Source organism: Streptomyces sp. NPDC001832, from assembly GCF_040297265.1.
Taxonomy (GTDB): domain Bacteria; phylum Actinomycetota; class Actinomycetes; order Streptomycetales; family Streptomycetaceae; genus Streptomyces.
In genome coordinates, this window is record NZ_JBEOYU010000016.1 from 1 (window position 1) to 53,688 (window position 53,688).

The 53,688-nt window shown below is 69.6% G+C and carries 63 protein-coding genes; 11 read left to right on the forward strand and 52 right to left on the reverse strand.

The genetic code is table 11. The features are described 5' to 3' along the window. The first annotated feature begins 578 nt into the window (after positions 1-578). Entirely contained in the window at positions 579-2,969 is a 2,391-nt protein-coding gene (locus tag ABT115_RS15330; protein WP_351788993.1) for a DEAD/DEAH box helicase, read from the forward strand. Between the two features lie 123 nt (positions 2,970-3,092). Here ABT115_RS15330 and ABT115_RS15335 read toward each other — a convergent pair whose 3' ends face one another. From ABT115_RS15335 to ABT115_RS15360, 6 genes are all read right to left on the reverse strand, one after another. Beyond that, entirely contained in the window at positions 3,093-4,061 is a 969-nt protein-coding gene (locus ABT115_RS15335; RefSeq protein ID WP_351788995.1) for a hypothetical protein, read from the reverse strand. 400 nt (positions 4,062-4,461) lie between these two features. Next, on the reverse strand, positions 4,462-4,773 hold the full coding sequence (locus ABT115_RS15340) for a hypothetical protein (protein WP_351788997.1): 312 nt from the start codon (positions 4,771-4,773) through the stop codon (positions 4,462-4,464). 100 nt (positions 4,774-4,873) lie between these two features. Further along, positions 4,874-5,494: a zinc finger domain-containing protein gene (locus tag ABT115_RS15345; protein ID WP_351789000.1), complete on the reverse strand. Its 621-nt coding sequence runs from the start codon at positions 5,492-5,494 to the stop codon at positions 4,874-4,876. A 72-nt stretch (positions 5,495-5,566) separates the two neighbouring features. After that, a complete protein-coding gene (locus ABT115_RS15350) occupies positions 5,567-6,130 on the reverse strand; it encodes an AAA family ATPase (protein ID WP_351789003.1) in 564 nt (187 codons plus the stop codon). Then, entirely contained in the window at positions 6,127-6,927 is an 801-nt protein-coding gene (locus ABT115_RS15355) for a DUF6042 family protein (RefSeq protein ID WP_351789006.1), read from the reverse strand. The genes ABT115_RS15350 and ABT115_RS15355 overlap by 4 nt, the downstream gene beginning before the upstream one ends. Positions 6,928-6,990: 63 nt before the next feature. Further along, positions 6,991-7,506 (reverse strand): hypothetical protein, encoded by a 516-nt coding sequence (locus ABT115_RS15360; RefSeq protein ID WP_351789009.1) that lies wholly within the window; start codon positions 7,504-7,506, stop codon positions 6,991-6,993. Between the two features lie 418 nt (positions 7,507-7,924). Between ABT115_RS15360 and ABT115_RS15365 the strand changes: the two genes are divergently transcribed. Next, complete coding sequence (locus ABT115_RS15365) at positions 7,925-8,635, forward strand: hypothetical protein (RefSeq protein WP_351789011.1); 711 nt, start codon at positions 7,925-7,927, stop codon at positions 8,633-8,635. 69 nt (positions 8,636-8,704) lie between these two features. On the opposite strand, the gene ABT115_RS15370 is transcribed toward ABT115_RS15365, so the two are convergent. The 10 genes from ABT115_RS15370 to ABT115_RS15415 form a co-directional block, all read right to left on the reverse strand. Then, a complete protein-coding gene (locus ABT115_RS15370) occupies positions 8,705-9,607 on the reverse strand; it encodes an aKG-HExxH-type peptide beta-hydroxylase (protein WP_351789014.1) in 903 nt (300 codons plus the stop codon). Positions 9,608-9,706: 99 nt separating this feature from the next. Then, a complete protein-coding gene (locus ABT115_RS15375; protein ID WP_351789016.1) occupies positions 9,707-9,862 on the reverse strand; it encodes a hypothetical protein in 156 nt (51 codons plus the stop codon). Between the two features lie 94 nt (positions 9,863-9,956). Then, on the reverse strand, positions 9,957-10,853 hold the full coding sequence (locus ABT115_RS15380) for a protein kinase domain-containing protein (protein ID WP_351789019.1): 897 nt from the start codon (positions 10,851-10,853) through the stop codon (positions 9,957-9,959). Between the two features lie 14 nt (positions 10,854-10,867). Continuing rightward, positions 10,868-11,503 (reverse strand): nucleoside/nucleotide kinase family protein, encoded by a 636-nt coding sequence (locus tag ABT115_RS15385; RefSeq protein WP_351789022.1) that lies wholly within the window; start codon positions 11,501-11,503, stop codon positions 10,868-10,870. A gap of 12 nt (positions 11,504-11,515) precedes the next feature. Next, on the reverse strand, positions 11,516-12,241 hold the full coding sequence (locus tag ABT115_RS15390) for a hypothetical protein (RefSeq protein WP_351789025.1): 726 nt from the start codon (positions 12,239-12,241) through the stop codon (positions 11,516-11,518). After that, positions 12,238-12,867: a hypothetical protein gene (locus ABT115_RS15395; protein WP_351789028.1), complete on the reverse strand. Its 630-nt coding sequence runs from the start codon at positions 12,865-12,867 to the stop codon at positions 12,238-12,240. Before ABT115_RS15395 ends, ABT115_RS15390 begins: the two co-directional genes overlap by 4 nt. Further along, a complete protein-coding gene (locus ABT115_RS15400) occupies positions 12,864-14,756 on the reverse strand; it encodes a radical SAM/SPASM domain-containing protein (protein WP_351789031.1) in 1,893 nt (630 codons plus the stop codon). Before ABT115_RS15400 ends, ABT115_RS15395 begins: the two co-directional genes overlap by 4 nt. A gap of 37 nt (positions 14,757-14,793) precedes the next feature. Continuing rightward, complete coding sequence (locus ABT115_RS15405; protein WP_351789033.1) at positions 14,794-15,228, reverse strand: NUDIX hydrolase; 435 nt, start codon at positions 15,226-15,228, stop codon at positions 14,794-14,796. Between the two features lie 556 nt (positions 15,229-15,784). Further along, positions 15,785-16,105, reverse strand: coding sequence for a hypothetical protein (locus ABT115_RS15410; protein ID WP_351789036.1), 321 nt, complete (start codon positions 16,103-16,105; stop codon positions 15,785-15,787). A gap of 36 nt (positions 16,106-16,141) precedes the next feature. Beyond that, positions 16,142-16,534, reverse strand: coding sequence for a DUF6415 family natural product biosynthesis protein (locus ABT115_RS15415; protein WP_351789039.1), 393 nt, complete (start codon positions 16,532-16,534; stop codon positions 16,142-16,144). A 169-nt stretch (positions 16,535-16,703) separates the two neighbouring features. Between ABT115_RS15415 and ABT115_RS15420 the strand changes: the two genes are divergently transcribed. Both ABT115_RS15420 and ABT115_RS15425 read left to right on the forward strand, forming a co-directional pair. Beyond that, a complete protein-coding gene (locus tag ABT115_RS15420) occupies positions 16,704-17,792 on the forward strand; it encodes a helix-turn-helix domain-containing protein (protein ID WP_351789041.1) in 1,089 nt (362 codons plus the stop codon). 17 nt (positions 17,793-17,809) lie between these two features. Continuing rightward, complete coding sequence (locus ABT115_RS15425) at positions 17,810-18,382, forward strand: HD domain-containing protein (protein ID WP_351789044.1); 573 nt, start codon at positions 17,810-17,812, stop codon at positions 18,380-18,382. Between the two features lie 100 nt (positions 18,383-18,482). Here ABT115_RS15425 and ABT115_RS15430 read toward each other — a convergent pair whose 3' ends face one another. Both ABT115_RS15430 and ABT115_RS15435 read right to left on the reverse strand, forming a co-directional pair. Continuing rightward, the gene (locus tag ABT115_RS15430) at positions 18,483-19,295 is read right to left on the reverse strand and encodes a P-loop NTPase family protein (RefSeq protein ID WP_351789047.1); all 813 of its coding nucleotides are present in this window, start codon (positions 19,293-19,295) and stop codon (positions 18,483-18,485) included. Positions 19,296-19,422: 127 nt separating this feature from the next. Further along, positions 19,423-20,475 carry a hypothetical protein gene (locus ABT115_RS15435; protein ID WP_351789050.1) on the reverse strand — a complete coding sequence of 351 codons (1,053 nt, stop codon included), beginning with the start codon at positions 20,473-20,475 and terminating at the stop codon, positions 19,423-19,425. A 1,022-nt stretch (positions 20,476-21,497) separates the two neighbouring features. Between ABT115_RS15435 and ABT115_RS15440 the strand changes: the two genes are divergently transcribed. The 3 genes from ABT115_RS15440 (at position 21,498) to ABT115_RS15450 (ending at position 23,029) form a co-directional block, all read left to right on the forward strand. Beyond that, on the forward strand, positions 21,498-22,085 hold the full coding sequence (locus tag ABT115_RS15440) for a hypothetical protein (RefSeq protein ID WP_351789051.1): 588 nt from the start codon (positions 21,498-21,500) through the stop codon (positions 22,083-22,085). 117 nt (positions 22,086-22,202) lie between these two features. Continuing rightward, positions 22,203-22,439 carry a hypothetical protein gene (locus ABT115_RS15445; RefSeq protein ID WP_351789053.1) on the forward strand — a complete coding sequence of 79 codons (237 nt, stop codon included), beginning with the start codon at positions 22,203-22,205 and terminating at the stop codon, positions 22,437-22,439. Positions 22,440-22,477: 38 nt separating this feature from the next. Beyond that, complete coding sequence (locus ABT115_RS15450; protein ID WP_502969099.1) at positions 22,478-23,029, forward strand: DUF6233 domain-containing protein; 552 nt, start codon at positions 22,478-22,480, stop codon at positions 23,027-23,029. 45 nt (positions 23,030-23,074) lie between these two features. Here the strand turns inward: ABT115_RS15450 and ABT115_RS15455 are convergent, their stop codons facing one another. The 3 genes from ABT115_RS15455 to ABT115_RS15465 all read right to left on the reverse strand — a co-directional run bounded on the left by ABT115_RS15455 (position 23,075) and on the right by ABT115_RS15465 (position 25,147). Then, positions 23,075-23,377, reverse strand: a complete 303-nt coding sequence (locus ABT115_RS15455) for a hypothetical protein (protein WP_351789055.1) — start codon at positions 23,375-23,377, stop codon at positions 23,075-23,077. Further along, positions 23,374-23,985 (reverse strand): 2'-5' RNA ligase family protein, encoded by a 612-nt coding sequence (locus ABT115_RS15460; RefSeq protein ID WP_351789058.1) that lies wholly within the window; start codon positions 23,983-23,985, stop codon positions 23,374-23,376. The genes ABT115_RS15455 and ABT115_RS15460 overlap by 4 nt, the downstream gene beginning before the upstream one ends. A 76-nt stretch (positions 23,986-24,061) precedes the next feature. Further along, positions 24,062-25,147, reverse strand: coding sequence for a replication-relaxation family protein (locus ABT115_RS15465; protein ID WP_351789061.1), 1,086 nt, complete (start codon positions 25,145-25,147; stop codon positions 24,062-24,064). 459 nt (positions 25,148-25,606) lie between these two features. Here ABT115_RS15465 and ABT115_RS15470 point away from each other — a divergent pair, with 459 nt between their 5' ends. Continuing rightward, positions 25,607-26,248: a PDDEXK family nuclease gene (locus tag ABT115_RS15470; RefSeq protein WP_351789064.1), complete on the forward strand. Its 642-nt coding sequence runs from the start codon at positions 25,607-25,609 to the stop codon at positions 26,246-26,248. Between the two features lie 676 nt (positions 26,249-26,924). On the opposite strand, the gene ABT115_RS15475 is transcribed toward ABT115_RS15470, so the two are convergent. Further along, a complete protein-coding gene (locus tag ABT115_RS15475) occupies positions 26,925-27,122 on the reverse strand; it encodes a hypothetical protein (protein ID WP_351789066.1) in 198 nt (65 codons plus the stop codon). 160 nt (positions 27,123-27,282) lie between these two features. Continuing rightward, positions 27,283-29,163, reverse strand: a complete 1,881-nt coding sequence (gene mobF, locus ABT115_RS15480) for a MobF family relaxase (RefSeq protein ID WP_351789068.1) — start codon at positions 29,161-29,163, stop codon at positions 27,283-27,285. Between the two features lie 609 nt (positions 29,164-29,772). Here mobF and ABT115_RS15485 point away from each other — a divergent pair. Genes ABT115_RS15485 through ABT115_RS15495 form a run of 3 tightly spaced genes read left to right on the forward strand, consistent with a single transcriptional unit; the run spans position 29,773 to position 32,569 of the window. Beyond that, entirely contained in the window at positions 29,773-30,339 is a 567-nt protein-coding gene (locus ABT115_RS15485; RefSeq protein ID WP_351789070.1) for a hypothetical protein, read from the forward strand. A gap of 50 nt (positions 30,340-30,389) precedes the next feature. Next, positions 30,390-31,538 (forward strand): ParA family protein, encoded by a 1,149-nt coding sequence (locus ABT115_RS15490; protein ID WP_351789072.1) that lies wholly within the window; start codon positions 30,390-30,392, stop codon positions 31,536-31,538. Beyond that, the gene (locus tag ABT115_RS15495) at positions 31,535-32,569 is read left to right on the forward strand and encodes a ParB/RepB/Spo0J family partition protein (protein WP_351789075.1); all 1,035 of its coding nucleotides are present in this window, start codon (positions 31,535-31,537) and stop codon (positions 32,567-32,569) included. The genes ABT115_RS15490 and ABT115_RS15495 overlap by 4 nt, the downstream gene beginning before the upstream one ends. A 252-nt stretch (positions 32,570-32,821) precedes the next feature. Here the strand turns inward: ABT115_RS15495 and ABT115_RS15500 are convergent, their stop codons facing one another. The 29 genes from ABT115_RS15500 to ABT115_RS15640 form a co-directional block, all read right to left on the reverse strand. Then, positions 32,822-33,733: a hypothetical protein gene (locus ABT115_RS15500; RefSeq protein WP_351789078.1), complete on the reverse strand. Its 912-nt coding sequence runs from the start codon at positions 33,731-33,733 to the stop codon at positions 32,822-32,824. A 13-nt stretch (positions 33,734-33,746) separates the two neighbouring features. Beyond that, a complete protein-coding gene (locus ABT115_RS15505; protein ID WP_351789081.1) occupies positions 33,747-34,073 on the reverse strand; it encodes a RapZ C-terminal domain-containing protein in 327 nt (108 codons plus the stop codon). A 98-nt stretch (positions 34,074-34,171) separates the two neighbouring features. After that, on the reverse strand, positions 34,172-34,828 hold the full coding sequence (locus ABT115_RS30890) for a DUF8839 family protein (RefSeq protein WP_502969101.1): 657 nt from the start codon (positions 34,826-34,828) through the stop codon (positions 34,172-34,174). Then, the gene (locus ABT115_RS15515; protein WP_351789083.1) at positions 34,825-35,034 is read right to left on the reverse strand and encodes a hypothetical protein; all 210 of its coding nucleotides are present in this window, start codon (positions 35,032-35,034) and stop codon (positions 34,825-34,827) included. The genes ABT115_RS30890 and ABT115_RS15515 overlap by 4 nt, the downstream gene beginning before the upstream one ends. Before the next feature lie 19 nt (positions 35,035-35,053). Next, positions 35,054-35,332, reverse strand: a complete 279-nt coding sequence (locus ABT115_RS15520; RefSeq protein WP_351789086.1) for a hypothetical protein — start codon at positions 35,330-35,332, stop codon at positions 35,054-35,056. Further along, positions 35,329-35,775, reverse strand: coding sequence for an ASCH domain-containing protein (locus tag ABT115_RS15525; RefSeq protein WP_351789089.1), 447 nt, complete (start codon positions 35,773-35,775; stop codon positions 35,329-35,331). The genes ABT115_RS15520 and ABT115_RS15525 overlap by 4 nt, the downstream gene beginning before the upstream one ends. After that, on the reverse strand, positions 35,772-36,431 hold the full coding sequence (locus tag ABT115_RS15530) for a GGDEF domain-containing protein (protein ID WP_351789092.1): 660 nt from the start codon (positions 36,429-36,431) through the stop codon (positions 35,772-35,774). Before ABT115_RS15530 ends, ABT115_RS15525 begins: the two co-directional genes overlap by 4 nt. A gap of 93 nt (positions 36,432-36,524) precedes the next feature. Further along, the gene (gene kilB, locus ABT115_RS15535) at positions 36,525-36,971 is read right to left on the reverse strand and encodes a plasmid transfer protein KilB (RefSeq protein ID WP_351789094.1); all 447 of its coding nucleotides are present in this window, start codon (positions 36,969-36,971) and stop codon (positions 36,525-36,527) included. A 30-nt stretch (positions 36,972-37,001) separates the two neighbouring features. Continuing rightward, a complete protein-coding gene (locus ABT115_RS15540) occupies positions 37,002-37,325 on the reverse strand; it encodes a hypothetical protein (protein WP_351789097.1) in 324 nt (107 codons plus the stop codon). Continuing rightward, a complete protein-coding gene (locus ABT115_RS15545; protein ID WP_351789099.1) occupies positions 37,322-37,804 on the reverse strand; it encodes an AAA family ATPase in 483 nt (160 codons plus the stop codon). The genes ABT115_RS15540 and ABT115_RS15545 overlap by 4 nt, the downstream gene beginning before the upstream one ends. 81 nt (positions 37,805-37,885) lie before the next feature. Then, entirely contained in the window at positions 37,886-38,281 is a 396-nt protein-coding gene (locus ABT115_RS15550; RefSeq protein WP_351789101.1) for a hypothetical protein, read from the reverse strand. Between the two features lie 742 nt (positions 38,282-39,023). Beyond that, complete coding sequence (locus ABT115_RS15555) at positions 39,024-39,314, reverse strand: hypothetical protein (RefSeq protein ID WP_351789103.1); 291 nt, start codon at positions 39,312-39,314, stop codon at positions 39,024-39,026. Position 39,315: 1 nt separating this feature from the next. Next, positions 39,316-39,762 (reverse strand): NUDIX domain-containing protein, encoded by a 447-nt coding sequence (locus tag ABT115_RS15560; protein WP_351789105.1) that lies wholly within the window; start codon positions 39,760-39,762, stop codon positions 39,316-39,318. 98 nt (positions 39,763-39,860) lie between these two features. Beyond that, on the reverse strand, positions 39,861-40,052 hold the full coding sequence (locus ABT115_RS15565; RefSeq protein ID WP_351789108.1) for a hypothetical protein: 192 nt from the start codon (positions 40,050-40,052) through the stop codon (positions 39,861-39,863). Next, positions 40,049-40,516 carry a Pycsar system effector family protein gene (locus tag ABT115_RS15570; RefSeq protein WP_351789111.1) on the reverse strand — a complete coding sequence of 156 codons (468 nt, stop codon included), beginning with the start codon at positions 40,514-40,516 and terminating at the stop codon, positions 40,049-40,051. The genes ABT115_RS15565 and ABT115_RS15570 overlap by 4 nt, the downstream gene beginning before the upstream one ends. A 94-nt stretch (positions 40,517-40,610) precedes the next feature. Beyond that, positions 40,611-41,279: a hypothetical protein gene (locus tag ABT115_RS15575; RefSeq protein ID WP_351789114.1), complete on the reverse strand. Its 669-nt coding sequence runs from the start codon at positions 41,277-41,279 to the stop codon at positions 40,611-40,613. Positions 41,280-41,290: 11 nt separating this feature from the next. Further along, positions 41,291-41,707: an RRQRL motif-containing zinc-binding protein gene (locus ABT115_RS15580; protein ID WP_351789117.1), complete on the reverse strand. Its 417-nt coding sequence runs from the start codon at positions 41,705-41,707 to the stop codon at positions 41,291-41,293. 343 nt (positions 41,708-42,050) lie between these two features. Next, complete coding sequence (locus ABT115_RS15585) at positions 42,051-44,213, reverse strand: putative type IV secretion/conjugal transfer ATPase (protein WP_351789119.1); 2,163 nt, start codon at positions 44,211-44,213, stop codon at positions 42,051-42,053. Further along, positions 44,213-45,286 carry a hypothetical protein gene (locus tag ABT115_RS15590; RefSeq protein ID WP_351789121.1) on the reverse strand — a complete coding sequence of 358 codons (1,074 nt, stop codon included), beginning with the start codon at positions 45,284-45,286 and terminating at the stop codon, positions 44,213-44,215. Before ABT115_RS15590 ends, ABT115_RS15585 begins: the two co-directional genes overlap by 1 nt. Positions 45,287-45,394: 108 nt before the next feature. Further along, positions 45,395-46,663, reverse strand: a complete 1,269-nt coding sequence (locus ABT115_RS15595) for an energy-coupling factor transporter transmembrane component T family protein (protein ID WP_351789124.1) — start codon at positions 46,661-46,663, stop codon at positions 45,395-45,397. Between the two features lie 4 nt (positions 46,664-46,667). Continuing rightward, positions 46,668-46,943, reverse strand: a complete 276-nt coding sequence (locus ABT115_RS15600; protein ID WP_351789127.1) for a hypothetical protein — start codon at positions 46,941-46,943, stop codon at positions 46,668-46,670. Between the two features lie 3 nt (positions 46,944-46,946). Next, positions 46,947-47,951 (reverse strand): bifunctional lytic transglycosylase/C40 family peptidase, encoded by a 1,005-nt coding sequence (locus ABT115_RS15605; protein ID WP_502969102.1) that lies wholly within the window; start codon positions 47,949-47,951, stop codon positions 46,947-46,949. A 146-nt stretch (positions 47,952-48,097) separates the two neighbouring features. Next, entirely contained in the window at positions 48,098-49,723 is a 1,626-nt protein-coding gene (locus tag ABT115_RS15610; RefSeq protein WP_351789132.1) for an FtsK/SpoIIIE domain-containing protein, read from the reverse strand. Between the two features lie 301 nt (positions 49,724-50,024). Further along, complete coding sequence (locus ABT115_RS15615) at positions 50,025-51,155, reverse strand: hypothetical protein (RefSeq protein WP_351789134.1); 1,131 nt, start codon at positions 51,153-51,155, stop codon at positions 50,025-50,027. Positions 51,156-51,188: 33 nt separating this feature from the next. Continuing rightward, the gene (locus tag ABT115_RS15620) at positions 51,189-51,413 is read right to left on the reverse strand and encodes a hypothetical protein (RefSeq protein ID WP_351789137.1); all 225 of its coding nucleotides are present in this window, start codon (positions 51,411-51,413) and stop codon (positions 51,189-51,191) included. A 74-nt stretch (positions 51,414-51,487) separates the two neighbouring features. Continuing rightward, entirely contained in the window at positions 51,488-51,664 is a 177-nt protein-coding gene (locus ABT115_RS15625; RefSeq protein ID WP_351789139.1) for a hypothetical protein, read from the reverse strand. A gap of 61 nt (positions 51,665-51,725) precedes the next feature. Then, positions 51,726-52,505 carry a hypothetical protein gene (locus ABT115_RS15630; RefSeq protein WP_351789142.1) on the reverse strand — a complete coding sequence of 260 codons (780 nt, stop codon included), beginning with the start codon at positions 52,503-52,505 and terminating at the stop codon, positions 51,726-51,728. Between the two features lie 78 nt (positions 52,506-52,583). Then, positions 52,584-52,754 (reverse strand): hypothetical protein, encoded by a 171-nt coding sequence (locus tag ABT115_RS15635; protein ID WP_351789145.1) that lies wholly within the window; start codon positions 52,752-52,754, stop codon positions 52,584-52,586. 305 nt (positions 52,755-53,059) lie between these two features. Continuing rightward, a complete protein-coding gene (locus tag ABT115_RS15640) occupies positions 53,060-53,536 on the reverse strand; it encodes a hypothetical protein (RefSeq protein WP_351789148.1) in 477 nt (158 codons plus the stop codon). Between the last annotated feature and the right edge of the window lie 152 nt (positions 53,537-53,688).

Consider the following 53,688-nt stretch of genomic DNA (forward strand, 5'->3'; position numbering starts at 1 on the left):
GCTGCATATCCCGCTCCGCGGGATATGCAGCGGCAAGCCGCTGCATAGACGCGAATTGCGCAAGCGCAATTCGAATTCCCGCGTAAACGCGGGAATGAATTCCGTAAACGGAATTATAAAAGAGCGTCAATTCGCGCAAGCGCGAATTGCGGGGGAGCCTCGCAAGCGAGACTCCTTGGCTGGCGGCAAGGGGACGGTGCATCAGGTGCGGGCACTGTGTAGCCCCTTGAGTTTCAGGTCACCACCCTCCAACGAGAGTGACGAACCGTCGGCCTGACAGTACTGCCGGCCTCGCCGCAAGTGACGGGCTCGCTGCGCCTCCACCCGAACCCCTCCCCCACCCTCGAAAACGGCTGCTCACGTTCACCAATACCCTGCCAGCATACCCTACGAACCGTGCAGGCGGGGCGGTATTCAGTCAAGTATCAGCCTACAGGGCGAACATGCCGCACGGGTGATGCATCACGGCTCTGACTGTGTAGCATCTGGGTATAGACAGCAGCACCCCCAGCCCCTCGCGCTGCGCCGGACTTTCTTTTCTGATTGCGCACCGATTCCGCGAAAAGGAGAACACGGGAATGGCCAGGAAACTGTTTCCTCACCAGATTGAGGCCGTGGCGGCCATTGTGCGCGGTCTTGATATCCCGCCGGGCGGTATTCCTGTCAATGGCCTACGTGGGCAGGTACATGCTGCGTGCGGAACGGGAAAGACCACCATTGCTGCAGTGTCGGCAAAGCGCATTGTGCCCAAGGGTCGCATTCTCGTTCTGGTGCCGACGCTGGACCTTCTGACCCAGACGGTCCGGGAGTGGCGCGGGGCCGGGCACACGGGGCCGGCGGTCGCGGTGTGCAGCCTCAGCGACGACCCGGAGCTGTGGAGCCTGAAGGTGCGCTCCACCACCAACCCGGTGCAGCTGGCGCTGTGGCACGGGGAGGGGCCCGTCACCATCTTCGGGACGTACGCGTCGCTGGGGGTGCTGGCGGAGGCTTTCGAGGGCGTCTACGGGCAGCAGCTCGCCCCGCTGGACCTCGCCGTGGTGGATGAGGCGCACCGGACGTCCGGCTCGATGGGCAAGGCGTGGGCCGACATCCACAACCAGCACGTCATCCCGGCGCACCGCCGGCTGTATCTGACGGCGACGCCGCGGATCTGGCAGGAGCGGCCGAACTGGGAGGTCGCGGAGGGGGTGCGCGAGGCGCTGCCGAAGGAAATGGCGGCCTCGATGGATGACGAGGCCGTGTTCGGGCCGGTGCTCTACAAGCTCTCGCTGGCGTCTGCCGTCTCGCGGGGCCTGCTTGCGCGGTACCAGATCATCGTCCTGGAGCTCCAGGACCCGGTGGTCACTCCGGAGCGGCTGATGGGCGAGGAGCGGCGCGGTGAGGAGGTGCGTGGGCAGCGGCTCGGGGCGCTCCAGGCGGCGCTCCTGCACACCATGGAGCAGCACCAGCTCCAGACGTGCATCACCTTCCACCACCGGACGATAGAGGCCGCGGCGTATGCGGAGGGCCTGGAGCGTGTGGCCAAGCGGCTGCACGCAGACCAGCCCGAGAAGTACCCGGCGACGGTGTGGGCGGACTGGCTGTGCGGTGAGCACGTGCCCGAGCGCCGGCGGGACGTCCTGGGCGAGTTCGGGTCCACCGCCCGGCGGGCGGTGCTCTCGAACTGCCGGGTCCTGGGCGAGGGCGTCGACATCCGGGCGGTGGACAGCGTCGCCCTGCTGGACCCCAAGGGGGCGCCACACGACATTGTCCAGGCCATCGGGCGGGCGCTGCGGCAGAAGCCGGGACAAGGGAAACTGGCCTCTCTGATCGTGCCGGTATTTCTCCAGCCCGGTGAACAGCCGGAGGATATGTTCACGTCGGGATCGTACCGGCCTTTGGTGAAGGTATTGGAGGGTCTGCGCGCGCACGACGAAGAGGCCGTGGAATTGTTGGCGATTCCGCAGGAGCCTCAGAAGGACGTGGCGCAGCCGTCCGAGTACATCGGCGCGAAGCCCGAGGACGGGGAGGAAGAAACCCGTCTCCTGCTCCGTTTTGCGGCTCCGCGTGACCCGGTGATGGTCGCGGACTGGATTTCCTTCAACGTGATCGACACGGAGAAACAGGACTGGGCTCGCGGCTGGGCGTCGCTCAAGAAGTTCACCGAGCGTGAGCTTCATGCCAGGGTTCCGTACGGGCACAAGGAGGGCGCGTACCCGCTCGGGCAGTGGGTCGCGGAGCAGCGGCGGGCGTACGGGGCGGGGCAGATGACCGGCCAGCGCGCCGGGCGGCTGGAGAAGCTGGGCATGGTCTGGTCCCCGGCCGATGAGCGGTTTCAGGAGAACCTGGAGGCCGCCAAGGCGTACTACGAGCAGCACTGGACGCTGTGCGCGCCCCGGTCCGCGACCATGCTGGACCGGCGGGTGGGGCAGTGGCTGTCCAATCTCCGCCGCCCCGGGGCCCTGGAGGGGCACCCGGAGTGGGAGACGGCGCTGCGCGCGGTTGATGAGGACTGGAACCCGTCGTGGCCGCCGGAGTGGCAGAGGCATTACGCCGTGGTGCGCGAGATGCTCGCGGAGGAGAGCATCCTCGCGTACGTCGAACCCGGGGTCACCGTCCACGGGATGGACATCGGGAAGTGGCTCGCCAAGCAGCGGAAGCCGGAGGTCTGGGGTGCGCTGAGCTCCGGGCAGCGCGAGCGCCTGGAGGCCATCGGCGTCGTACCAATGGCGGCAGAACTCGAAGCGCCGGCAAAGCCGTCCACCGCGCCCGTGAGCGCCTTCGAGAAGGGCGTGGCGGCCCTGGCGCAATACAAGGCCCGCACGGGCTCTGTGACGGTCTCCAGGGGTCACGTAGAGGCGTTGCCGGACGGGTCGGAGGTGAAGCTCGGGGTGTTCCTCAGCAACAGCAAGAGCCGCCGGGCCAAGCTGACCGCCGACAAGCTCCAGGTGCTCGCCGACCTCGGGCTGGAGTGGGCGGTGGCAACGTAGCAACGTCGAACTACACGAGGGGTTGCGCAGGCTTGGGGTGCAACCCCTCTGGCCAGCCCAGACATTGGCTTTCTTGGTTGACCGACGGCCTCGAGTTGACGATCTCGCCCACGTTCACTGGGCCTAGCTTGCCGGCACCGGAGCACCTGCTTGGGCAACTCTGCTGGGATCGTCGTGAGACAGCATCCCGGCGGGGTCAATAAGCGGAACGATCACTGAGTAGAGGTCTTCTCCTGCGGGGGTGAGGTACCCATCGTGGCGCTTGGCCACGGCGAACCCTGCACCAGCAACCAGGTCGGCGAGCTGCAGAGACGGGTGGTGACTTGACTTGCCGCGCAAGAGCTCACCCAGGCTCACGTCCCGTGAAATGTAGCGGAACTCGGGATGCCCCAGACCACGAGCGTCGTCGACGATGCTGTTCAGATGCTGGTCGGTCAGCGTGCGTTGGTCGTCAGTAAGGATGTTGACCCGGCCCACCCGTCGGGACCAGTTCCCTGTAACCGCAGCCACACCAGGGATCAGAGGTTCCAGCGCGGCAAGAAGTGACGCGTCCGGCCCGAAGGCGTCATCGAGGTACTCGCGTGCCTCCGCCCGTGTAGTACGCAGCAGCCCCAGGAGAGAAGTTACGTTGCGCCGGGATGAGCGTGCCCACGCCTCTTCGACGACGTCGTAGAAGTCGTCGACGCTGACCTGTTGGTCGCGGTTCTTGTACGAGGCGAAGGCGACCGTGGCGGCGAGCAGCCGGTTGAAGAGTGCTGGCCCGAGGGCTCGCGGGCCCTCAGTGAATAGGTCCCGGGCCATTTTGCGGGCGACACCGGTGTTCCGGATATCCAGGCCCTGCTTGTACGTCTGCTCCTCGACGAAGAGGTCGATGAGCTTTCCCACGATGAAGTAGTGCTTGTCCAGGACATACACCGATGCCCGCCCCTCGAGGGCGCCGCCAGGGCCGAGCAGCGCGGCGAGAGCCTTGCGGCGTTGGGTCTGCCCGTCCTTGGCGAAGGAGGTGCCGAACTTCAGTTCAGGGGCCTGGATCCGTGTGGTTCGGCGGAGGCCGTCGACCAGGTCGGCGGCGTCTTCGTCGCTGATGGCCACGGATCCGATGGTCAGGTAGCGGCTACGGTCTTCGCCATGGAGCTGATCTCCATCCCATCCAGACTCGTCCAGGGCTATCCATCGCCCCATCGGCTCGCCATCCCGGGTGGCCTGCGGGCAGTTTCGGCGGCTGTACTGCTCACCGAAAAGGCCGGTACCGTCATTTGGCTGTCGAAGCGATGTATTCACAGGGATGAGCATCCTGCCCCAGGACGTACAGGAGCAAGGCATATACCTGCATGTGACGGCCGACTGCGGCGTACGCAACCGATGCCCACGCCAGAGGGTCAGCGGCATCGCGCCCCAGGCCCTACACGCACTTGAGTGCGATGCCCGGGGGTTCTGAGCTGGCACTGGTGTGCGTGTAGACCCTCGGATCTTGGGTCGCTCCCCCGGCGAACTACGTTGCAGCGGAGGCGGGATCGGTGAACGAAATCGGCTTGCCAATGGCGTGGGCATAGTCGATTTCCCTGCTCGTGGACTCGCCGATGTACCCGCCAGGGTTGACGACCAGAACCCGGTCTGCCAGGTCGATCTTGCGCAGGTGGAGGGCGTCCAGCGCCGTCTTCTGCTTGTCGGTGATCAACTCGTCTGCTTCGCCTGGCGCGACAACAATGACCCCGGCGAAGGTCAGATCACGATTCACCGCACGCATCTCGTCCACGAACCGGGTAGAGCCGCAGATGCAGACGATTTCAGGTCGGTCGGGCACAGCTCATCCCTTCGCTCGAACGGAACACCGCCAGCGTGCAGGTTGGTACTGCATCGGCAGGAAGTTAGTGGGTGGCACTACATCAGTGTTGACCGGCCGGTCAGCCGTCGGCTCGTTCCTTCTCGATCGCATTCATCCTGCGGACCATGTCGATCTGCGCGCGGATCATCGTGTCGAACAGGGCCTCCGGATCGCCATCGGGTCCGGCGTTCGCAGCCAGCAGCGAGGCGACTTGGCTGGCGAGGACAGTGACCACGTCGGCCGTCCCCACCGGGCCGCGGACCTCAATCAGTTTGCGCACGGCGTCGTCGATGCGGTCCATGGCCTCCTCGCCCTGGAGGAACAACCCGAGCCGGTCGGCGAGGAACAAGCGGACGACCGCCACACCGTCGGCCAGGGCGGTGTCCACGTTGAAGTCGGCGCGGGCCTTCTCCGACTCCTTGAGCACGGCCGGAATCGTGTACGTCCGCTGCTCCGGGATGAGGCCCTCCTTTCGCCACTTCGCGTACGGGATGGGGCCGACGGCGTCACGGCGTGCACGGTGTTCGTTGGTCGGGCGGCCGCCCGCGGTGCGGCAGGCCCGCCCTGCGGCTGTCTTGCAGGTCGGGCACTCGACACGGCGCATCCACGAGCGCACGAGATCCATCTCAGCGTCGGAGCGGAGGTGTCGTCGCCACTCGCCGCCCCACGGGATGCTCTGCGATCCGTTCTCCACGCCCATTGGCCCCCCTGGGTCCGGTGGTGTGTGCCATCTTGCGTGCCGTGAAGCTGACCGTACCTGCGGTGGCGCCCCTCAGCGGTCGATCGGGAGAATGCCGTCCAGACCGCTCTCGGAGAAGATCTGTTGGACCGTGTCGTCCAGGGTGCTGGCCGCGTCGACGACGGTCTCCAGGCCGTTAGGGAGCAGGTCCTTCTCTCGGTACCAGTCGCGTAGGTGGCCCTCGTTGACGTGCGCAAGGTACTCGGCGTCTGGTTTCGACGCGTGCCGGAGCACCGTCTCCTCGAAGGGCACGTGGAGGTAGTAGCACCGTGTGACGCCCTCGTGGGCGCGCACCAGGTCCTGGAGCATCGTGCCGTAGCGGTCGGCGTACAGGATGCCCTCCAGGACGACGTGGAAGCCGTGGTCCAGGGCGTAGCGGGCGGTGAGGTCGATCAGGCCGATGTTGGCACCGCCGGGCCGGTCGCGTTCGCGCAGCACGATCCGGCGGAGGTTGTCCTGGGCGATGATGGCGAGGTTGCGGCCGAACTTCTCGCGCAGGCCGGCCGCGACGGACGACTTGCCCGAGGCGCTGTTGCCTCGGAGCACGATTAGGCGCGTGTCGCTGGTCCCCACGGTGCCGTGCGCGGCCTCAGTCACCCGCGGCTGACCTTGATGCGGTTCTCGTGGAAGTGCTCCCAGTCCATGACCAGGCGGAAGCGGCGGTGGGCCTCCAGGCGCTCCGCGTCGGCCAGCTCCTCGCCGCGCTGGACACGGGCGTCGCCGGATTTCACGAGTTCCGTAAGAGCGAGCCGGACGTCGTCGACGTCCTGGCCCGTGGCTGCCGCCAGCCGGTCCAGGGAGGTGAGGGTCTCTGCCGGTTCACCCAGATCGTCGACCAGGTGGTCGATGAGGGTGTCGAGGAGCGGGCCGGTGCGCATCGTCCAGCGGATCCCGTCGAGGCGCTCGGTGAGTTCGGGGTCCAGGGGCAGCAGGTCGCCGGGCAGCGGCAGCGCGGCGGGCATGGACCATCGAGTGCCGTCCGGCGTCTCTTCGCGGCGGGCCAGGCCCCACGTCAGGTAGAGCTCGGACAGGTCCCGCACGGTGGTGGGCACCGGGAAGCCGGCTGTCGTCAGCATGGTGCTGAACTGCTCCCAGCGGGCCGCCTCGCATGCCTCGCGGCCCTCCGGCGCGGCCTCGTAGTCCCATTCCTCATCCGGCCAGGAGAAGGTGAGCGCGCCGTCGAGGTCGCCGCCGATCATGTCCCAGTGCCCGTCGAAGAGCTCGTGCACCAGGTCGTCCAGTGAGCCGGTGAAACCGGGCTGGCATGCCGTCCCGATCAGCATGGTCAGTGGGAAGCCCTGACGGGGCAGGACGTGCTCCCAGCCCGACACCCACCAGTCGTTGTGCATCGCCAGATCCCGGCGCGGCCCGGGCATAGACGCCTTCTCAGTCATCCGCAGCTCTTCCTCGAAAACACCTCGGTGCTCGCAGCGTACGCAGCGAGACGCGGCAGGTTCTCACGGACGTCCCACCCATGCCTGGTGGGCGGGAGCGACGCGCAGCTGCTCGCGGAGGCGGCCGCGCAGCACTCCGACGCGGGTACGGCCCTCCAGGACCTGCAGTCCGCTGTCCGCCGGGTCCAGGAGGCGCCGGTCGATGAGGAGCGGCGGGCGCAGCCACGTCCCGTGGTCCTCCCAGTGCCGGCCGACTTCCGGGGGCCGCACCTTGACCCAGTACACCGGGTCGGCGGCGTAGCTCTCGATGCAGCCGGCGTCGCTCTCGCCGGTCGGCATGGTGGGGAAGGCCGCAGCCGGGATCGTCTCCAGCTTCCAGGTGATGGCGCACAGATCGACGTCTCCGTAGTCGTCCACGAAGTGGCCGTTGTCGCCGTGGTCGAAGAGGAAGTCCCTCAGGACATCGTCCGGCCATTGCAGGGCTGCCAGTGCCGGGTCGGCGCGGAAGCGGTCGAAGTCGAAGCTGAGGCCGCCGTCCCGGCGGCGAGCCATCAGCGGGCCAAGGTCGTTGAGCTTCATGTCAGGCACTGCTCTCCAGCGCGTACAGCTCGTAGGGGACGGTTCCGGTCTCGGTGTCTCGGTCGGCCGTGATGTGCGCGCCGTCGTGCCACTGCTCCACGAGGTGGAATCGGTCCACGGCCACGGTCCCGGACAGCGGCTGCTAACCCCCGAGGGCAGCTCAACGAAGAGCGTTCTCCCGAAGGTGGCGCAGTTTGTGCGCGCTGAGCGCAGCGGGGGTCGTAAGCACCGCTGACGCCACGTCGGCACCCGCTCAATCGTCACCGGGCCCCGAGCAAGGCGAACGCCTCCAGGGGCCACACGGTGCGCTGCGCGGTGAACGGGATGATCCCCCAACGTGACTGTCGAACCGGACGGGTGCAGCGGCGATCATGGGTTGCCAGCATCACACGGACTGGCCGTACTCGTTGGGCGGGACATGAAGCTAACCACCACCCTCCTGGACCCGCTGGCCGAGAGCGCGGTGATCGCTGTGTGTGCTCTCGCCGACGCCGCCGGACCTGAGCGGTGGAGTACCGGAGCCGTCGAGGACGCGGCCACCGCGCTGGAGGTGCTCGCCGGGGCCCTGTCCGAGCTCAGCCCGGAGGCCGCTGAGCTCCTGGCGGTCGTCCCGGCCGCCGTCGCCGCGCTACGTGAACGTGTGGAGCACGCACCGGCCGTGGCCGCGTCATCCGGTCATGCCGACCGTGCCGAAGACCCGGCGGTGCTGAGCACCGGCCTGCGGCGGGCTCTCACCGCGCACAGCCTCGGCGGGCACCGGGTTCACCAGCTCGGACCCGCTCTGTTGACCGTCACGCTGGACGCGGCCCACGCCCAGGCCCTCGCCGTGCTCCTCGCTGCCCGTCGTGAACTCCCCCGCCAGGCGCCCGCTATCGAGGACGAACTGCGGTGGGGCGCTGGGCCGGCCGACACGGCCGCGGCGTCGCTCGCGGTAGCTCTGGCCGCCTACGGGTCTGGAACGTACGCCCGGGTCCTCGCCTCCGGGCAGGTCACCGCCGGCCTCACTCCGACGGCTGCCAAGCGGGTGACCGACGCGCTGAACACCCGCCCGGCCCCCGCTGCTCCGTCGTCGCGGCTGCGGCGCCGCGGGCTCGGGCACGGCTGGAAGGGCATCGACGCGGGGCGTTGATCGGGCGGAGTTCGCTCTCAGTCCGCCACCCACACGGAAAGGACACGCAGTGCTGGGAAGTCGTGCAGCTCACAGGTTGAGGGCCTCGTCGTGAACGGAGCGCAGGTGCTGTCTCAGCGTGGGGTCGGTGATCAGGGCAAGCGCGCGGGGGTGGTCCTCGGCAGTGGTGGCGAGAAGACCGCGCTGCTGCTCCAGGTAGGCGGCTAGGAAGTCGTGGGTGGGGCCGTCGGTGTCCGGGAGGACGCGGGCGGTGTAGATCATGGTGAGGGGGAAGGCCCAGCAGGCGTGGAGAAAGCCGAAGGCCGGGCGCCTGGTCTTCCTCCACGGGGAGTAAAACGTCGTCTCTTCGCTGATCTTGCAGGTGGTGGCTGACAGGGCGTCGTTGAGCCAGTTGTGGCCGGCCTCATGGATGAGGTCCCGGGCCAATACGGCGGGGTCGCCGACGTGGTCGCAGAAGATGGTGCCGGGAAGCCGGGTGATGGACCAGCTGATGAGGGTGTCGCCAAGGCTCTTGCGCTGCAGCAGGCAGGCGACGACGGCGTGGTCGGTCAGGAGGCCGGCGAATCCGGCCTGAGCGCCCATGGCGTACGCGGTGGCGGTCAGTTCCTGCTGTTCCCCCGGGGCGGCGGCAGTGTCGGGCCCCAGGAGGTAGTACGGGGTCTCCGATAGCGGGGAGCGGAGCATGCCGTCTGGGTCCGGGGCGACCACGATGCGCGGCCCCACGGCGGTGGGCGTGGTCAGCGCCGACGCGTTCGCATCGGGGTGGGCGCGGTACCAGTCAAAGGTGACAGCGTCTTTGGTACGCGCGGCGGTTTCGGCACCTTCGAGGGCGTGGTGGGCCAGGCAGTAGTCAGCGGCTGTACTCCGGGCGGGGGCGCTGTCGGCCTGAAGGAGGGTGTGGATCCGGCTGGTTCGGTCCCGGTGCAGGTCCTGGACCGGGGCGAGGGCGAAGTCGATGGCGGGCACGTGCACGGGAGGTCCTTCCGACGGGGCTGGGCCTGGGGCCGGACCTGGCGGGTCCGGCCCCAGGCGGTGCTCACCGGCAGTTCACCGCCGGCGCGGTGGTGACGCTCAGGCGTCGCTGCCCGTGGAGGGCTCGGCCGCCTCGGTGGTCGTCCAGCCCTCGGCGGAGACGCTGGAGGTGTGGGCGGTGGCGCGGACGGTCTCGTCCTCGCCGCGGAGCTCGCCGACGGCGTCGAGGAAGTCGTTGATCCGGTTGTTGTCCATGGTGCTCGTCCTTCCGAACGCGGATGATGGGCCGTGCACGTGCGGGGCGGGGGGGGGCGGGGGCGATCGGGCGGTGGGCACCGGGTCTCCGTCCTTACGGGGTGGTGTCGGTGACCGCGCGGTGGGGCGCGGTGGTCGGTGCAGCCGCGTGCCGGAGCCCGTCGCGCAACTCGCTTATCTCGGGCCGGTCTTTCGGCTCGGGGGCGAGGGAAGCGGTCAGCAGCGGGCGCAGTGCGGCCGGTGCGGTCTCCAGGTGGGAGTGCCCGTGGCGGGGAATGTCGGCGCAGAGGTAGCGGTAGGTGAGGACCGCGAGGCTGAAGACGTCGGCAGCCGGCGTGGCCGTGCTGTAGGAGGTCGCGTACTCGGGGGGCCAGTGGACCTCGGGGCCGCGGGCGGCAGGCCCACGGGGGGTGTCGAGGCGGCAGGCGGCGCCGAGGTCGGTGATCAGGCCGCGGTCTTCGTGGAGGAGGACGTTCTCCTGGTAGACGTCGCGGTGCACGATGCCGCGCTCGTGCAGGGCGACCAGGCCGTCGGCAACGTCGGCCAGCACCCGCAGGCCGACCGCCTGGCTGCCACCGGCCTCGGTCAGCAGAGGGCGAAAGCTGCCGCCGGCGCAGTGGGGCATCGTGTACCAGTCGAACCGGTCGGTGCTGCCCTCCTCCAGCAGCGGCACGATGTGCTCGGCGCCGGTGGCGGTGCGCGCGACGGCAATCTCGTGACGGAAGTCCTCGCGGGTCAGGGCGCGTTCGGCCTCGGTCATCTCCGCGTACCAGTAGAAGCCGTAGGCGGCCGGCCGGGTATTCTCGTCGAGTTCGGCCAGGACGTGGTTGCTTCCGAACCCGGCCTTGAGGACCACCGGGGTGGCGCCGTCGCGGTTGGCGAGGACCAGGGTGCTGGCGCGGGTGAAGGCGAGCAGGTCGTGGACGTGCCATCCGGCGTCGCGGAGCTGGTCGAGGACCCAGGCGGCGGGGTGCATCGGGTGCAGGCGCATGGCGGGGACGCTCCTCATGTTCGCGCTGCGGGCCGGTCGGCTTCGCGCAGCCGTTCCAGACACGCCGCGGCCAGCAGGTCGAGGTCGGTTTCGGTGGTGCACGGGTGGCGCAGTACAGGTAGGCCGGTGATGTCCGTCCAGGCCGTGGCGGCTTGTTCGTAGAGGTCGGCGAGGCGGACGGCGGTCGCCGGGTCCTCCGCGAAGCGGCGCGCTGTCGGTCGGCGTGCCAGCCTGGCCTGGCACAGGTCGGGTTTGGTGGTCACCAGGACGGTGAGGTCCGCCCGGGCGGGCTCCACCTTGGCCAGCGGGCGCACGTAGTTGTCGATGGGCCGGTGGTGCAGCAGGGCGAGCAGGCAGACGGTCGACAGGGTGAGCCGGTCGGCGACCAGCGGGCCCGTGGCCAGTGCGGGGGTGAGGTTGTGCCGGACGTGGAGTTCCAGATCACCGTGGGCGGCGGCCAGGGCCTGGTCGCTGGTGGCGGCCGGGTGGCCGGCCCGCAGGCCGATGATGGTGCGGGTGGCTTCGAGGGACAGCCAGGAGAACTGGCCGATGTGGCCCAGGGCGATGTGCGCGCCGTGGGCGTCGGCGAGGAGCCGGTCGCGCAGCGTGCTCTTGCCCGCGCCGGCGATGCCTTCCAGGGCCAGCAGCATGGGCTTCCCCTTTCAGTCCTTCTCGGCGATGAGCCAGCTGATGAACTTCGCGACCCGGCCGCTGGTCACCGGCTCGGTGCCGTGGGCGAGTTGGGATCCGTACAGCAGGGCGGTGCCGGGTGCGGGGGTGACGTTCCATCGGGTGCGCGGCATCGCCGTGAACCAGTCGGCGGAGTGGTCGGCGCCATCGTGGGCAAGCCACATGCCGCCGGCGTAGCCGCTGCCCGGGTCGTGTTCCAGTCGCGTGTTCCACAGGCGGTCGCTGGAGGAACTCTCGACGTAGAAGGCGCCGCCGGTCTCCGCCTGGCTGATGACCACGCTGATCCCGGCGATCTGCCGCGGCCAGGCGAGCGGGTCGGGGGCGATGCCGTCGAGGTGGCTGGTGATGTGCTGGCCGGGCCCGTATTCGACGTAGGTCCAGGGTCGGCAGGTGGTGATGGACGGCATGACGCGGGACAGTGCCGGGCGGGCCCGGTCGAAGGCGAGCTGGAGCAGGTCCTCGGCCTCGGCGGGGATCTTCGGTGTCTCCACCCGCCCGGCCGGCTCGTACACGGCCATGGCCTGCTCCGGGGAGTGGCCGGGGATCTCGTGGATGGAGTGGGTGCGCTGCTCGCCGAAGCGACCTCGCTCGTCGGAGGTGAGGAAGGTGCGCATCACGGTGGCGAGCCGGTCGCGTTCCTCAGGGGCGAGGAAGTTCTCGATGCTGCCGGTGCTGACGGTCTCAGCGATGTGGATCACGTGGTGCTCCTCCTCGAGTCGAGCACGCGGCGGACGTCGGCGAGGCCGGTGCAGTGGTTGAGCCAGCTGGCCACGGGGTTGCGGGTGGTGGCGGCCGGGTCCGCCCACAGCGCCAGCAGCTCCCCCGTGAGCGGCAACGTGTCCGCGCTGGGCAGTGCCTGCGGCGGCGGGGTGGTGATGCTGTCGAGCGCCGGGCAGGCGGCATGGTGCTGGGCGGCGAAGACCCGGCCGATGCGGTCCGCTGCGGCGGTTCCGCAGTCCGTCACGAGCTGTGCGGTCGGTTCGCCTTGTCGGTAGGCGCGGTGTTCGGTCGTCGCCCAGCCGCCGGCGACCGCCGCGGCGGCAGCGGTGATGCGGCAGGTCGCGCAGCATGTCCCGGAGGCGATCGGGCACGGCCGGTGGTGGGCCGGAAGAGCGGTCGCAACCTCGACGAGGGCGTTCCAGGCCGAGTCCGTGAGGACCTCGGCGGCCGAGCGCCGGCCGGGGGCCGCTTGGTGGTTGCAGCACATCGGGCCGGGCTGGGGCGGTGCGTCGGTGCGCTGCTCGGGGGCGATGTGCAGGGCGTGGAAGTACACGATGCGCCCGAGCAGCTGGTGGATCGTCAGCGTGTCCGGGGCGGTGATCACGTCAGTGCCTTCTGGGCCGCGGCCGCGACGGGCCGGGGCGTTGGGCAGGCGCATCCGTCGCTGGTGGGCCGCTCGTCGGTGAGCGCGCGGGCCAGGGCGTGCGTGGCGGTGTCGACGGCTGTGAAGTACGCCGGCCAGCCGTGCCCGGGGGCGGGCAGGAGGACCAGGTCGAGTACCGGGACGGTGCGCCCGCTGGTCTCGCACTGAAGTTCCGCGCGCCCGACGGTCACCTGCACGGCAGGGGGCAGAGCGGGCGCGGCCGCGGTGACCGTGCGGCACAGGGCTGCGGCGACTTCGGCGTACTGCGTGCGGTCGCGCGGCAGGATGCCGATCCGCCGCTCGGCGGGCGCCAGGTCGAGGCCGGTGTAGGGGTGGCCCTGGCAGCTGTCGTAGGTGACGAGGCCCCACGTGTCGGTGACGGCGTCGACCAGGGGGCGGATGCCGGGTTCGATCGCCGCGTGCCAATGGGGGTGGGCCGGGTCGAGGTCGTCGGCCTCGTGGATCCCAGGCCGGCCAACGGTGTTGATGTTGCCGTGTGCGCTGGTGTGGAGCCTCACCGGAGGGCGGGGCGCGTCGGCGTTGTTCCAGCGGGCGAGGAAGGTGTCGATGTCGCGCATGCTGTTCGGTGTGCGGGGGCGCCAGTGGGTGGTGCTGCACCAGGCGCCGGCCGGGTGGGCGGGCTGCGCGAGAAGGGCGGCGATGCCGTCGATCATCCGCATCCGGTAGTCGCAGTAGGCGTCCTGATCCCCGGCTTTCTCGTAGCGCCAGCGGGTGGCGATGCAGCCTCCACCGCACGCCGAGCGGTAGTCGCAGGTGGTGCACCGGCCCATCAGGTCCTTGCCCTGGTTCAGCAGGGGAAGCCGGCGTTGCGCGGCGATGATCCCCACTTGGTCGCCGACCTGGTCGAGGCGGCTTAACTGGGCCTGCGGCCAAGGCAGTTCGTCGCAGCTTCCGAACCGGCCGTCCGGGTAGAGCGTGAAGACGTGGTCGCACTTGAGGTCGGAGAAGTGGCAGAACCCCGATCCCAGGCCGCGCAGGCGCCGGATGGTGGAGACCGCCGGCTCCAGCTTCAGGCGGGCGAAGTGCCCCGCCTGGATCCAGTGGGTGGTGGCGGCAAGGACGAACTCGGCGTACGCGTCCGGGCTGATCGCCCAGGCGGGCCCGCCCGCTGCGTTGACGGCCGCCTGCTGGAGCTGTCGGCTCGCCGGAAGGCGGCGGCCGGAGGCGGCGGTGGGCCGCAGGACGGCGGTGTCGAAGCACGGCACGAAGCTGATCGCGTTGACGGCCTCGAACCCGGTCAGGTGGTCCAGGACGGCTTCGGCGCGGCCGAGGATGGCGGGGGTGACCGCCGCGATCACCCCGGTGCGGCGGCCTCGCTCGGCCAGGAGCCGCAGGGCCGCGGCGACGCGGGGGTAGACGGGCTTGCCGTCATAGCCGACCCGCCACGCGTTGCCCTTCGCGTCGCCGTCCAGGGAGATGCCGATCTGCAGGCCGGGACACTCCGCGTCGAAGAGGTCCAGCCACTGGGCGTCCAGCAGCACGCCGTTGGTCTGCATCGAGACCCGGACCACGCTTGGCTGGGCGGCCAGTTCGCGCAGGACCTCGGCGACGTGCTCGCGGCCCGCCGTCAGCGGCTCGCCGCCGTGGAGTTCCACGGCGAGCGGTCGCCCCGCGAAGAGCTCGGCGAGCCGGCGCACCTGGCCGGCGTCGATCCGGGCGCCTCCCGGGGCCTCCTTGCGCTTCTCGTAGCAGTACAGGCAGTCGATGTCGCAGGTCTCACCGCGCAACTTCAGAATCACCGATACGGCGCTGGTGGTGTCCTCGGCGTCCAGGCCGCGGTACGGCTGCTCGATCTCGATCGGTCCGTGCTGTTCGGTGGTGCGGTACATCGGCTGCCTCCTGCGGTGGGCCGTGACCGGACGGAACTCAGTCGTAGAGGCGTCCCAGCAGGGCGCCCTGGCCGGACTGCAGCACGTGGGCGGCCTCCAGCGGGATCCAGAAGCACTCGAAGCGGGTGGGCTCCTGCTCGCCGTCGTGGTCCTCCTGGCTGGCCCACCGCTCCGGCGTGGGCTCGGTCAGCTCCAGGTGGAAGACGTGCCGGCGCTGGAGCTCGAACCGGTACGGGCTCATGTCGTACTCGGTGAGACCGAGCTTCCGCACAACCTTGAAGTCGCTGAGGCCGGTCTCCTCCCCCGCTTCCCGCAGTGCCGCCGCCTCCGGCGTCTCACCCGCGCGGATGCTGCCCGCCGGGACCTGGATGCCGACCTCCTCGTAGCTGTAGTCGGTGTGCCGGAAGACCAGCAGCTTCCCGTCGCGCACGACGTAGCACAGCACCTTGTCTTTGGTGACCTTTACGGGCACGGGACCACCCCTCTTGGTTCGTCGGATGCGGACGCGCTCATGGCGTCCGCTCTCACGGTTCACAGCCGCGTAGATCGGAGCAGCAGAGCCGAAACCGGTGAAATGGCCCTGAAGTCTAGATCCTGAATCACACGGCACGAACAACGTGGCGTAACCGTGGTACCACCGTCCGCTGTCCGAGTTCTGACGGCCAACCACCCGTTCAACAAGTGGTCTTCTTCCTCGCGGGCGATCTGGCTGGCGAGTACGGCGTGGTATGTACGGGTCGACGGCGGCGAGGACCAGGCGCTGGCTCGGCCGGGTCCAGGGCCTCAACCTCCCACTGCACGGGCTGGCCGGGGTCGAGCCCGTAATGGTCGCGGTGTCCGTCCGCGGCCGCTCGCGGCGCTGCTCCCCGTTTCGCCGGCAGCCCGTTGAATCCGCTGCCCGAATACACCGGCACGCCGTACGGGTCGGCGACGGCGACAAGCTGTGGAACCATCCTGGCCGTCTCGCAGACGAGTCCTGCATCCGGGAGAGCAGGGTGAACTGGGCGCACAGGGCATGCGACATGACGTCAACAGTCGGTGAGCTCGTACATGGCGGACTTGAGCGCCATGGCGCGGGTGGTCTCGGAGAACAGGGCGGGCGCGTCGGCGACGGGGTCGTGGTCGAGGATGATCGGGTAGCCGTAGAAGTCGTCCCAGTCGCTGCTGTACTTCGCGCAGCCTTCCCACAGCCGGCCGAACTCGGGGTCGGCCTGCAGGCGTCCAGGATCTGCCTGGCCCGGTTCGCGACGGTGGCGGGCTCGATGACGGTGGTCATGGTGGTGCCCCTCTCGTGTCGGATCGAGTGGTGCTGTCCGCCCGGGGTCCGGGCGGGGCGATACGCCGCGCACCCGGGGACCGTGGTCCCGCCCGGGCACGCGGCAGCTTCAGGAAGCCCCCGTGGCGGGCGGGGGTTGTGCGAGCCGGTCCAGCCGCCCGTACAAGGCGCGGACCAGCCGGGCGCGGCCCTGGGCGCAGCGCAGGGTGCCTTCCGCCGGCGCGGACAGCCGCCGTTCCGCCTCGGCAAGCACCACCTCGGCGAGTGCCCGTCGGCCGCTGTCCTTCGGCAGCCGGTAGGCGTGCCGCTGGATGTCGGAGGCGACGGCGCGTGCGTGCCCGGTGAGTTGTAGGGCGATCTGCGCGTAGTCGCGGGGCTGTATGTCCGGGTCGGTCCACGCCAGCACGGCCGCGACGAGGCATTCGTACGGTTCGCGGTCGAGCGGGAGCTCCGCCTCGATCAGCCCGTCGGGGTCGTACAGGACCGTGTGCGTGCTGCTCATCAGGGCCTCGCTGCAGTGGGCGTGGTCGCGTGCGGAAGCGGCCGGTCGGCGCCGGTGTGCCCGATCGCCTGGTGTTGGCCGTATCCCGACCGTACGGAGGGACGGGATGCGGTAGGACTGACCGTGAGTACGGGTTTCGGTGCGCAGGGCGACCGGGGAGCAGACCGGTATGGCCAGGCCGCGACGGACATCGGCGGGAGCGATCACGGGCTTCGTGCTGCGCCTGGCCCGCGAGAGCATCCCGCGTACGCAGGTGGCGATGGCCGAGGCCCTGGGCGTGGACGTCGACACGTTGCAAGGCTGGGAGTCAGGGCGGCGCCCGCTGGCGAACATGAGGGCCGGGGCGCTGCTGGAGCTGCGGCGGCGATTGCCCGCGCTCGGTGCGGATGCAGGTTTGGTGCGGTGGCTGGACGCGGCGATGGACGCGGACCGCATCGTCGCGGCCGGTCTCGACGACGACGGCGGACCGCATCCACTGGCCGGGTGGGTACACACCCGGGACACCGCGCACATGCTGGCCTGGGCGTTGAACGGGACCACACCGCCGGCCCTCGCCGGACGGTTACCCGGGCCCCGTCGCGGGCCGGTCGCCCCTTCCCCGCAACTGGCCACGGGCGACCGGGCAGTGTTCTTCGACCGGCTGCGCGCCACCACCGAGCACGCCGCCCGGCAAGGCGAAAGCGGCGTGCTGCTGCACCGCCAGGCGCTCTACCTCGCCTCCTACGACCACAGCCCGGACGCCGCCGCGTGGACCGCGCACACCCTCCACGGGCGGCGCGACGTCCTCGCCCGCCGGGGATGGTCACCGCAGTGGGCCGCCGCCCGCTCCACCGCGACCGCCCTGGCCCGGCTCGGTGACCCGCAGCCGCTGCTCGACTTCATCGACCGCGCCCTGGCCGGCGACGACACCGCCGAGGCCGCGAACCTGAACTACTGGGCGCTGTGGCTGGGTGCGCTGCCCGTCCCGCAGAGCGACGACACGTTCATGTGCGACCGGGGGCTGTCCGGCTGGGACGCGCTGACCCTGCTGCGCGGTCTCGCCGTCGGCCTGGTCGAAGCGCCCGCCTTCGTCGACCTGTACGCGCACTCCCTGCACGCGCTCCTTGCCGTGGCCCCGTGGCTGCCGCAGGCGGCCGGCCCGCTCTCCTCCCCACTGCGCGAGCGCACAGCCCAACTACTGGACGGCGTTCACCTTTCAGCACGATCACGCCGGGAGCTGGGCAGAGTCCATTACGTTCTCGACAACAACCGCACCTGAGCAACCGGAGGCATGGCATGTCGGACGACACCACCAAGGGCACCGCGGGCTTCATCTTCGAGATGGGCGTGCTCAAGCGCTCCGCCCGCACCGGCTGGTGGTTCACCGGCAACAAGAACCCCGAGTCCGTTGCCGAACACTCCTTCCGCGTCGGGATCATCGGCTCGGTCCTCGCCATGATGGAAGGCGCCGACCCGGCCCGGGTCGCGCTGATGTGCCTGTTCCACGACAGCCAGGAAACCCGCGTCGGCGACATCCCGCACATCGGCCGCCGCTACCTGCGGGCCGCCCCGAACGGCGAGGTGACCGCGGACCAGGTCTCAAACGCTCACCCGGCCGTCCGTACCGGGGTGCAGAGCGCGGTCGACGAGTACGAAGCCGGCGAGACCCCGGAGGCGGTCGTCGCCCGCGACGCGGACAAGCTCGAGTGCCTGGTGCAGGCGGTGGAGTACCGGGAACAGGGCTACAGCCTCACCCAGAACTGGATCGACACCAGCCTCGCGTCACTCAAGACACCGTCCGCGAAGGCCCTGGCCGATGCCGCGCTGAGCATGGACTCGCTCCAGTGGCAGAAGAACTTCCTGTCCTGACCGATCCCCAGCCGCCACCGTCGTCGGACGGCGCGACTGCATGGAGCCGGGCCCCGGGGGATGTTGATCCCCCGGGGCCCGTGGTGTGACCGGCTCGGGGTCAGCTCTCGTTGTCCTCCGGGTCGGTGAGCCAGTTGACGACGTCGGCGTCAGTCATCCGGACCGCCTGCGTCTCGTGGGTGCTGTCCTGCTGGACGACGTGGAAGCAGCCTCGCTGGGGATGACGCTGCTTCGGGGCGGGGCCGGCCATCGGGACCAGGCGCTCCCAGGTGTCGGCCGTGAACCGCGCCAGGATCACCGTGGCGAACTGCTCTCGGGTCTCCGGTCCGAGGACGGTGGCGTGGGGCCGCCCGTCGAAGATGACGTGGATGCGGGCCGCGCGTCCCGCCCAGAGGGCGTCCTCGAGCGCGGTGATGGCCGGGGACGTCTTCGGGTCGTCCTTCTGCCGGACCGTCTCCCAGTAGCGGGCGAGCTGGCGCAGCGTGGCGTTGGCCTCGTCGAGCGCGACGATCAGGCGCGGCACGTCCTCCAGGTCGCCCTCGAGGTCGAGGCGGCGCTTCAGCTCGGAGCCGAGGCCGACCAGGGCGTCGTGGATGCCGGCGATGTTGCCGCGGTGGGTCACCGTGGGCAGGGCCTTCGCCCACAGGTGGGCGATCCGCTTGGGGTCGAGGACCAAAGCGTGGGCGCCCTGGTGCAGGAACTGGGCGGTCAGGGAGCGCAGCATCGTGGTGCTGCCGCCCCCGCTGGCGGTGCAGACCAGGACGTGCGGGGCTTCGACGTCCAGGTCGACGGCGATGGCCCGCCCGTCTGTGCTGATGCCGATGAGCGCGGTCCCCTCGGGCAGCGCCTCTATCTGCTCGCGCAGATCGGGGGCGGAGAAGCTCAGCATCTTTGGGAGCGCGGTCTTCTTCATGGGTGCGGTGTTCCTCTTCTGTCTGTCTGTCTGTGCTGTGCCTGGCGAACCGGGTGTTCACCAGAGCTGGGATCGTGTCGGCGAAACCGGACAGGTCCGGTTCGGCCGGTGTCGGCGGACCGGCGGGTCAGTCCAGGTCGGTGGTGCCGGTGGTGGCGCGGGGCCGGTTGCGGGCCCACTTCTTGAGGTCGCCGACGCGGTAGAGGAGTTCGGCGCCGCGCTTGTCGACCGAGCCGGGGAAGGCCGGGTCGTTGGCGCGGGCGAAGCGCAGCGCGGCCAGGGTGATCCCGGGCAGGTGGTGTTCGGCGGCCTGGCGCAGTCCCACCGCCTGGTCGTCGTCGGCCGGGGCCGGGCTCGTCGGCGGTGTCTGTGTGGTGCTGGCCGTGCTGTCGCCCGGGTCGGCGGCCGGGGCCGGGGTGTGGCTCCAGGCGTCGGCGAGCAGGTCCCGGCTCACGGACGGCTCGGTGGCGGGCGGGAGTTCGGGGGCGCTGGTGGTTCGGGCGTCGCCAAAGGGGGCGGCGTGCGGCTTCTGCAGCTGCACCGCACCGGGCCGGTCTGCGGCTTCGGCCTGTTTGCCGGCGGTGGCCCACTGGCGGGCTTCGGCTTCGGTGAAGAAGAGGACCTGTGTCTCCCTCGCGGAGCCGCCGCTGACGACCTGGGCGCGCCCGGGGTGCTTAGTGGGCTTCGGCGCCGGGTGGACCTCCGGGGCGAGCATCCGCCAGGCGTTGACGCTGTAGCGGGCGAGGATGCGTGTGGCGAACTGCTCGCGGACCTCCGGGCCCCCGAGGGCGCGGGCGGTCGCGGACTGGGCGACCAGGAGGACGTGCATGCGCAGCTGGCGGCCCATGTAGAGGATCTCGTTGAGCGCGTCGATGGCCGGGGAGACCTTCGGGTCGCCGGACTCGCGGGTCTTCTCCCAGTAGCGGGCCAGCTGCTTCATCGTCGCGTTGACCTCTTCGAGGAGGATCAGTATCCGCGGGCCGATGGCTTTCGGGTCGGCGTCGATGCCCAGTTCGTCGGCGATGCGGGTGCGGCGCCGGCCGATCGTGCCGAGTTCAATGAGCTGGTCGTGGATGTCGGCGATGTCGCGGCAGTACGTGACGCCGTCGATGCCGTTGGCCCAGGGGTGGGAGATCCGTTTGGTGTCGAGGACGAAGACGAGCCAGCCGTGGTGGAGCATCTGGCAGGCGATGCAGCGCAGGGTCGCCGACTTGCCGCCGCCGGTACTGGCGTTGACCAGGATGTGACGATCCGGCCGCCGGAGCCAATCCCGATGACGGGCGCGGACTCCCTGGCGTTGGCCACCAGCTCCCGCGTCTTGGGGTCCTTGAAGGCGGCCTTGGCCGGGGGCTTGCGGGTCTTCTTCACCAGCAGGTGCGTGTCGCGCCCGGCGACGTTCCAGGCAAACGTCACGCCCTGAAGGGCGAGCTTCTGGGTGATGAGGTCGGCGACCTGGTCCCGCGAGAACCGCAGGTTCCGGGGCAGGTCGACGCGTATCTCCGCGTCGTCGTCGGAGAAGTTCTTCGGGATGTGGAGGTAGCGGCGCGGGTCGGTCTGCTCCGCCAACCCGAGCGGCCGGTGGATGGCTTCGTGCAGCGGAGCGACCCACTCGCGCATCAGCTCCCGGCGCTCGCGGGTCAGCACCATGTACGCCGCAGTGCCCACGGTCAGCACTGAGGCCCCGCCAATCCCGCCGGGCTCCAGCGCGGCGAGGGTGGCGTCCCGGTTCTCCCACAGCCCTTGGACGCCTCGCACGGTGGCGTCCAGGTCCTGGGTGGCCAGGTAGCCGCTTTCCACGACACCGGCCCCCAGGGCGAGGCGGAAGGACAGGCGCCGCCACCCGGGCTTGTAGGAGCGGCGCCGGACGCGGCCCTCCACCTTCGGCAAGACGCGGGTGCCCGAGCGCCAGAACGTGGCGTCGGTGCGCTTCACACCGTCCAGGTCCCGACCGGCCAGAACCCGGCCGATCCCGAACATGAGAGACTCGGCGGACTCCTCCACCTGCTTGTCGAACTTCGTCTGTGCCATGCCGTTGAACGCCCTTCGTGCCAGGTGTGCGGGGGCGCAACAGTGCCGCGAGAAGCGGACACCCACGCCGGACACGGACGCTAGAGCGATCACCCTGTGGACAGATTCCGCTGAGATCGGGCCTGATCCGGCCGATCACCGGACGGCTGCGGTGAGGGTTCCTACGCTCCGATCATGAACTGGACGAATGCCCTGGCGATCTTCGGTGCCGTCACCGGGGCCAGCGGCCTGGGCTGGCAGATGTGGAGTCACCACCTCACAGGCGGCCGGGTGGAGGTCTTATCCACCCGGCTCAAGCGGGAAGGCCGGTGGTGGGTGCGCACCGATGTCTCGAACGTCGGCCGCCTGGACGTGACGATCGTCGGCTACTCGGTCTGGCGTGACATCCCGGGCCATCGCCTGAAGCGGGCGCTGTGGCGGCTGCGGGCCATTCAGCGCGTGGGCTGGAAGAGGGCACGGCGTACCCAGATGCTGTTCAACCCGTCGGTGCACTTCGCGGCGCCGGTGCAGGTCGGCAACGAGGCTGAGCGCATCGAGCTGCCGTTGGTCCTCAAGGCCGGCTCCATGGTGTCGCTGCCGCTCATTGGGTTGGAGGTGCCCAACCGAATAGGCCGGCAGCTTCGGGTCTCACTGCACCTGGGCACCGGCCGCATCATCCGGGCCGATGTCCACGACGCCGACGCCTTGGAGCCCCTGCGGATCGACTTGGACGAATACACCGGCGAGTGGTCCTTGCACATCGGCCCGCCGACGACCGACTGACCGGACACGAACCCCGGGCTGGAAAGGTTCCGGCCTGGATTTCTCTCCGCACACACCTGCCGACGGCGCGGCCGGTGCAACGGAAAGTCTGATTGATCTACAGGAGGGGGGACGACGATGACTGCGGGCGATGCCTCCCAGCGGGCCACAACGTACGAACGGATGGCCGTCGGCTGGACAAAGAAGGCGCAGGAAGGCCACGCGGGTGCGGCGGAGTTGGCGCAGACGTTTGCCGCGCTGGCGATGTCCGCGCGGATGGAGCACATGCAGTGGCGCATGCGGGTTCTCGGCGACCAGCTCGAGGACGTGAAGAAGTCGTTGGACGGTCTCCGCCGCAAGCTGCCCGACCGGTGACGTCCGTCGGCTGGCATCGGGCGCTTACCGTGGGGCCCGTGACCACGCCCTCCGACGATGTAGCCGAACCGGTGCCGGTGCGGGTCGTGCTGCCCGCCGACCCGGTACTGGGGCATCCGGAGCAGGAGGTCGTGGCGCGGCTGTGGAGGCGGCGGCAGACCGAGACGGGCTGGCTGTACCTCGTGGGGCTGCCGTCGTACCGGGATCGCGAGGACGGCGGGGTGGAGGCGGCGGAGTACCGGGTGTGGGTCCGGGCTCCCGACCATGTGCGGCCGGTCGACGGCGTCGACTACGACCAGGTCGCCACCGAACACCTGAAGCCGTCGCCGCAGTCGGCGGTCCGTGAGGTACTCGGGGACCGTCGGCCTTCGGGCTGGGTGCTGCAGCGGCTGGGTGGCGGCCGGGGCCCTGCCCGGGGTGTGCTGCACGCACCGGACTGCGAGGAAGCCCCGCAGGGTGCGCCTCTGATCGACCTGGAGCACGCCTTGGACCTGGCGGAGAATCCAGGGACGCGGCTGTGCACACTGTGCGGCTGCGCGCAGGAGCTGACCCCGATGCTGAGCGGCTTCGACCACATCAGCGACTCCTGACCTGCCATGGTCGGGGCGCCGAAAGTCAGCCGTATCCCGCGACGGTCAGGGAGATCCGGTCACCAGCAGCGCCCCGTCCTTCGTCCTTCGGGTCTCGCTCAGTCTCAGCTGGGGAGACGAGTAAAGCAGCGCACTGCCGCGGTACAGCGCGTAGTGGTACGACGTGGTCCGCTCCAGGACGCGCCGCTGCTGCGGATCGGCGTCCGGCAGGGTGAGCTCCACGTAGCCGCAGCCGTCGCGCAGGATGCCCTGCGAAGTGATGCTCCCGGTGATGGTCACTGAGGCGGTGTCAGTGGTGAGGTGGACGACGTCACCATGCATCGGGCGGGGCCCGGGGAACATGTTCATGCCGTCGCCCCCGCGAGAGACACTTCGGCGATCGGATTCCACGTGATGTGCGCTCCGTCGTGCCACTGCTCCACAAGATGCAGCCGGTCCACGAACACGGTCCCGGACAGCGGCTGCTCGATGGATGCCAGCGCGGCCCTGACGGAGACCGCGTCGACGTCCTCCGCGCCGTCGGCGGCGTAGGCGAGGGACATGTGGGGGTAGCAGCTCGGCGCGGCCTTGAAGGCGGCCCCTGTGCGGGTCATCACCTGGGTGATGGTGTCCACGATTTCAGTGAACGGGTGCCCCGGCCATCCGCTGATCTCCACACCAACATTGCCCACGGCGGGCCGGTCGAACGTCAGGGAGAAGGGCCGCACCGTCTGCGCGTAGCTCCCGATCTCCTTGAGGAGCGCGTCCGTATCGACGCCGGTGCCGCTCAGTCCGACAGCGTGCAGAAGTGTGCAGTGCATACCGTCCACCGGCACACTCTGCAGTCCCGGCGGGGCCAGCCCCTCGTACGGTGCGCTGAGGGCGCCGGCCTCGTCCGGGGTCGGCAGGATGTGCCAGTGCAGATCACGACGGCCCGCAGGCCAGAAGGCCCCCACCCTCGCAAAGAAGTTCTCCATGCTCAACCGCCCCCTCGTCACAGCGAATCCGCGCACACGCTACCGGAGCATGGCTCTTCCCTGAGCCGTTCCGTGCTTATCGGGCCTTCGGCAGCGCGGCCAGGGTGCGGCGGTCCTCACCGCGGCCGACGACCCGCCACACCGGCCCATCGGCCCCGTGCCGGGTCAGCAGGGGCAGGGTCGTGGTCGCCACGGTGATCCGGTAGTTCACGCCCCCGACACGGCGGGCGCGGTCGTGGAAGGCGGCCTCCCTCGTTGCCGGGGCCGCGCGGCGCGGGGCGGGGGCGAAGACGAACAGCAGCGGCGGGAAGGGCCGGTCCAGGGACGGTCCGGCGTAGGTCTCCTGCCAGTGGCTGCGTGGGGCGCGGGCGGCGTTGCCGCGGCCGGACGCGGGGGCGTTGCGGTAGGCGTCGTAGCGCTCCAGCTTGGCGAGCAGGCGGGCGTAGGACATCGTTCGGTCGATTTCCACGAACGCGCTGGAGCCGTTGTTCAGGAGCACCACGCCGTCGGGCACCAGGGAGCCGGCCGGAGTGGGGTGGGCGACTTCCACCTGCCAGTCGGCGTGGTCGGCCGCCTCCGCCTGGTGGAAGGCGATGACGGTGTCGACCAGGGCGAGGCCGTGCTCCCGCAGGCCCGTCTTGCTGGCGGCGCGCTTCCCTGTGGTCCGGCCGGCCTTCGGTGCGAGTTCGCCGGAGGCGGCGGCTTCGGCGAGGCCCGCCGGGGTGCAGTACCAGTAGCTCTGCTGGGCACGGTGGGTCCGGCCGACCAAAGCCGGGGATTCGTCGCGCAGGTTGCGCAGCGCGCGACGGACGTGGTCGGTGTCCTGCTGGTGCGGCAGCAGCAGCGCCTTGAGCTGGCGGGGTGTGGCCAGGCGCAGCTGAGCGAGGGTGAGCAGGACCTCGCCGCGGATGTCCGCTCCGGCCTTCGCCGTGGCGGCCTTCCGGGGCCGGGACGCTTCTCCAGGTACATCAGTACTGGGAGAAGAGGAGTTGCAACCGGCCCATGCGGGCGAATCGGGGGTCTGATCAGCAACAACCGTCAGACGGCGGCTGGAAGCTGCGGGGCTGGGAGCGGGGCTCGCTACAGGGCTCGTTGCGGGGCTCGCCGTCGCAGCGGTGTCTGCCGGGGTCGGCGGCGTGTGCGGGGTGGGTGCGGTGGTCATCGCGTCCTCGGGATTCTCCGGCCGTCGCGGCCGGATCGGTGACAGGTCCGGCCCGCACGCGAAGGGTTGCGGGCCGGGGCCACCGTGCGAAGCCACCCCTTGACCACGGTCTGACGATCACCGCCGACGGATGTCCGTTTTCGCCTTGACTACCCCTGGACCGGGCTGGTTTGTCCGTGGCCGACGCCACACCGCCCGACCGTCCGCTCAGCGGGCGGGGCGAGAGCTGGACGGTGAGGACCCGAACCGCCAGTCCGAGGACCTTGGGCGCGGTCTCGCCCCGGAGACCGACACCGTCAGGTCCCGCTCGCCAGCTGTCGGCACCGACGGGTCGGTACGGCTGCAAGCACCGTGGTGGCAAACTGACGCATCCCGACCAAGTGTCAGTTCTCCGGCTCGTCCGGGCCGGCTCCGCCGTGGTCTGGCTCGTCACCCCACCGAAGGACAAGGAGCCCTACGATGACCGAGCCCATTGACGCTGTCCCCACGACCTACGCCGGAACCCGCTTCCGGTCCCGCCTCGAAGCCGACTGGGCCCGCACCCTCGACGGCCTTGGCATTGTGTGGGAGTACGAGCCTGAACTGATCACGCTTCCCTCTGGCACCCAGTACCTGCCTGACTTCTGGCTGCCCGAGATAGGCACGTGGCTGGAGGTGAAGGGCCCGAACACACCGCGCCGGGAGAAGGCAACAGAGCTCGGCAAGGTCCGCGCCTGCCACTGCGTCGGCACATGCACCTGCCTGTGGCCCGGCGGCCAGCTGGTCCTGCTGGGCTGGCCCTCCCACCGCGGCCCGAACCAACCCGGCTACCGCGCCCGTTACGGTCACGCATGGTGGGCCTCCGCGTACGGCCCAGGCGCCTACCTCATCGAATGCCCGTGGTGCGCCCGTGCCCACTGGGTCACCCTGCGCAGGCCGTGGCAGTGCCGTGGATGCCGCGCCAGCCTCGGTGCCACGCCCCGCTTCTACAGCCCAGCGGAGCAGCTGATCCGATTCGGCGAAGGTGACTCGCTCGCCTCGGCCCGTGTCGATGAGGACATGCGGCGGCTCGCGGAGAAACAGCAGCTCGCCGAGCTCGAAGACGAGGACGGATATCACTAGTACCTGCCCCACCGGCGGTGGTGCTGTGCTTCGCACGCACCGGGTGGACTTCACCGCGCGCGATGCCCACACCAGGGGCGTCCCATTCCCTGGCCGGTGCGCACGGAGACATTCACTCCCACCGGCAGGCGTGCACGATGTCGTCCACTCCCATCCGATGGTGCAGGGAGTGCACGGCACTCAGCGCACCACTCACCGGCCCTACGCACGGTGACGGTGCACGGTGCGGCGGGACAGAGAAGTCTCTCCTCTGAAGACGTGCACCAGGGGCCGATGCTCGGCATCGCCGGGGTGGTGGCGAGCGAGGTCAAGGGGAAACGCGGAAAACTCGTGCCTGGACAAGGGTTGCTTTCTGTCCGATGGAAGGTGCCGTGCGCGGGTGGCGGACCTGGTCAAGGGGTGTGCATCGAGTGCACGGCATCCGATGCGCCATCACTGTCCGTGTGCGCACCGGGTGGAGTGGAGCGGGAGTGGAGGCCACCGTCGCGCGCATCGTGGTGCGCACCGCGCGGAGGGAGAGTGCACGGTATCGCCGGTGCGCGCACCGGTGCGCACGGTGCGGTGCATCGTGTGCACCCGCGAGAGTGCACGACATCGTCGACTCGGCAGGCGATGCGGTGGCGGAGTAGTACACGACATCGTCGGTGGGCGCACCGGATGCCGGGATGTCCCGCGCTCACCGCTGATGGGGTCGTCGCAGGCGCGCGGTGAGCCACGGGTTCGGCCGGCCGCCGGGGTACTGCCGGGAGCGGCGCTGGACCGGCGGCGGCTTCGGCGACGGGTACAGCGCCACTCGCAGCCGGACCGCGTCGGCGAGCTGCTCCAGGCGCTCCCGCTGCTCCGGCGAAAGGTACAGCGGGGTCGGGTCGACCATCGGGGCCTCCATGCTTCGGCGGGGTCACTGCCCCGCACCCTCGCCGATCCCCGCCGCCTCCAGGGCACGCACTGCGACCGCGTCCCGACAGCTGGCCCGGCGACCGCGCCGCCCTTCCCGCAGGGCGGATCCTGGCCGGGCCCGCCGGTTGACATTGCCTTCAGCGGTCGCGGCCCGCTCCCCTGCCCTGGTCGGGCTGCGTGGTGTGCTGCTGCTGACTGCCCGGGTCGGCGGCCGAGGCCTGCTTCGCCTGGTCCGCCTGTTCTTCGACCACGCGGCCGCGGGCGTTGGCCGCGTGGGTGAGCGCGGCGAGACGGGCGAGGTTCTGCGGCGAGGTCATCCACGTCGTGGGGTCCGTCGTGCGGCCTTCCAGGTACTCCTGCGGCATCGCAGCCTGCTGGTGGGCGTGGATGGCAGCGGCCCGCTGCGCCGGAGTTCGAGCGGCGTCCCGGTCCGGGTGGTCAACGGCGTGCGGCGCGGCCTGGTCGTGGTCGTCGACGTGCGCGGTGGCCGACGCGGTCGCGGCCGGGGCTTCGTCTCGCGCGGCGGGCGGTGCGGTGTGTGCGGCGCGGATCGCGTTCTGCAGGGTGAGGCTGGCGACCCGGGCCCGCTCGTACCGGCTCGACTCCCGCGGCGGTTTGCCGTCGGTGCCGGCGATCCACCAGCGGTCGGGCCAGGCGAAGTCGGCGGTGTAGGTGAGCTGGTCCGGGGCCGGGGTCCGCCGGCCTTTCTGGGGCACGGTGAGTTGACGGCCGTGGCGGGACAGTGCCCGGTCGGCGATGTAGCTGTCTATGCGGGGCGGGAGCGCGCGGCCGCGCAGGGTCTCCAGCAGGTGCCGGCGGGCCTCGGCCAGGACGTGGCGGCGGGCGAAGGTCCGGCGCACCGTGTAGACGACCGCGGCGACGTCGACGGCGGCGAGCGCGGTGTCCACCCGTGGCCCCACCCTCTCCCGGATCACCTTCCCTGCCGCCTGGCATCGCTCCAGCAGTCCATCGACCATCCGCTGCCCGAAGTTCAGGATCGCGGAGGTACGCCACCACGCGAGCAGCTGCTCCAGCGGCTTCGGCTTCTTCTTCTCCGGGCGGGTGTCCTGCGCCGCCCACCAGCCGAGACCGTGGCGGGCGCGCTCGCCAGGCAGCCGCCCGTGGTCGCGGACGTACTTGTCGGTGATGCCCTCCAGGGCGTCTTCGATCCGTTGGCGGCGGATGGAGGACCAGTCGATAAGTTCCTGGTCGACCCCGGCTATCTCCATCACCGGGCGCAGGCCCGGCGTCACCTCGCGCGGCACGGTCGCCAGCCCCAGTTCCTCGCACACCTCAGTGGTCATAGTGAGCGTGTAGAGCGTCCCGGCCGCCACGACATGCTGGAGGAGGCGGACCGTGTCCAGCGCGTACCAGGATCCGTCCGGGCGCTGCACCCGATTCAGGATCAGGCAGTGCTCATGCAGTAGGGGAAATCCGTCCCTATTGTCGAAGTGCCGGAACGCCGCGACGACCAGGGCCGGGGCCTTCGCGCGCTTCCGACCGGACGCCCATCGGGTTTCCGCTACCTCATCCTCCAGCCAGCCCAGGGTCGCGGCGATGGCCCGCTCGTGCGCCCGCTCGATGACCTGGCGCGTCTTCTTGTCCCCCAACGCCCACAGCACGATGAGGGACGCCTGCGGACGGAAGACGAAGTCGAGGGCGAGCAGCGGGGTCTGCTTACGCTTCTCAATCTCCTCGATCGGCTGCCCGAGGACGGTGGCCAGCCGTGCCGTCTCCGGGTCGGCGCCGTAGTCCAGGAGCTCACGCTCGATCCAGTCGGCGTCCGGGTGCCGGCCCTCCCCGAAGACGAGCTCCATCTGCCGCTCGGTCACCGTCTGTCCGGCGGTCAGCCCGAGGGCGGCCAGACCGCGCCCCATCCACGCCCCGGGCGGTAGCCCGGCCTTCTTCTGGGCGTCCTTCAACGCCTGACGGACCGGACGACGGCCGTCCCCGAAGGCGACTCCGCGTACGTAGTAGCGCCAGGCGTTTCGCTTCTGAACCTTCGCAACACTGAGCATCCCGGCAGCGAACACGGCTCTGACCTGCAACGAAAGCCCGATCCCGTGAGGAGGGAGGGTTCACCGGAACTTCACGGCCGATCCCGCCGGACGGGCACCGGCGGCAACGTCGTGCCCGCCCGACGGACACCGTCTTTCGCACTCACGACCCCTACAGGTGGCCATGCAAATGCTGCGCGACAGCCACCCACACCCCACCCACCTACAGCAGATGACTTCACCGTCAAGGCGCGCACACCTACGTACCGCTCCCCCACCCACCGGGTCTCCCGCGGCCACTTGGCGGTGACCTTGTCTGCGCTGACGGCCTGAACCATCAGCTCGTACACCCCAACTGCTGGCGCCGCATCGGCACCAAATGAACGTGCGTCGAGCGGGGGACGGCCCGTCAGCGTGGCCGTGGGCCGCTTGGTTCCCGTAACCGCTACGGCGTCAACTCGTTGAGGTCGCTGGCGCCGCCTGACACTGCCGCGACGGTGCCCGGCTGAGTTCTTCTGGCCCATGACCGGGGAATTGGTAAGCCCTAGACGCGCCGCGTCATCGCAGCAGAGGGTTCGTGGCTCGCCACAAGTCCGCGCAGGGTCATGGGATAGCGCACAAGGACCAATGATGGCATCGCACGCACGTAAGAACGCGGCTCGTCGGCAGGAAGACCTCACCGGGGTGAACCGGCGGGCAGCGCTGCAGGACATCCGTAACACTTTCCCGCCCATGGCGCAGGCCCGAAGTGCGGCAAGGGGGTCAAGCAGCGAGGCAGGCGCAACGGTTGTACCGGCTGAGCTGATCGCCCTCGTCCAGGACTTCGTTCGCTGGGGGCAGCGGCATCTGGATGACGCTGTCCGCGCGTCACGCCAGCACGTCGAACGGCCGGGGGATTGGCACCGGCTGGTGCTCTATGCCCTCACTGATGCCCTTGCCTACAACTTCCTGCTGGTCGGCACGCTTGCTGGGTATCTCCAAGAGCAAGGGCTGGATGCGGACCTCCTGCGCCGTCACCTGCAGTGCTCCGACCCTGATCGCTACGTCAACCAGGAAGCACTTGATCTGCTGGCGGGGCTGATGGGCAGGCCCGTCAATGCGGGCCAACGAGAACCCACTTGGCACTTTGTCGGCAGGCAGATCGCTCAGTGCGGGGTAGATCAAAGCGAGGAACGGTCTCAGCCGCGGCCGGAGTGAGATGGAGCCGTTCGGCCCCATCAACTGCCAACCTAGTAATGTTTGGCCACATGAGCATTCCCAGCCCGCGAGGGGAGCGAGAGAAGCTAATTACAGCCCTCACTCCCCAGCTGCGCAGACACCTGAAGATCCGCGCCTTTGAGCACGGAATGGACATCCAGGACGCGACCGAGCATGCCATCAATGCCTGGTACGCGGCTGATGGCCTGCCGGAGGTCAAGACCGACGGCGCGAAGACCTGGGGCACCTTCCTCCCCGTCGGCGAGCCTGACAAGTTCAAGGCGACGTGCACGGAGCGCGGAGTCACCTATGTGCAAGGCCTCGCCCAGGCACTGACGCTGTGGCTGGACAACCACCCCTCCCCCACTTCACCGTTGACCGCTCAACCGGTTGTGCGGGTGATAGTGGCGAATCAGAAGGGTGGCGTCGGCAAGACGTTTATCTCCAGCGGCATGGCTCAGGCCCTGGCCGAGGCTGGGCACCGGGTTCTGATCGTCGACTACGACCCGCAGGGGCACCTCACTGCCGAGCTGGGCTTCGAGGACTTGATGTACGAGGACGATGTCGAGACGCTCCTCATGCACATGGACGGCACGGCCAAAGGGCACATCGGGGATCTCCTGGTCGCACTGGACCAGGAGCGCTTCGGCGAGCGCCTCCATCTTCTGCCGGCCTCCGACGACGCGTTCCTCCGCGACGTCGCCCTGTCCAAGGTCTCCTTCAGCGAGGCCGCACTGGAGCGGGCGTTGGAGCCGCTGGAGGCCGACTACGACGTCATCATCATCGACGGGCCGCCCAGCCTCGGTCTGAACATGGACACGGCTCTCTACTACGTGCGGCGCCGTGACGGCGAGCTCGCCGACCGCTCCGGGGTCATCACTCCAGTGTGGGCGAACAAGGCTTCACACCGCGCCTTCCGGCTGCTCAAGTCGCAGAAGGACGACCTTTGTCGCAAGGGGCGAATCCAGGTCGACTACCTCGGGCTGGTCGTCAACGCCTACGACAGCCGCCGGGGAAAGCTGGTCAAGGAAAACAAGGACCAGTGGGAGCTCAGCACTTCCCCTGCGGTGCTGGCCGTGATCGGCGACTTGAAGGAAGGGCGTGAAGCTGCAGACGGAGAGATCCCGCTGCTGGAATACGCCCCGAACAGCGAGCACGCCCAGGCGATGCGTGATCTGGCGAAGGAACTGGCGGTATGAGCGACAACAAGCGGCAGCGGGTCACCCGCGGCTTCAGTATCGACGATGACGGCCAGGACTCGGGAAAGCCCGCCCCTCGCCGGGTCCGGACCCGGCAGCAGATCATCAACGGCGAAGGGAAGCGGCCGCCGGCCGCTGTAGCCCTCACGCAGCTCGCGCACAATCCGTTCAACCCGCGCGACGAGCTCACCGAACTCGAAGAGACCGCCGAGTCACTCAGCTCACGGGGGCAGATCCAGCCGATTGCCGTCGTGCGGCGCGCAGCGTTCCTGGCAACGCATCCTGGCCTCGAAGAGAAGATCGGGGAGGCCGAGTACGTCGTCATCGACGGCAATCGGCGTCTCGCTGCTGCTGGCGTGGCCGGCTTGGCGGAGCTGCGGATCGACGTGAACGACGATCTCGCCGCAAGTGCTGCCGACATGCTGGAGGGAGCGCTGATCGCGAACATCCATCGTGTGGACGTACCGCCGCTCGATCAGGCGAAGGCGATCCAGGAGCTGGTAGCGGTGCACGGCTCGCAGGGCAAGGTGGCCAAGCGCCTCGGGAAGACTCCCGCGTGGGTTTCGCAGCGCCTTGCGCTTCTGGAGCTCACGCCGGAGCTGCGCGACAAGGTGGAAACGGGTGAGCTGAAGGTGGAGCCCGCCCGCCGTATTGGTCGGCTGCCGAAGGAGCAGCAGGCGGCGGCAGCAGCGGAAACCGTTAACGCCGTTAATACCCCCCGCCAGCGCTCTCCTCGAAGGGTGCTGTCGCAGCGGGACGGCGACGAAACCGTTAACGCCGTTAATACCTCCGCGCCGGAGGCGGCCGACGAGACCTCGGCTGCTCCGACCGTTAACGCCGTTAATAGTGAAGGGGGAGTGGCCGCCGGATCAGTTCCGCTCGTGATCTCTTCGGTGTCTCCCGCGGAGGTGGTGGACGCGCTGGTCGCGCGGCTCTCTCCGGCTGACCTTGCTGCGGTCGCGGAACTGCTGCTGGATCGGCTCGGTGACGATCACAGCAACGCTCCTGACCGGGAGTCAGCGATGGTGTAGCCCTGCCAACGCAAAAAAGCGGCCCGCGCCCTGGGAGTACCAGAGCGCGGGCCGCTTTGTGGTCAGGGTGCCTCGGTGGTCTCGATCTCGTACGGGGCCGTGGTCGTCATGCGCTCGCTCCGGTGCCGGTGGGGTCGGCCGCCTTGAGGACGCGCGGCAGGTGGGCGTGGGGGTGCTCGACGTCTGCCTGGAGGCCGCAGGAGCGGAGTTCGCGGGCAAGGAGTTCAGTGAGCCCGGATGCTCTTAACCGGGCTACGGGCAGCAGGCGGCGGCCTGGCCGAGCACGTAACACCGCAGGTCGATGTCGGCAGGCAGGGCGGGCGCGGTATCGCCCAGGGCGAGCGCGCCGACCGCGACGATGAAGGTCCGGTTCACCGCGTCGGAGCCCTTCTTTGTCTGCGGGGCCTGGAAGAGGGCGTAACGGCCGGTGAGGTACGTCTCGGGGGTCAGGCCGGGGTCGGCCAGGGTTTCGAGGGCTGCGGCGAACAGGGCCTGGCTGTCCTGCGGGGCGGGGGTGGCGGTGTAGATCGGGTTGCCGCCCGTCTCCATCCGGGAGACATCGATTCCTCGGGCCGCGACCCGGGTGGTCAGTTCCTCGGCGATGGCACGGGCGGCTTGGCCCCTCACGATCCGGTTGCCGGGGATCCGGCGCCCGTCCGGCAGGACCACCCAGTTCTGGAGCACGTCGCCGCCGACGTGGTCGAGCGCGAACCGGGCCTCGGCTGCCTGTCCGTAGCGCAGCATCGCCTCGTAGGCCGGGGTGACGAGGCCGCCAACATAGGTGCGGGTGGGCGGGTCCCACTGCGCGCCGTCGCGCAGACGGCCGGTGACGCCGAGACGGTCGTAGTTAGTGTTCGCGGCAATCGGCGTGCGGAACCGCTCCGCGTTGTAGGCGATGCCCTGACCGAGACGGCCGGCGGCTGCGGAGGCCAGTTCGTAGCGCCAGGCCACCAGCTCGGTATGCACGGTGCGGAGTGCAGCGGCACGGTCGGCGCGAGTCGTGGCAGCGGTCCAGAGGTCCGCAAGCCGGTCCCGTGCAGCCGTGGCGGCGACGGCCTGCTCGTCGGCGAAGGCGCGGACGCGGGCCTGCTGGCCCGCGTCTACGGACCGGAAGGCGAGCGGGCTGGTGGGGAAGTGGCTGGGGGTAATCGATGCAGTGGGCATTGGGTCCTCCTGGTCAGGCATCAGCGCTGGTCCGGTCAACAGGTCTGTGTTTTCCGCCTGCGCACCCGATCGCGATGCGGCGGGGCCCGGCGGGAAGGCCCGCGTAGTCGGCAAGGTTGGCGAGCAGTTCGCGGGCGCCCGGCGTGTTCAGGACGATGTCCTGGACGCGAGAGTTGAGGCCATCCAGGTCGAGAATGTCGCGGGCGGCGGCCGGGTCTCGGAGCCGGTCGCGGACGTCCTCGATCCGGTCGGCGGCGGGCGGGACGGGAAAGCCGTCCGGGCCGGTGGGCAGGTGCAGGTAGCCGAACGAGATCAAACGGATTGGGTGGGTCGGGCGCATGAAGGGGTCTCCGGATCACTGGTGAGGGGCAGGAACTGCGGAGCGCCGCGCCCGGCCTTCCGGTCGGGCGCGGCGCTCTGAGATCTGGTGGTGGTGTGTCAGGAGGTTGAGGTCGTAACAGTGGTGGTGTCGGTGACCACGAGGAACTGGTCACCACTCAGGTCCATGACGACCCGGGCGTCCGTCGTGCCCTGAACGCGCTGGGCGGCGGCGTACTCGTCGGCGGGCCAGGAGCCGCGGCGGGGAATCGCTCCAGGACGGTGCGCGGGGCGGCGGCGGTCGTCATCGGGGTCGCCCCCGTTCTCGAAGGCGTCGATCAGGTCGAGGATCGCGTCGGGGCTGGCGGCCTCGCCGACCCACTTCCCGTCCACGGTGAACACCGGCCGTCGCGGTCGGCGTCGAACACTGCCGCGTAGCCGCCCCAGCGCTCCAGGACCAAGGTCGTACAGCACGGGGAGCGGCGCGGCCTCCAGGACCTCCAGGCCGTCGACGGTGAGCCAAGCCGGAGTATCCGGGGCGTCGAGCTGGGTGAGGGTGCCGATGACGCGCAGAAGGTCGCCGGGCTGTATCTCGTTCAGCAGGGCCGCGGCGAGGTTCGGGGTACACGCGTACACGGTGTCCGGGGCGTCGGGCGCGATCCGGTCCGCGTCGATGGGGGAGTGGACCAGGTCGAACCGGGCGGTGCCCCAGCCGGTGCCGGGGGCCGGGATCGCGTCGACGTAGCCGTCTATGGCCAGGTGCGTCTGGGGGTTCATCGGCTGGCCTCCGCCAGGGTCTTGGTGGTGCGGGGGGAGCGCGGTCGGGGGGCGTACTGCGCACGGATCAGGAGTTCGCAGTTGCGGCGCTGCTGCTCCGGAGTGAACGGCTGGCGCTTCGGTCCCCGGCGGTGCCTGAGCGGGGAAGCGGGCGGCTCAGGGTAGGCGAGGGTGGGATCGACGTCGTTCTGCGGAGTGCTGCTCATGGGAGCCTCCGGGTGAGGGTCAGGAGTGGTTGTCGTCGCGCCGGCGTTTGGGCTGGGTGTCGGAGGCGAACCTGCCGAGGCGGGCCTCGGTCGGGTTGGCGGCGATCCAGGTTTCGGCGCAGACCTTGTGAGCTGGCTCCCCTGAGTGGGAGCGCAGCGGTGTGGGTTGCTCGAACAGCACGCAGGGCAGGGGCTGCCGGTGGTCGTAGTGCCGGGCGTCGCGCCAGTCCAGGAGGCCGGCGGGGAGCGGGATCAGGCCCGGCTCCCACGGCGGCTCCTTGGCTCGCTTGCGGGTCACGGCCGCAGGTCGGGCAACTGCTGGAGGACCTGGGAGAGCAGGTCTGGTGTCGGCTTCCATGGACCGAGCTGCCCGCCGACGGGGATGGGCAGCGGCAGGTCCTGGACGTCCTGGAGGACCAGGTGCCAGGCGTCGGCTTGCGCCCACGGCGTGCAGGGCGAGGAGCCGTCGGGGTCCTGGTGGCAGTCGGTGAGGCGGGCGACGCCGATGACCGCGCCGCGGTGCAGTTCGCGGCCGTGGATCGTGCGGGCGACCAGCGGGTCGCGCAGCACGGCGGGCTGAGGCTTCGCCTTCCCGGCATGGAGAAGGACGTAGCCGCGCCAGGACCAGTGGGCCGGCCTGTTCTCCACGTCCTTCCCAGCCAGGATGCAGGAGGCCCAGGGCTGACGGATGGTGATGCCCCGGATCCAGGTGCCCGGGTCGGCGGTGGTGGTCTCGCTCATGCGGCTCGCCCCCGCACTGCGGTGCCGGGGCGGCCGAGACGGCGGCCGTTGACGCTCGGGACGCGGGCGTGGTCGGGGCGGGCCTGGACAATGGTTCCGATGTGCTTGCCTTCGTACATCGCCGCATCCGCAGCACGCATCAAGGTCGGCAAGTCGCTGCTGGCGACGGCGGCCGGGGTGGCGGCACCGAGGGAAACGGACAGCGGCAGCAACCCGTCCTCGCAGGGCACGGGGCGGGTCATGAGGCGGGCCAGATGCTCCAGGCGCAGCGCCTGGTGGCGGGGTTCGATGCGGGCGAGGGCTGCGAATTCGTCGCCTCCGAGGCGGCCGGCGACGCCGCGGGGCCCGGCCCACTCGGACAGGCGGGTGCCGATCGCGGCGAGTGCGGTGTCCCCAGCCGCGTGCCCGTGGTGGTCGTTGAGTTCCTTGAAGTGGTCGGCGTCGGCGAGGACCAGGACCACCTCGTCGGGGTGGCGTTCCAAGAGGCGTTGCGCGCGGGTGGTGAAGGCTTCGCAGCGCCAGGTGGTGGTGAGGGGGTCGCGGTGGGCCTGGGTGAGGCGGCGGTGCAGGACGGTGGTGTGCAGGGTCCATCCGGCCAGCGGGATGGCCATGGCGGTGATGTGCAGTGCCTTACGCGGTAACAGGGCCGTGGTCATACTGGTGGCTTCCTTCTCATCTCTGACATGGGTCGGAAAAGCCCGGGACCGCCGTCTTCAGCGGCGGGCCCGGGCGCTTGTGTCTGGGGTGGGTCAGGCGGCGAGGGCGGTGCCCGCGGCGGTGATGAGGTCGTCGGCGGTGCGGATCGCGTGCTCGCGGGCGGCTCGCAGCGCGGTGTCGCTTTCGGTGTTCCGCAGGGCGTAGACGGCCGCCACGGCGGTCTGGGCGGCCGGGGTGAGGGCAGGCAGCCGGATCCTCACGCGCATCAGCGGGCCGGTGATCGCGGACCGTGTGATGTGTGAGGCGGCCCGCTCCTGGGTCCAGTCCTCACCCAGCAGCCGGAGGTCCTCGCGGAGCCACATGGCCCGGTGATGATCCGCGAGCGCGGCCGCCAGGTCGGTCACCGCGAGCATGCCGTCAGCGCGGCGTGCCGTGGCTTCGGCCGCGCTGCGCTGCGCGCGCTGGCTGAAGTGCTGGAGGATGCCGGTCAGGAGTGATCCGGCGAGGGTGCCGAGGACGGCGACGACAGCGGTTAACACGAGGTGAGCTCCTTGGATGAGTGCGACGGGTCAGCGGTCGGCGCGGCGCTGGGTGTCGGCGAGGATCGCCTGCCGGTCGGGGTGGGCGTCGACGGCGGCCCGCAGGGCGTGCCACCAGGTGTCCGCGTACTTCTGCCGTTCCTTCAGCTCCCGCATCCGCTGCTTGAGGCGGTCGTGGCGGGTGGTGAGGGTGTCGCACAGGCATTCCGCGGCGGGGTCTTGGATGCGGGCCATGCAGCCGGGTGCGAGGCAGAGGGTGCCGTCGGGGTCGAGGAACCAGAAGCAGCCCGTGGGGATGGTGTCGGGTGTGGTCGCGGCGGGGTTGTCGCGCGTACCAGTGCCGGTGTCGCTCATCGGGTGCTGCCGGTGGTGGTGAGGTCGGAGGCCAGGTGGACCGTGGTGAAGCCCTCGCCGTGCAGCTGGTCGACGGTGGGCAGCAGTTGGTGGAGCTCGCGCACGACGTGCTGGGGCACCACACGGTCGCGGCCCGCGTTCTGCGCTTCCACAGTTGCCAGCGGCATGTCGAACAGGACGGCCACTGTGGGGCGCTGCCAGTAGCGGGCGCGGGCCAGCAGACCGGCCCTGACGTGGGGGTGGAGATTGGTGGAGTCAACGATCGTGGACAGTCCTCGGGCCAGACGGGCGTCCAGGAGCAGATTCTGGATCTGGACGGCGACCGGCGTGGCGGACTGGTCGATCTCCGAGTCGGTAGCGAGCTTGCGGTAGGTGTCCAGGGACACGCGCCAGCTGTCCGGGTAGTGGGCGGCGAAGGTGGACTTGCCGCAGCCCGGCGAGCCGATCAGCGCGCACAGCGTGCCGGTGGTGAGGTTCATGGGTCCTTCCGGTGCAAGCGGGCGGCCCCGGCCTGGTGGCCGGGGCCGTCCTGTTCGGTGCCACGCCCTGGTCGGGAGGGCTCAGTCGTTGTTCTCGCGGGTGTTGCTGATGTATCCGATGGCGCTGGCGACGTGGCCGCTGTCCATGAGGCTGCCGGCGTCGTCGATCCGGTCCCGCAGCTTGTCCAGCCGTGTCCAGGCGATCTTGAGTTGCTCGGCCAGCCACCTGGTGTCGTCGTCCGTAGCGGGTTCGAGTCGGTTGTCGATCACGGTCAGGCGTGCGGTGTCCGGGAGGCTGGCGGCGAGGTAGGCGTCGACGCGGCGGACCTCGTCGGCGGTGAACTCCTGCCTCATCCGCGGCTCCACCTCGGCTGCCAGGGTGCCGCCGTAGCGCTTCATACTGCGGATATCCACTGCCAGACGGGCGAGCTGCCAGTCGCTCCAGCCGTCCTTGACGCTGTGCTCGCGGAAGCTCATCGGCGGCCGCCCTTGCGCAGGGTGATCCAGGTGGTGACCAGGGAGGCGGCGACGCCGATCGCGCGGTGGGCCGCCTGGTCCAGCTCCATGAGCGCGGTGCCGGGCCCGGAGACGTCCTGGACGGGCTCGGGGTACTCGGTGCCCTCGCCGCCGGCCTTGCGGACGACGGTGGCGTGCTTGATGTAGCCGCTCTTGCCGGCCTTCTCCGCGAGCCAGATCAGCGGGTCGCGCCTGTCCAGGATTCCGTGGGTGATCGCGTTGATCGCCGCGCCCGTCAGCAGGGCGCTGGCAGGGAACGCGGTACCCGAGGGTGCGGGTGACGGCGAGGGTGGAAGCGAGCTGTACGGCGCTGTAGCTGGCGACGTGCCGGCTCACCGAGCGGCGGCCGTAGGCGCTGGCGGTGCAGGTGCGGCCCTCCTTGCCGTGCCGCCACGGGTCCTCCTCCACCGGGGAGCCGTCGTTCACGTAGACCAGGTGGGAGCCGTGCATCCCCTTGGTCAACGCGTCGTGCTCCCGCTGCACGAGCTGATCCGCCAGGGGATGGACGCCGTCGAAGACGGCGATCAGGGCGGCGACCAGGGCGAGGCCCTCGATGGCGCGGATGCGATCGGTCATGCTGGGTGTGCTCCTCATCTCGGATTCGGGGTGCAGGGGTGCGGGGCGGCTGGCCTCTTGCCGATGCTGCGGACGCCCCGTGATGCGCTTTCGCCCCCGGCCGGATCCCGGCCGGGGGCGGTGGTGTTCAGAACGGCGGCTCGTCCCAGGCCGGGACGGGCAGGAGCCGGAGGCGGAGCTCGCGCCGGTTGGCCCAGCAGCCGCACGCCTCCATCTCGGGGAAGGCACCGCCGGTCCACCAGCCGCCCTCGCCGTGGCAGCGCGGGCAGCCCGGCCGGGGCCGGGCGGTGATCTCGATGCAGTGCCGGTCGGCGTACAGCGTGAGGTGGCCGGCCTTGAGCACGGCGGCGGCCGTCGCCGTAGCGAGCGGGACGGCGGCGGCGAGCAGCAGGGCAGCACGCAGGTGGCGGGCGGTCACGTCAGCGGTCCGCGGCGGCGAGGATGTCGGCGTGGTCGAACGCGAGGTCGGGGAGCGCGCTCAAGGGCCACCAGCGGGCGGCGGTGGCGTCGTCTCCGGCCGTCGGCGGGACGGGCGTGGGCAAGGTGGCCGTGTAGGCGACGCTGACGTACCGGCCGCGAGGGTCACGGCCGGGGGCGTCGAAGGCGCCCACCTGCCGGAGGTCGGCGCCCGGGACGGCGATGCCGGCCTCCTCCTCCAGCTCGCGGGCGGCGGCGGCCAGGCTGGTCTCCCCGCCGTCCACATGACCGCCGGGCAGGGCCCACTCGCCCTCGTACGGCTCCCAGTCGCGCTCGATCAGCAGGACGCTGCCGTCGGGCGTCAGGGCCACCACGTCGGCGGTGTAGCGGATCGTCTCGAACGACTCGGTCTCGGTCTCGGTCTCGGTCTCGGTCTCGGTCTCGATCATGTTCGCCTCTCGGTTGGGTGGGCTAGTGGGTGGTGTCAGTGACCACGAGGAACTGGTCGCCGGGTGCTGCTCATGAGGGGCCTCCAGGCAAGGGGCAGTCAGGCGTGGTCGTCGTCGCGTCTGCTCCTGGGCTGGATGTCGGAGGCGAACCGGCCACGCAGGGCCTCCGCCGGATGCGCGGCGATGTCCTCGGCGGCCACCCTCTGCGCCCGCTGGCTGAGATGGGTGAGAGTCCCGGTGAGGAGTGCTCCGGCGAGGGTGCCAAGGACGGCGACGATCGCGGTGGTCATGCCAGTGTTCCGATCGCGGCGATGGTCAGGAGTGCGAGCGCGGCGAGGATGACGTCGACCGCGCGGGCCAAGCGCTCGTACTTGGTGACCGCGACGGTCGACAGCGCTGCGATCCGGGTCAGGCGCGTGTCCTCGCTCAGCGAGGCGTGCAGCGTGTTCTCGTCCATCTGCGCCCAGGCGGGAAATCCCTCGCGCACGACGCGGCCGCGGCCGCCCAGGTTGGGTCGCACGACCAGGAGCAGGAGGACGGCGGCGGCTACGAGGGTGGCAATGGCGGCCGCGCCGATGACCTTACTGATCAGTGGCAGGTCCTTGGCGGCGATGCTGGCCAGTCCGGCGAGGACGGCGCCGTCGAATGCCAGTAAGAGCGATGCCTTGCTGTCGGTGCGGGCGATCTCACCGGCGACTGTGGTGCAGGCGGCATCCAAGTTCCGGTCGCTGATGGAGACAGGGGCGGTGGTCACGTGCGACTCCCATCCGGGCCGGGCTGTCCGGCTCCCCGTCACCACCCGGCCCGCAGCGTGCGGGACGGGTGGATCAGGCAGCTGTCAGTCCGGATCAGGCGGTGCGCTGGAGGGGGAGGGCGACGGCCCGGCACGCCTCCGCGTGCTCCTGCGCCCAGCGCTTGAGCTTCCCGCCGTCGTAGGAGTCGGTCAGGAAGCTGTTGCGGGACTCGGGGCTGTCGTAGACCGACTCGCGCGTCTCCTCCTCGCGGTACCCGCAGCCAGAGCAGAGGCTGACCAGCAGCAGGTCGACCACCTTGGAGCCGTAGCGAGGGGTGGGGTCCTCGGTGACGAACAAGGTCAGGTCGATGAGCGCGCCGACCAGATTCTGGTACCGGGCGACGACGCCTTCCCGGGTGGGGAGCGGGTGATCGGGAAGCTTGGCCTTCAGCCGCTCGAACTCCCCCTTGAGTTCCCGGACCTTTTCGTCGGCCATGCGCTCGATCCTGGTCGCCCGCTCCTGCGCCTGGGTGAGCAGCTGCTCGCTTCGGCGCGCGGACCGGGCGGCTGCGGCGAGGTGTTCCTCGTACGTGCGGGTGGTGGCGGCCTGCTCCTGTTGGAACTTCTCCCTGGCCTGGGTGAGCTCGCGCTTCAGGCCCTGGGTCCGTAGGCGTTCGGCGTCCAGGTCCTTCTGCAGGCTGTCGCACTTGCTGCGAACCTGAGGGAACGCGCTCGCGAGGTTGTCCAGCTCGGCGAACTGGGACGTGCTGATGATCCGGAACATGGGGCGTCCTTTCAGGCGGCCAGCCGGTGCGTGGCCGGGGGAGTGGTGTAGGTGGTGGGGTCGGCGGGGGTGCCGTCGTAGCACTCCAAGCACGAACCGAGGGTCTTGAGCGGCAGGCAGAAGTGGTACCTGCGGCGGCACTGCTGACACGTGGACCGCTTGGCCATCGCTCGGTCCAGGGCCGCTTCCTTGGCGAGAGTCATTGGCCGGACGGGCAGGGCGAGGTCAATGCGGTAGAGCCACGCGAAGCGGCGGCCGCCGCGGCACTCGATCCGGGCGACGGGCTCTTGCCCACCGGGGCGAAGGCCCATCTCCCGCAGCTGGCGGCGGGTCGCGAGGCCGGGGCCGGCCTGCTTCCACCGGAACACCGGTAAGGAGCCGTTGTCGTGTGGGTCGGTGTCGACCGGGTCCTTGTCCTGGCCGCCCATCACCTGATCCTGGCGCCGGGAAGGCGAGAGGGACGGTGCGGGTGACGGGGTCCGGGGCGCTGCGGGCGGGGTCGGCCGACCGGGCGGGTGGTGAGCACGGTATGTCCTCCAGTGGGGCGCAGTGGCGGGCAGTGCTGCGCCCCGCCGACGGAAGGTCCGTCGGCGGGGGCGAGGTGGAGCGGGCGGGCCAGGCGGCCTGTCCGGTCCTCGGCAGCCGCGGGGCGGCCGAGAACCAGGCAGGGCGTCGGGGGCAGGAAGTACGCAGAAGGCCGGGCCCCGTGGGGTCCGGCCTTCTGCGTGTTGGTGTGTCAGCTTCCCTCGGTCGAACCCGACGTTGGAGATGTCAGAGCAGCCGCGAGTGCCATTGCTTGAGGGGTTTCCCGGTTTCGGTGTCGATGGCGGTCTCGTCCGGGCGGAACTCGATGGTGCGGTGCGGGGCCCGGGTATTCGGCTTCCAGTGGGAGCCTCCGACCATGACCGACAGCTGGACCGCCTGGTAGCGGTCCTTGACCGGGACCTTCACCTCCAGCCGGATCGGCATGGGGAACTGCCCTTCCTTGAGTGGCTGGGTCTCCTCATGTGAGGTCTGGTTCCCCGAGTCGATGCGGACCATTTTCGGCTTCTCGTCCGGGTTAACCGAAACGGAGAGAATGACGGACTGGCCGTCCTTGCTCCAATCTGCGAGTGCCCTCGTCTTGACTCCGTCAATATTCAGTTCTGTGGCGGAGACGCCCTTGTAGGCGGCCTGCTTGGCAGCCTGCTTGTCGTCTGCTGCGTTCTGCCATACGGCGGCGATGGCGACGGTCAGGGCTGCGACCGCAGCGGCATAAGGCCAGGTGCGTCGCTTCAACGGCACGGGGTGTCCGCCATCAGGATTCGCTGCGGCTGTGGGTGCGGTCGGTGGTGGCACGTGCTGCTCTGCTGGTGACGTGCCGGCAGCGGTCGTGTCGGTCCACCATTCGACTTCTTTACCCATGCGGCTGACGGTAGCGCGTAGTTGGGCGGCCGTGGCGGGGCTTCCGCACAGCTCCGCGACCTTGGCCCTGGTGGACAGCCATGAGACGGCCTCGTCGGAGTTGATGCCGTGTGCGGCAATGTCCTGGCGCTCGCCGATGACCGCCAGTTCGGCCGCTTCGCTGCACCGGCCCTGCCGGGCGGCCTCGATCACGTCGTAGTGCCGGGCGTCGATGACGTTGGGAGGCATCTCCCAGTTCCAGGCGTCACCCTGCTCGATGTCGATGGGTTCCGGCAGGCTCTGGCCCTGGTCTTCGTAGTTGCCGTCCTCCTTCTCTTCTTCCTGGGCTTCCTTCACCAGCGTCAGGTCCGGTTCGGCCAGGGATTCCTGTGCTTGGCGGCGCCGAGAGGAAGTGTCGGTGAGGCGTGCCTCTTCCTCATCGCGGGTGGTTTCGATGATGTCGACGTAGTGGGGGCCGACCTTCCATACGGCCTGGCCCGGGTCGAGGTGCGGGATTTCTTTGATCGCCCAAGCAGGCAGGCCGAGCAGTGTGCCGACGATGGCGGCTTCCTCGGGGTTGAGGCGTCCGATGTGGGCGACTTCGCACAGCCGGGCCAGGTCTTGCGCCTTGCCGTCGCCGAGGTCGGACAGCGTGTGCATCAGCACGTCCAAGGACAAGCCGGCCTTGCGGCTGTTCTTGAGCAGCCGCTGGATCAGTTCGCTCGTGGCGGGGGACAGCAGGATCTGCCATGCCTCTTCGAGGACCAGGTGCCGGTGGACGGCGGTCGACTGGGGGAGCCACACGTGTTCTGCCCAGCACGAGACTGCGGCCATCAGCGAGGGGATCGCGGGGCTGTTGCGGTCCAGGCGGGAGAAGTCGAACGTGAGGATCGGCAGGTCGGTGGGCGGCAGGGTCGCGTCCTGGCCGTCGAAGAGGCCGCGGAGCGAGCCTTCGGTGTAGCGGGACAGTCCGATCGCCACACCCTCGCCCCATTCGGCGAGCTTTGCGGCCGGCCACCTGCCGTCCTCGGGGCGTACCAGGGCATCGACCAGGCCGTTGAGGTTGGTTGCCTTGGGGTGGTTGAGGGCGTGCTGGAGGGCGTGGGTGGACTGGTAGGTGAGTGCGCCGGGCTCGACGGCGGCGATCAGCGAGCGGATCAGCTGCTCTCGTACTTCGGGCGGGAGCAGGTCGCTGCAGGGGTTCAGGGTGAATGAGCCGGCCTCGATGACCTGGCCTCCCAGTGAGTGGGCGAGGGCTCCCCACTCTCCGATGTTGTCCTCCCCGAAGGAGTCGATGACGACGGCCTGGTGGTCGTGGTGGAGGATTTCGCGGCGGATCCGGATCTTGCCGGTGGTCGACTTACCGGACCCGAGACCGCCCAGCGCGAGCGAGTTGGTCGACGGCAAGAGAGCGGTCTCGGTGAGGACGGGGGAGAGGTGGAAGGGGCGTCCGTCCAGCAGGGACTTGCCGATTGGGATTCCGGGGAATTGGGTGCTGGAGGCGACGAGGGGCGCGGTGATCGCGGCGTGGCTGGAGGGCAGACGGATCATCAGAGGATCGCCCCTTTCCTGGTGGAGGCTCCGTGGGCGGTGGTCATCACATGGGCTCGGTGCTGCTGGCCGGTGAGCCAGTCGAGGCGGATCCGGTGGCGGTCGGCGGTCAGTGCGGTCTGCCAGCGGGCTTCGGTGACACTCTCGGGGCTGTCGCCCCACACGGTCAGGTACGCGTCGAGGTCCACCAGGGCCGCGCCCTGGACCAGCGCGCCATGCGTGGCGCCGCTGGCCATCCCGTGTGCATCCGCCTTCACCTTGTCAGTGGTGAACGCTTCAGCCGCGGCCCCCTGCCACTTGGCACTACGGCGTGACTGCGCCGCCGGGAGGGGCCGGTACAGAACGGCCAGGGAGCGGTCGGCGTCGTGACCCAGCAGCAGCTTGGGCATGAGGTCGCCGTCGCTTTCATCCGGCCATCCGGTGATGCGTGCGGTCGCCGCGTACCGGCCGTCCTCCAGCGCGGCCCAGTGCGGGCCACGCTCAACGACGGTAGGAATCGGTTCCGGTTCTACCGGTGTCAGCTCGCCCATGGTGGCGAACTCGCCCTCCAGCGTGTCGATCACCCGGCTGGGGTAGCCGACGAGGCCTTTGGGGACGTGGACGGAAATCGTCTGGGTGTGGGCGGTGTAGTCGCCGACGGTGGCGTGGTGGGTGACGTGGACCTGAATGCCCGCCGTGCGGGCCTGCCCGCCGGCGAACGTCAGGGCGCGCGAGAACGCGTCATGGAACGCGGCGCGCTGGTGCGCGTCTTGCATGGTGCCGTGCCCGGGATACAGCGCCCACGTCGTGGTCGTCCCGGTCCTGGGCACCAGGCTGGCGGGTGTGGTGCGCTCGCGCAGGTGCCGGTAGCCGACGGTCGCCCACCGGGCGATCGAGCGCGGCCCCGGCGCAAAGTTGAGCAGCGCCGCGGCCGCGCCCACCGCGCCGAACGTCCAGGCGGGCGGTGGGGCGAGCAGTGCCGACATCAGTACGGCGCTCCCTGCCCCGGCATTCACCTTCGTCAACAGAGTCTCTGCAGGGCTGAGTCCGCGCTGGAGAGCGGGGATGCGGTAGCCGGGAGTCAGGGAGTACACGGGTTCCTCTTCCTTGAAGTCTGGGCCAGGTAGGGCCCTGGCCCCGGCGTACGCTCCGCGCCGTGTCGGGCGGGAGGTCGTACGCCGGGGCCAGGGGCTGCTGGCTCTTTACGGATTGGGCGGCCGGACCGGGGCCGGCCCCGGCGCCGGAGCTGCCGAAGCCTGCCTGGCCGGGTCGGGCCTATGTGCCGGTCCTGGTGTCCGGGGACCGGGGGTGTTGGTTTGTGCGGCAGCAGCCCGCGCCGCTCTGCGGGCGTCGATGAGCTGCTGGTTGCGCGGCGCCTCCCGCTGGGTCTTGTCGATGGCGGACTGGGTGGTCAGCCGTGAGGACCGCTGCTTCTGCTTAAGCCCGTAGGCGGCGAAGAGGACACCGCGGTCCTGGTGCGCGGCGCGGCTGGGGGTGTCCACGGTGCGGGGCATCCGTGGGTTGTTTTCCTGCTCGTAGAAGTCCGGGGCCCCGGCCCGGACGACTGCCCGCGCGAGCGGGTTGGTTGTCCGGTTCTCCACGAAGCTGCGTGCGGCTCCTGCGATCTTGGGTCCGAAGTACGGGATTCCGTGGAAAATCATCCGGAGCATCAGGGCGTCCGCCGCGACCAGGAGCACGGCGTCCATCGCGAGCGAGCCGCTGACCATCCGGACGAACGGGCTGACCAGCAGCAGGGCGAATGGGGCGAACATCAGCCCCAGCAGGCGCATCGCCCACGCGCGGACTGCGGACGTGTCGCCCCCGCGAGCCAAGGACGCCAGGACCAGGGGTGCCATGAGCACGAACGCGAGGATTCCGAGCTGGCGGGTCATGAACACCAGCGTCGCGAACGCCAGCGCGACGACCAGTGCGGAGATGATGATCAGGATCCCCACGGGATTCGCATCCGCCCCGTGATCCAGGTCCTCGCTGATGGTTTTGAGGAGGGTCGACTGGTCGCTGTCGAACGCGGCCGTGAACGCGGAGCTCACGGCCTGGTTCAACACCATCACCACCCCCGGGACGGACGCCATGCCGGCGACGGCGACCAGCGTCCATCCCGTGGAAGCGCCCATCTGCTTGAGGCGGGGTGCGCCCTGCCATGCGGTCAGGGCGCACACGACGATCACGCAGATCAAAATGGCGATGGCCAGGTGCTGCCCGAGCCAGAGGAACTGCTGGTACACCCAGTTTTCGCTGGTCTCCGGCGCCCACGCCTTCTTGGAGGCGAGCAGCCCCTTGAGCGTATTGATCAGGCCGTCGGCGAGGTCTTTGACGTGGTCGGAGGCGCCGTCGGTGATGCCGCCCCCGCCCCCGCCCCCGCCACCGCTGCCGGGGGGATCGATGCCTTCCCCTTCGCAGTACCCCCGTGCCGGACCGTCGAGCTTTTCGCAGTAGTTGGTGTCCGGCATGACATCAGCTCTTGGCGTTGGTGACGGTCGAGAACAGGGCGTCGCCGTAGAGCGCGAGGATGACGGCGACGAACAGCGTGCCGAGCGCCATCGATCCCTTTTGCAGGGCGCCCTTGGGGTCGTTGGACAGCTGGAGCAGCATGCGAATCGCGATGATGGCGATCACTGCGGCGATGCCTTTGGTGACCAGCCCAGCGCCGGTGAGGCCGATCGTGTCGAAGAAGTCCTTGAAGCCGCCGGACATGTCGATGGGCTTGGCGAGGAAAACGAGCTTGCTCATGGGTCAGATCTCCTTGTTCGCGTGAGGTGCGGGGCGTGCGACGGCGTACAGGTCGGGCAGTGAGTCGATGGGGGAAAAGCGGACTGCGGTGCCGGGCCGGGGGGCCTCGATCATGTAGCCGCTCCCGACGTAGATTGCGACGTGGTGAATACCTGCGGGGCTGCTCCCGTAGAAGATGAGATCCCCGGGGCGTTTCTGTCCGGGCTTCACCGGTTCTGAGGCGGCGTATTGCTGTGCTGCCGTGCGAGGCAGGGCGATTCCGGCCTTCGCGTAGGCATAGAGCGTGAGCCCGGAGCAGTCGAAACCCTTGATACTTTCTCCGGAACTCCCATTGGGTGAGCAGCAGGATCCGGTACTGGGGCCGCTTGCATTGCCTCCGCCCCATGAGTACGGGGTTCCGAGTTCGTCGCTCGCCGCGTTGATGACGGCGGTGACCTGGTCGGTGGTGCTCATTTTCCCGCCGGACGGAGTGTCAGCGAGTGCGCTGATAGACCGGACGTAGGTCTGGGTCTCCTGGTAGGGAGGGACGCCCCCGTATTTTTTGACGGCGGGGCTTCCGGCGTTGTAGGCGGCAAGCATGTTGTTCTGCTTGTTACCGGGAACGTCTTTGACTTCCTGTCCGATATCGCACAGGTATTTGGCTGCTGAGGGGATCGCGTCCTCGGGATCCCACACGTCGCGCCGTCCGTCGCCGTTTCCGTCGATTCCGTTGGTTTCCCACGTGGAAGGCATGAACTGTGCGATGCCCTGCGCTCCGACCGGTGAGGACGCTTTCGGATTGAAGCCGGATTCCTGGGTGAGGAGCGCGGCCAGCAGGTTCGGGCTGACCTCGGAGCAGGTCTTTCCCGCCTCCTCGATCAGGCCCCTGTATTTGGCGGGCACGGACAGGCTGAGCGCCTGCCCTATGACGGGGTCCTGGTTGGCGGCCTGGACGAGGCCGGCCACGAGCACGGCCGCGGTGGCACCCACGCCGATGGTGACGGCTGTAGCGGCACGCAACGGCCCCACCTCCCTTCCTGGAGTTTTGAGTGTTTTTGCTGGTCAGCACCGCCACCGGTGACCGCCGGAGCACCGCCACCGCACCGCCACCCGATGAGCTGGGTGGCGGTGGGGTGGCGGTGGCTGGGCGGTGGTCCGGCTGTGCCGGGTGGCGGTCACGAACCGGACATAGCGGCTGCCGTGAGGTCGGCCAGCCGATACCCGCGTACGCCCTTCGGGCCCTTGTCCGCCGGAACGCCGAGAAGCGCCTTCAAGCACTTTCCGCGTTCTGTTGGGTCGGTTTCCGTGATTCCGAGAGACGCGGCAAGATCGGGGGTGGGCATGAAGTCCACCCCGTTGTCCCGCATCAGGCTGATGGCCTGCTTGAGCGGGGATTCAGGGATTGCCTTTTCCCGTCGCGCAAACACTTCATCGACCGTCTCCCAGATGAATTCGTCCGGGAAGTTGAAGCCGCGAATCAGGGTGGATGTCCCATTGGCGAATAGGACGCCCTGGCCTTTGATGGTCGCGTCGAGGAGTGCCGGGTGGATCGGGGCCACTGTGTCGAAGTACGAGTCTCCGAGGGCGACTTTTGCACTGCCCTCCGACGCCACGTACAGGCACATCCGGTAGAGGAATTGGTCGCGTACCTTCACCGGAATTGCGTCGTTTGCCGGGCGCTGGGTCAGCATCACCGTGGAAATCCCGGATTCCAGAGACTTCGCGACCAGGGACCGCGACTTGTCCTCTACACGGCGCACCAAGTCTTTCGATTCGTTGGTGCCGTTGTGGGTGTAGAAGTCGGCTGCCTCGTCGATGATGAAGAACACCGGCTTGAAATCCGGTGCAGGCTGCCGGGACCGGATGGCGTTCTGCAACTCCGTATACCGGCTGTCCACACGGACAAGCAGCTCATCGAGAAGGCTCTCCAGAACGGCCGGATCATCGGACGCCTCATAGCGGACAGCGAGCCTTTCGAACTTTGTCAGCCCGCAGAGTTTCCCGTCGAGCAGATACAGATCGAACTCGCGGTACGCGATCAGCAGGCACGTGATAAGCCCGTTGACCAGCGTGGTTTTGCCCATCTGGGTCATGCCGCCAATCAGCAGCGACGCCTTGTCGAACGTCGCCACCCCGGCGAGCTTGCCAGTGACCTCATGACCGAGCGGAACTCCCGCGAATGTCTGGATCTCCTGGCGGGTCGGCGCGGGGAACGAGCTGCTGAACGGAGGTTCGTCCAGCACCAACAAGCGGACACGGCGCTCGGTTTTCCGGCTCGTCTCCAGCTTGAGATGCAGGCGGGTCACGCCGAACATCGACGCGACGGGCCCCAGCTTCTTGGCGACATCCTCATGCGTACGGCCCTCGGGAACCAAGAAGTCGTAGACGGTCCCCACCGGCAACTGCTCGGTCCTGACGTCACCCGCGAGGATGACCTGGTCCTTGCCGATGGCCCCGGCCCGGCTCAGAGCCGTGGTCAGGCCCGGGTGGATCGGGGCAGCCTCGGCGCCCTCTGGGGCCTCGTCTGAGGCCTTGTCGGGCGCCTCCTGCTTCAGGGCCACAGCAATGTTGGTGTCGCCTGCCAGCAGGCGAGCGACGGCCGTGCGGAGCCGCCAGGCCAGATAGCCGAGCAGGACCAATGCCCCTGCGGTGAGGAGCACGGTGGCCGGCCACGACAGGCCCAACTTGTCCTTGATGGCGGCCAGGACGCCGAAGACGATGACCAGGCCACCAATCGCGCCAGCCAACTGCCCATAGGAGTCATCGTGGTTGTTGTGCTTGTTTTGGTGTTTCTTCCCCATATCCCACCCCGTTTTCATGTCACCTGAGAGGTGAACTGGCGAGCGTAACTCGCGGTTCTGACATTTACGTTCGGGTTTTCGCGGTTCTTTCCGGGTCTGCGATGTATCGCTCTCGCTCACCGGATCGTGTGCTGATGGTGGTGCTCGCCGCGGGTCTGCTCCGCCGGGTCTGCGACACGAGGTCGCTCACCGGGCCACTCACCGGGTCTGCTCCGGGTCGACTGCGTTTCTTCCGGCAGTCGCAGCGAGGGCCAGCCCGCACGGATGCGGGCTGGCCCTCACTGGTGGTGCCGGACTTTGGTCAGACGCTCGTGTCCTCGGACTCCTCCTCGTCCTCGAAGGTCTCGCCGCCGTCCTCCTGGGTCAGCAGGGCACCGAATGCGATACGCACCCGCTGCTCGCTGCCGACGAAGCCGGCGCGGCGGAACGCGTCGCGGGCCTGCCGGTAGGACTTGGGCGGGTCGTCCGCGTAGCGCAGGTGCCGCAGGACCACGTTCAGCTGCTCATCAGTCAGCGGCTGGCCAGGTTCGGGGACCGGCACACCCGACACGGCCGCGAGGTCGGCGAGTGTGACGGTAGGTGTGCCGGTCGTGTGTGCCGGTGTGCCGGACGGCGGCACACCTGGTGTGCCGCTGGGTGTGCCGGATCCGGTCGGCAGCGCGTTGACCTGCGTGCCGAGGCCGTGCCGGTCACTGCCGGGTGTGCCGGGCAGTGCCGGAGCGGCCGCCGACCACTGCCCGAGCTCCGGCAGGCGGATCGCCGCTACGGACGCCGGCAGGGGCTTCTCGGCGACCGTGTTCTCGGTGGTCTCGGCCTGGCCGTGCAGCTCCTCGGTCATGGTCTGCTGCGCCTTGAGGACGCCCTTGCGGTAGGCGGTCTCGGCCTTGGCCACCTTCTTCTCCAAGGTGGTGGCCAGCTCCAGCAGCTCGATGCGGTGCGCGGCCTCCGCCTCCATCTCCTCCAGCTTGTCCGCTACCGTCTGCCGCTTGGAGTCCAGGGCCTCCCGTGTCCTGGGAGACACCCGTCGTCCGAGCGCCGGGAGGGCGATCCACCACGCGAGTTTGGTCGCGACGATGGCGATCGGCGTGAGGATGACGGCCAGGTCGAAGCCCGGCTCGGACTGGGTCATGATCAGGTCGGCGGTCGGGATGGCCGCGTTGACGGCCGTGAGCGCCAGCCCGGCGTACTGCACCCGCCCGGCCCGGCGCCGGTTGTTCCCCGCCAGGATCTCCGTGGCCTGGAAGACCACCCACAGAGCGTCCAGCGCGCCGACGGTCGGCACAGCCCATCCGCCGAAGCGGGGCTCCAGGATGTTGTAGGAAACGGCCACGCTCAGCATGGCCACGGCCAACGTGACCGCCCCCAGGACCGTGATCACGATCCCGCGCTGGGTAACCCTCCCAACCCGGCCCTGGTCATTGTTGTTCTTCACCAGTTGCTCCTTCTCGGTTTGGTGTGTCGGTGGTCAGGCATTCGGAGCGGCCAGGCGCTGGGCGTGCCCGCGGCGGACGAGCCCGGCGTTGAGGTAGTCGACGGCTTCGGCTTCGTCGATGCGGAGCTGGAACCGGCCGAAGGCGAGGGCTATCAGGTCGCCGGCAGTGAGCGCCTCGGTGTCCTTTCCGAAGATCAGCGAGTCAGCGGCGCGCATCAGGCGCGCGTGGCGTCGGCTGGAGCGAATGGTCTTGAGCATCAGGCCGGTGTCCTTCCTGGATGTGGTGCGGGGTCAGGGTGGCGCCCTGTTGGGGCGGCACCAACAACGCGGGTTCAGCGGGCGATCAGCAGCACGGCCAGTACGACCAGCGGACCGGCCATGCCGAGCAGGTAGACAAACCTCATGGCTCCTCCTTCCGGGCTGTGAGGGTGACCTCGGGTCTTCCCGGGCCGGGGCGTACGGAAGACCGGCCGCCCGTCGCGCGGGCAGCCGGTCCTGGGTAGTGCCATGGGGTGAGGCGGCGAGTTGCCCGACGCGCCCGTACGGCGGGAGGTCAGGCGGTGGATACCGTCAGACCAGCTGATGCTGCGGGTTCTCGGGGTCACCGGCCAGGCGGGCAACCTCCACAAGTCGTTCGCGCTGCGCATTGACCTGCTGCGCCAGCCGCTCGAGCAGCGGGGTGGGCTCGCCCCAGAACCGGTCGGTGTAGGCGTCGATGTGTTCGATGTGCCAGTCGGAGGCGTCTAGGCCAAGATCCTTGGCCACGGTCGTCAGGCGCAGTTCGTCGTCGTATCCGGCGGCGTTGATCTGGGCGGCGGCCAACTGTGCGAGCTGCCGGGCGATCTCATCCCACGCGCCGGCCGCGGCTTCCGCCGTGGTCTCCGCGTCGGTCAGGCGCAGCAGCTGCGCGCGCCAGCGGCCGTCCTCGGTCTGCCGGAACCCGGTGTAGACGCGCTCCAGCTCCGTCTTTGCGGCCGTCCACGCCTCCCACAGGGGCGCCGCCTTGCGCAGCACCGGGGTGGCTTGGCGGCGTAGCCGCGCCTTCGACCACAGGATCTGGGCTGCCTCGTACTGCCTGCCAAGCTCGCAGATCTGCTCCCAGGTCAGCACCTTGTAGTTGTACGCGGCGCGCGGTGCCTGCGGCTCGGGCTCGCTGCCGGTGAAGGCCGCGAAGTAGTAGGTGGCGCCCGCGTGGCGGCCGGGCTCGCGCCGCAGGAAGAGCGGGTGGTTGTACCGGCTGATGTCCGCGATGACCGGGGTCTGCGGGGGCGTCGGCTGGGCCGGTGCCTGCTGATTCGAGAGGCCGGTGTCGTCCAGCGGGTGCTTCAGCGGGATGGTGGTGTGTGTCATGTGGTCCTCCTGTATCGACGGATTCGGTACGGCAATGCAGGTCGCCCGTGGTGTGGGCGGCCGTCATCGTCTTTCTCCTCACGAGCGGAGGCGGCGTAGGTAGGCGTCTTGGAGGACAGCGAGTCGCCGGTACAGCGGGGCTCCGGCGGGGCAGTGCTGCTGCCCTGCCCTGCAGGGCTCGCAGCTGCTGCTGTGGGTGCGCCAGGTGTCGCGCGCCTGCTGGTAGCGGGTGTACAGGTCGTCAGCCACGCGGGCCTGCCTGATGGTTGGGCATGAGGGGTGGAGCCTTTCGAGCGGGAGCAAGATGGGTGTCGGCAACGCGGTGGCCGGTGTCCCAGGCCTGGGCGGCAGCCGTGGCGGCGACCGCGAGCAGCGCGAGGGCGACAGGGTGGGCCAGGCCGTATCGGGTTACCGCTCGTGCCGCGCGATGCTGCGCGGCACGAGCGGCGCGTATCACCGCAGTTGTCACCGCGGGCGGCTCTCGCTGCGCTTGTTGACTTCCTTGACCTTCTTGGAGAGGTCCTTGCGCTCTTCGTCTGTGAGCCGGGAGCTGGTCACGCGGTCACCGCCGTCCGGGCAGGGGCCGCGGACGGCGAGGCGGGCGCGAAGCTGGGCGGGCAGTTGCTGGGGTCGCAGTTCCACCTGTGGCACAGCGGGCAGGCGTCATTGGCCGTCACCGGCCGGTGCAGGACGAGCACGGGCTGGCGCACGTACCCGGGGGCCATCTCGGCGAGTGTGCGGCGGGCCCGGCGGCCGGCGGTCTGGGCCCGGTCGTCGCCGTCGGTCACCAGGTGGCGGACGAGGTGGTGGAAGGAGGTGTCGGTCTCGTCACGCTCGTAGCCGCTGCCGTTGTGTCCGCTGCGGTCGTCCTCGCGGCCGATCTCGCGGCCGACCTCGTCCGCGGCCCCTGCGCGCGGTGCGAGAGCGACGCCGGTGCACCGGCAGGTCTCGAAGGTGCCGGAGCACTTCGGGCAGGTGCCCGTGCTACCGGCCTGGATGGGCGTGAGGGTCGCACGCGTCATAATGCTCATGCGGATCAGCTCTCCCTTGAGCTTGTGTGGTCCGTGCTGGCCCCCGGCACATATGGCGTCTCTAGCGCCGTGTCGGGGGCTCGCCCTCTTTCTGGGGCGGCGCGCGGTGGGGTCCTGTACCCCACGCCGACACCAGCCCGTTGATGCGCGGG

What these genes read in the sequence shown, in the direction of transcription:
- ABT115_RS15330 (WP_351788993.1), top strand. Translation starts at nt 579, where the DNA reads ATGGCCAGGAAACTGTTTCCTCACCAGATTGAGGCCGTGGCGGCCATT.
- ABT115_RS15345 (WP_351789000.1), bottom strand. Translation starts at nt 5,494, where the DNA reads ATGGGCGTGGAGAACGGATCGCAGAGCATCCCGTGGGGCGGCGAGTGG.
- ABT115_RS15355 (WP_351789006.1), bottom strand. Translation starts at nt 6,927, where the DNA reads ATGACTGAGAAGGCGTCTATGCCCGGGCCGCGCCGGGATCTGGCGATG.
- ABT115_RS15360 (WP_351789009.1), bottom strand. Translation starts at nt 7,506, where the DNA reads ATGAAGCTCAACGACCTTGGCCCGCTGATGGCTCGCCGCCGGGACGGC.
- ABT115_RS15365 (WP_351789011.1), top strand. Translation starts at nt 7,925, where the DNA reads ATGAAGCTAACCACCACCCTCCTGGACCCGCTGGCCGAGAGCGCGGTG.
- ABT115_RS15375 (WP_351789016.1), bottom strand. Translation starts at nt 9,862, where the DNA reads ATGGACAACAACCGGATCAACGACTTCCTCGACGCCGTCGGCGAGCTC.
- ABT115_RS15380 (WP_351789019.1), bottom strand. Translation starts at nt 10,853, where the DNA reads ATGCGCCTGCACCCGATGCACCCCGCCGCCTGGGTCCTCGACCAGCTC.
- ABT115_RS15385 (WP_351789022.1), bottom strand. Translation starts at nt 11,503, where the DNA reads ATGCTGCTGGCCCTGGAAGGCATCGCCGGCGCGGGCAAGAGCACGCTG.
- ABT115_RS15400 (WP_351789031.1), bottom strand. Translation starts at nt 14,756, where the DNA reads ATGTACCGCACCACCGAACAGCACGGACCGATCGAGATCGAGCAGCCG.
- ABT115_RS15415 (WP_351789039.1), bottom strand. Translation starts at nt 16,534, where the DNA reads ATGAGCAGCACGCACACGGTCCTGTACGACCCCGACGGGCTGATCGAG.
- ABT115_RS15420 (WP_351789041.1), top strand. Translation starts at nt 16,704, where the DNA reads ATGGCCAGGCCGCGACGGACATCGGCGGGAGCGATCACGGGCTTCGTG.
- ABT115_RS15425 (WP_351789044.1), top strand. Translation starts at nt 17,810, where the DNA reads ATGTCGGACGACACCACCAAGGGCACCGCGGGCTTCATCTTCGAGATG.
- ABT115_RS15430 (WP_351789047.1), bottom strand. Translation starts at nt 19,295, where the DNA reads ATGAAGAAGACCGCGCTCCCAAAGATGCTGAGCTTCTCCGCCCCCGAT.
- ABT115_RS15435 (WP_351789050.1), bottom strand. Translation starts at nt 20,475, where the DNA reads ATGCTCCACCACGGCTGGCTCGTCTTCGTCCTCGACACCAAACGGATC.
- ABT115_RS15440 (WP_351789051.1), top strand. Translation starts at nt 21,498, where the DNA reads ATGAACTGGACGAATGCCCTGGCGATCTTCGGTGCCGTCACCGGGGCC.
- ABT115_RS15445 (WP_351789053.1), top strand. Translation starts at nt 22,203, where the DNA reads ATGACTGCGGGCGATGCCTCCCAGCGGGCCACAACGTACGAACGGATG.
- ABT115_RS15455 (WP_351789055.1), bottom strand. Translation starts at nt 23,377, where the DNA reads ATGAACATGTTCCCCGGGCCCCGCCCGATGCATGGTGACGTCGTCCAC.
- ABT115_RS15460 (WP_351789058.1), bottom strand. Translation starts at nt 23,985, where the DNA reads ATGGAGAACTTCTTTGCGAGGGTGGGGGCCTTCTGGCCTGCGGGCCGT.
- ABT115_RS15465 (WP_351789061.1), bottom strand. Translation starts at nt 25,147, where the DNA reads ATGACCACCGCACCCACCCCGCACACGCCGCCGACCCCGGCAGACACC.
- ABT115_RS15470 (WP_351789064.1), top strand. Translation starts at nt 25,607, where the DNA reads ATGACCGAGCCCATTGACGCTGTCCCCACGACCTACGCCGGAACCCGC.
- ABT115_RS15475 (WP_351789066.1), bottom strand. Translation starts at nt 27,122, where the DNA reads ATGGTCGACCCGACCCCGCTGTACCTTTCGCCGGAGCAGCGGGAGCGC.
- mobF (WP_351789068.1), bottom strand. Translation starts at nt 29,163, where the DNA reads ATGCTCAGTGTTGCGAAGGTTCAGAAGCGAAACGCCTGGCGCTACTAC.
- ABT115_RS15485 (WP_351789070.1), top strand. Translation starts at nt 29,773, where the DNA reads ATGGCATCGCACGCACGTAAGAACGCGGCTCGTCGGCAGGAAGACCTC.
- ABT115_RS15490 (WP_351789072.1), top strand. Translation starts at nt 30,390, where the DNA reads ATGAGCATTCCCAGCCCGCGAGGGGAGCGAGAGAAGCTAATTACAGCC.
- ABT115_RS15495 (WP_351789075.1), top strand. Translation starts at nt 31,535, where the DNA reads ATGAGCGACAACAAGCGGCAGCGGGTCACCCGCGGCTTCAGTATCGAC.
- ABT115_RS15500 (WP_351789078.1), bottom strand. Translation starts at nt 33,733, where the DNA reads ATGCCCACTGCATCGATTACCCCCAGCCACTTCCCCACCAGCCCGCTC.
- ABT115_RS15505 (WP_351789081.1), bottom strand. Translation starts at nt 34,073, where the DNA reads ATGCGCCCGACCCACCCAATCCGTTTGATCTCGTTCGGCTACCTGCAC.
- ABT115_RS30890 (WP_502969101.1), bottom strand. Translation starts at nt 34,828, where the DNA reads ATGAACCCCCAGACGCACCTGGCCATAGACGGCTACGTCGACGCGATC.
- ABT115_RS15515 (WP_351789083.1), bottom strand. Translation starts at nt 35,034, where the DNA reads ATGAGCAGCACTCCGCAGAACGACGTCGATCCCACCCTCGCCTACCCT.
- ABT115_RS15525 (WP_351789089.1), bottom strand. Translation starts at nt 35,775, where the DNA reads ATGAGCGAGACCACCACCGCCGACCCGGGCACCTGGATCCGGGGCATC.
- ABT115_RS15530 (WP_351789092.1), bottom strand. Translation starts at nt 36,431, where the DNA reads ATGACCACGGCCCTGTTACCGCGTAAGGCACTGCACATCACCGCCATG.
- ABT115_RS15540 (WP_351789097.1), bottom strand. Translation starts at nt 37,325, where the DNA reads ATGAGCGACACCGGCACTGGTACGCGCGACAACCCCGCCGCGACCACA.
- ABT115_RS15545 (WP_351789099.1), bottom strand. Translation starts at nt 37,804, where the DNA reads ATGAACCTCACCACCGGCACGCTGTGCGCGCTGATCGGCTCGCCGGGC.
- ABT115_RS15550 (WP_351789101.1), bottom strand. Translation starts at nt 38,281, where the DNA reads ATGAGCTTCCGCGAGCACAGCGTCAAGGACGGCTGGAGCGACTGGCAG.
- ABT115_RS15560 (WP_351789105.1), bottom strand. Translation starts at nt 39,762, where the DNA reads ATGATCGAGACCGAGACCGAGACCGAGACCGAGACCGAGACCGAGTCG.
- ABT115_RS15565 (WP_351789108.1), bottom strand. Translation starts at nt 40,052, where the DNA reads ATGACCACCGCGATCGTCGCCGTCCTTGGCACCCTCGCCGGAGCACTC.
- ABT115_RS15575 (WP_351789114.1), bottom strand. Translation starts at nt 41,279, where the DNA reads ATGTTCCGGATCATCAGCACGTCCCAGTTCGCCGAGCTGGACAACCTC.
- ABT115_RS15580 (WP_351789117.1), bottom strand. Translation starts at nt 41,707, where the DNA reads ATGGGCGGCCAGGACAAGGACCCGGTCGACACCGACCCACACGACAAC.
- ABT115_RS15585 (WP_351789119.1), bottom strand. Translation starts at nt 44,213, where the DNA reads ATGATCCGTCTGCCCTCCAGCCACGCCGCGATCACCGCGCCCCTCGTC.
- ABT115_RS15595 (WP_351789124.1), bottom strand. Translation starts at nt 46,663, where the DNA reads ATGCCGGACACCAACTACTGCGAAAAGCTCGACGGTCCGGCACGGGGG.
- ABT115_RS15600 (WP_351789127.1), bottom strand. Translation starts at nt 46,943, where the DNA reads ATGAGCAAGCTCGTTTTCCTCGCCAAGCCCATCGACATGTCCGGCGGC.
- ABT115_RS15610 (WP_351789132.1), bottom strand. Translation starts at nt 49,723, where the DNA reads ATGGGGAAGAAACACCAAAACAAGCACAACAACCACGATGACTCCTAT.
- ABT115_RS15620 (WP_351789137.1), bottom strand. Translation starts at nt 51,413, where the DNA reads ATGCTCAAGACCATTCGCTCCAGCCGACGCCACGCGCGCCTGATGCGC.
- ABT115_RS15625 (WP_351789139.1), bottom strand. Translation starts at nt 51,664, where the DNA reads ATGGCACTACCCAGGACCGGCTGCCCGCGCGACGGGCGGCCGGTCTTC.
- ABT115_RS15630 (WP_351789142.1), bottom strand. Translation starts at nt 52,505, where the DNA reads ATGACACACACCACCATCCCGCTGAAGCACCCGCTGGACGACACCGGC.
- ABT115_RS15640 (WP_351789148.1), bottom strand. Translation starts at nt 53,536, where the DNA reads ATGAGCATTATGACGCGTGCGACCCTCACGCCCATCCAGGCCGGTAGC.